Source organism: Corynebacterium sp. J010B-136 (genome assembly GCF_002967075.1).
Classification (GTDB): domain Bacteria; phylum Actinomycetota; class Actinomycetes; order Mycobacteriales; family Mycobacteriaceae; genus Corynebacterium.
This window is the reverse complement of record NZ_PUGE01000001.1, coordinates 689,402-732,307: the sequence shown is the minus strand read 5'-3', so window position 1 is coordinate 732,307 and position 42,906 is coordinate 689,402. Positions and strand designations below refer to the sequence as shown.

The 42,906-nt window shown below is 55.2% G+C and carries 44 protein-coding genes and 1 tRNA gene; 20 read left to right on the top strand and 25 right to left on the bottom strand.

All coding sequences use genetic code 11. The features are described from left to right. Nucleotides 1-200: 200 nt before the first annotated feature. From C5Y44_RS03345 to C5Y44_RS03325, 4 genes are all read right to left on the bottom strand, one after another. On the bottom strand, nt 201-698 hold the full coding sequence (locus C5Y44_RS03345; protein ID WP_146108468.1) for a tyrosine-type recombinase/integrase: 498 nt from the start codon (nt 696-698) through the stop codon (nt 201-203). 303 nt (nt 699-1,001) lie between these two features. Next, nucleotides 1,002-1,190, bottom strand: coding sequence for a hypothetical protein (locus C5Y44_RS03340; protein WP_105323626.1), 189 nt, complete (start codon nt 1,188-1,190; stop codon nt 1,002-1,004). 50 nt (nt 1,191-1,240) lie between these two features. Continuing rightward, entirely contained in the window at nt 1,241-1,654 is a 414-nt protein-coding gene (locus tag C5Y44_RS13570) for an IS3 family transposase (RefSeq protein ID WP_105323625.1), read from the bottom strand. A gap of 897 nt (nt 1,655-2,551) precedes the next feature. Beyond that, nucleotides 2,552-3,331 (bottom strand): tryptophan-rich sensory protein, encoded by a 780-nt coding sequence (locus C5Y44_RS03325; protein WP_199185964.1) that lies wholly within the window; start codon nt 3,329-3,331, stop codon nt 2,552-2,554. Between the two features lie 180 nt (nt 3,332-3,511). Here C5Y44_RS03325 and C5Y44_RS03320 point away from each other — a divergent pair, with 180 nt between their 5' ends. After that, nucleotides 3,512-3,718, top strand: a complete 207-nt coding sequence (locus C5Y44_RS03320; RefSeq protein WP_146108466.1) for a hypothetical protein — start codon at nt 3,512-3,514, stop codon at nt 3,716-3,718. Between the two features lie 61 nt (nt 3,719-3,779). Here C5Y44_RS03320 and C5Y44_RS03315 read toward each other — a convergent pair whose 3' ends face one another. After that, on the bottom strand, nt 3,780-4,382 hold the full coding sequence (locus C5Y44_RS03315; RefSeq protein WP_105323622.1) for a fasciclin domain-containing protein: 603 nt from the start codon (nt 4,380-4,382) through the stop codon (nt 3,780-3,782). Between the two features lie 610 nt (nt 4,383-4,992). Here C5Y44_RS03315 and C5Y44_RS03310 point away from each other — a divergent pair. Next, nucleotides 4,993-5,640: a lipocalin family protein gene (locus C5Y44_RS03310; protein WP_105323621.1), complete on the top strand. Its 648-nt coding sequence runs from the start codon at nt 4,993-4,995 to the stop codon at nt 5,638-5,640. Nucleotides 5,641-5,833: 193 nt separating this feature from the next. Here C5Y44_RS03310 and C5Y44_RS13295 read toward each other — a convergent pair whose 3' ends face one another. Beyond that, entirely contained in the window at nt 5,834-5,983 is a 150-nt protein-coding gene (locus C5Y44_RS13295) for a hypothetical protein (RefSeq protein ID WP_158255468.1), read from the bottom strand. A 60-nt stretch (nt 5,984-6,043) separates the two neighbouring features. On the opposite strand from C5Y44_RS13295, the gene C5Y44_RS03305 reads away from it, so the two are divergent. The 10 genes from C5Y44_RS03305 to C5Y44_RS03255 all read left to right on the top strand — a co-directional run bounded on the left by C5Y44_RS03305 (nt 6,044) and on the right by C5Y44_RS03255 (nt 13,650). Continuing rightward, on the top strand, nt 6,044-7,009 hold the full coding sequence (locus C5Y44_RS03305) for a polyprenyl synthetase family protein (RefSeq protein WP_105323620.1): 966 nt from the start codon (nt 6,044-6,046) through the stop codon (nt 7,007-7,009). Further along, nucleotides 7,002-7,922 (top strand): phytoene/squalene synthase family protein, encoded by a 921-nt coding sequence (locus C5Y44_RS03300; protein ID WP_105323619.1) that lies wholly within the window; start codon nt 7,002-7,004, stop codon nt 7,920-7,922. The genes C5Y44_RS03305 and C5Y44_RS03300 overlap by 8 nt, the downstream gene beginning before the upstream one ends. Next, nucleotides 7,919-9,520, top strand: coding sequence for a phytoene desaturase family protein (gene crtI / locus C5Y44_RS03295; protein WP_105323618.1), 1,602 nt, complete (start codon nt 7,919-7,921; stop codon nt 9,518-9,520). Before C5Y44_RS03300 ends, crtI begins: the two co-directional genes overlap by 4 nt. Beyond that, a complete protein-coding gene (locus C5Y44_RS03290; RefSeq protein ID WP_105323617.1) occupies nt 9,520-9,861 on the top strand; it encodes a lycopene cyclase domain-containing protein in 342 nt (113 codons plus the stop codon). Before crtI ends, C5Y44_RS03290 begins: the two co-directional genes overlap by 1 nt. Continuing rightward, nucleotides 9,858-10,154, top strand: coding sequence for a lycopene cyclase domain-containing protein (locus C5Y44_RS03285; RefSeq protein WP_105323616.1), 297 nt, complete (start codon nt 9,858-9,860; stop codon nt 10,152-10,154). The genes C5Y44_RS03290 and C5Y44_RS03285 overlap by 4 nt, the downstream gene beginning before the upstream one ends. Beyond that, on the top strand, nt 10,151-11,008 hold the full coding sequence (locus C5Y44_RS03280) for a prenyltransferase (protein ID WP_105323615.1): 858 nt from the start codon (nt 10,151-10,153) through the stop codon (nt 11,006-11,008). Before C5Y44_RS03285 ends, C5Y44_RS03280 begins: the two co-directional genes overlap by 4 nt. A 327-nt stretch (nt 11,009-11,335) precedes the next feature. Next, entirely contained in the window at nt 11,336-11,926 is a 591-nt protein-coding gene (locus C5Y44_RS03270; protein WP_105323614.1) for a MarR family winged helix-turn-helix transcriptional regulator, read from the top strand. 352 nt (nt 11,927-12,278) lie between these two features. Then, nucleotides 12,279-12,467, top strand: coding sequence for a hypothetical protein (locus C5Y44_RS03265; RefSeq protein ID WP_105323613.1), 189 nt, complete (start codon nt 12,279-12,281; stop codon nt 12,465-12,467). Between the two features lie 36 nt (nt 12,468-12,503). Beyond that, nucleotides 12,504-12,869, top strand: a complete 366-nt coding sequence (locus tag C5Y44_RS03260; RefSeq protein WP_105323612.1) for a helix-turn-helix transcriptional regulator — start codon at nt 12,504-12,506, stop codon at nt 12,867-12,869. A gap of 151 nt (nt 12,870-13,020) precedes the next feature. Beyond that, entirely contained in the window at nt 13,021-13,650 is a 630-nt protein-coding gene (locus tag C5Y44_RS03255) for an ImmA/IrrE family metallo-endopeptidase (protein WP_105323611.1), read from the top strand. 12 nt (nt 13,651-13,662) lie between these two features. Here the strand turns inward: C5Y44_RS03255 and C5Y44_RS03250 are convergent, their stop codons facing one another. The 5 genes from C5Y44_RS03250 to C5Y44_RS03230 form a co-directional block, all read right to left on the bottom strand. Beyond that, nucleotides 13,663-14,931, bottom strand: coding sequence for a DUF418 domain-containing protein (locus tag C5Y44_RS03250; RefSeq protein WP_105323610.1), 1,269 nt, complete (start codon nt 14,929-14,931; stop codon nt 13,663-13,665). A 240-nt stretch (nt 14,932-15,171) separates the two neighbouring features. Beyond that, nucleotides 15,172-16,326, bottom strand: a complete 1,155-nt coding sequence (locus C5Y44_RS03245; RefSeq protein WP_105323609.1) for an HNH endonuclease signature motif containing protein — start codon at nt 16,324-16,326, stop codon at nt 15,172-15,174. 204 nt (nt 16,327-16,530) lie between these two features. After that, complete coding sequence (locus C5Y44_RS03240) at nt 16,531-17,142, bottom strand: hypothetical protein (RefSeq protein ID WP_105323608.1); 612 nt, start codon at nt 17,140-17,142, stop codon at nt 16,531-16,533. A gap of 35 nt (nt 17,143-17,177) precedes the next feature. Then, nucleotides 17,178-18,092: a hypothetical protein gene (locus C5Y44_RS03235; RefSeq protein ID WP_146108465.1), complete on the bottom strand. Its 915-nt coding sequence runs from the start codon at nt 18,090-18,092 to the stop codon at nt 17,178-17,180. Nucleotides 18,093-18,227: 135 nt separating this feature from the next. Then, nucleotides 18,228-19,649 carry a PLP-dependent aminotransferase family protein gene (locus tag C5Y44_RS03230; RefSeq protein ID WP_105323606.1) on the bottom strand — a complete coding sequence of 474 codons (1,422 nt, stop codon included), beginning with the start codon at nt 19,647-19,649 and terminating at the stop codon, nt 18,228-18,230. Nucleotides 19,650-19,737: 88 nt separating this feature from the next. Between C5Y44_RS03230 and pdxS the strand changes: the two genes are divergently transcribed. Both pdxS and C5Y44_RS03220 read left to right on the top strand, forming a co-directional pair. Continuing rightward, a complete protein-coding gene (gene pdxS / locus C5Y44_RS03225) occupies nt 19,738-20,658 on the top strand; it encodes a pyridoxal 5'-phosphate synthase lyase subunit PdxS (protein ID WP_105323605.1) in 921 nt (306 codons plus the stop codon). Nucleotides 20,659-20,916: 258 nt separating this feature from the next. Continuing rightward, nucleotides 20,917-21,804, top strand: a complete 888-nt coding sequence (locus C5Y44_RS03220; RefSeq protein WP_233189796.1) for an Abi family protein — start codon at nt 20,917-20,919, stop codon at nt 21,802-21,804. A gap of 42 nt (nt 21,805-21,846) precedes the next feature. Here C5Y44_RS03220 and C5Y44_RS03215 read toward each other — a convergent pair whose 3' ends face one another. Then, entirely contained in the window at nt 21,847-22,863 is a 1,017-nt protein-coding gene (locus C5Y44_RS03215) for a prephenate dehydrogenase (RefSeq protein WP_105323604.1), read from the bottom strand. Nucleotides 22,864-22,901: 38 nt separating this feature from the next. Here C5Y44_RS03215 and C5Y44_RS03210 point away from each other — a divergent pair, with 38 nt between their 5' ends. The 6 genes from C5Y44_RS03210 (at nt 22,902) to C5Y44_RS03185 (ending at nt 26,448) form a co-directional block, all read left to right on the top strand. After that, complete coding sequence (locus C5Y44_RS03210; RefSeq protein ID WP_105323603.1) at nt 22,902-23,396, top strand: tRNA adenosine deaminase-associated protein; 495 nt, start codon at nt 22,902-22,904, stop codon at nt 23,394-23,396. Nucleotides 23,397-23,454: 58 nt separating this feature from the next. After that, nucleotides 23,455-23,901: a nucleoside deaminase gene (locus tag C5Y44_RS03205; RefSeq protein WP_105323602.1), complete on the top strand. Its 447-nt coding sequence runs from the start codon at nt 23,455-23,457 to the stop codon at nt 23,899-23,901. A 51-nt stretch (nt 23,902-23,952) separates the two neighbouring features. Beyond that, the gene (locus tag C5Y44_RS03200) at nt 23,953-24,159 is read left to right on the top strand and encodes a CsbD family protein (RefSeq protein ID WP_105323601.1); all 207 of its coding nucleotides are present in this window, start codon (nt 23,953-23,955) and stop codon (nt 24,157-24,159) included. 113 nt (nt 24,160-24,272) lie between these two features. Further along, nucleotides 24,273-24,363 (top strand) — tRNA-Ser (locus C5Y44_RS03195). Between the two features lie 589 nt (nt 24,364-24,952). Beyond that, nucleotides 24,953-25,423, top strand: a complete 471-nt coding sequence (locus C5Y44_RS03190; RefSeq protein ID WP_105323600.1) for a transporter substrate-binding domain-containing protein — start codon at nt 24,953-24,955, stop codon at nt 25,421-25,423. After that, nucleotides 25,420-26,448, top strand: a complete 1,029-nt coding sequence (locus C5Y44_RS03185; protein ID WP_105323599.1) for a cation transporter — start codon at nt 25,420-25,422, stop codon at nt 26,446-26,448. Before C5Y44_RS03190 ends, C5Y44_RS03185 begins: the two co-directional genes overlap by 4 nt. Before the next feature lie 14 nt (nt 26,449-26,462). On the opposite strand, the gene C5Y44_RS03180 is transcribed toward C5Y44_RS03185, so the two are convergent. The 13 genes from C5Y44_RS03180 to C5Y44_RS03120 all read right to left on the bottom strand — a co-directional run bounded on the left by C5Y44_RS03180 (nt 26,463) and on the right by C5Y44_RS03120 (nt 42,869). Next, nucleotides 26,463-27,341 (bottom strand): SDR family oxidoreductase, encoded by an 879-nt coding sequence (locus tag C5Y44_RS03180; protein WP_066840158.1) that lies wholly within the window; start codon nt 27,339-27,341, stop codon nt 26,463-26,465. A gap of 54 nt (nt 27,342-27,395) precedes the next feature. Next, nucleotides 27,396-30,050: an FAD/NAD(P)-binding protein gene (locus C5Y44_RS03175; protein ID WP_105323598.1), complete on the bottom strand. Its 2,655-nt coding sequence runs from the start codon at nt 30,048-30,050 to the stop codon at nt 27,396-27,398. Then, entirely contained in the window at nt 30,050-30,994 is a 945-nt protein-coding gene (locus tag C5Y44_RS03170; RefSeq protein WP_105323597.1) for a pyridoxal-phosphate dependent enzyme, read from the bottom strand. The genes C5Y44_RS03175 and C5Y44_RS03170 overlap by 1 nt, the downstream gene beginning before the upstream one ends. Before the next feature lie 601 nt (nt 30,995-31,595). Further along, nucleotides 31,596-32,813, bottom strand: a complete 1,218-nt coding sequence (locus C5Y44_RS03165; RefSeq protein ID WP_105323596.1) for a 4-hydroxybenzoate 3-monooxygenase — start codon at nt 32,811-32,813, stop codon at nt 31,596-31,598. Nucleotides 32,814-32,878: 65 nt separating this feature from the next. Next, the gene (locus tag C5Y44_RS03160) at nt 32,879-34,387 is read right to left on the bottom strand and encodes an aldehyde dehydrogenase family protein (RefSeq protein WP_105323595.1); all 1,509 of its coding nucleotides are present in this window, start codon (nt 34,385-34,387) and stop codon (nt 32,879-32,881) included. After that, nucleotides 34,384-35,121 carry an HD domain-containing protein gene (locus tag C5Y44_RS03155; protein ID WP_105323594.1) on the bottom strand — a complete coding sequence of 246 codons (738 nt, stop codon included), beginning with the start codon at nt 35,119-35,121 and terminating at the stop codon, nt 34,384-34,386. Before C5Y44_RS03155 ends, C5Y44_RS03160 begins: the two co-directional genes overlap by 4 nt. Continuing rightward, entirely contained in the window at nt 35,118-36,395 is a 1,278-nt protein-coding gene (locus C5Y44_RS03150) for an NAD(P)/FAD-dependent oxidoreductase (protein ID WP_105323593.1), read from the bottom strand. The genes C5Y44_RS03155 and C5Y44_RS03150 overlap by 4 nt, the downstream gene beginning before the upstream one ends. Before the next feature lie 10 nt (nt 36,396-36,405). Continuing rightward, complete coding sequence (locus C5Y44_RS03145; protein WP_105323592.1) at nt 36,406-36,726, bottom strand: 2Fe-2S iron-sulfur cluster-binding protein; 321 nt, start codon at nt 36,724-36,726, stop codon at nt 36,406-36,408. A 24-nt stretch (nt 36,727-36,750) separates the two neighbouring features. Next, nucleotides 36,751-37,518, bottom strand: a complete 768-nt coding sequence (locus C5Y44_RS03140; protein WP_105323591.1) for an SDR family NAD(P)-dependent oxidoreductase — start codon at nt 37,516-37,518, stop codon at nt 36,751-36,753. After that, complete coding sequence (locus C5Y44_RS03135) at nt 37,511-39,403, bottom strand: PEP-utilizing enzyme (protein ID WP_105323590.1); 1,893 nt, start codon at nt 39,401-39,403, stop codon at nt 37,511-37,513. The genes C5Y44_RS03140 and C5Y44_RS03135 overlap by 8 nt, the downstream gene beginning before the upstream one ends. A gap of 41 nt (nt 39,404-39,444) precedes the next feature. Beyond that, the gene (locus C5Y44_RS03130; RefSeq protein WP_105323589.1) at nt 39,445-40,539 is read right to left on the bottom strand and encodes a PEP/pyruvate-binding domain-containing protein; all 1,095 of its coding nucleotides are present in this window, start codon (nt 40,537-40,539) and stop codon (nt 39,445-39,447) included. Between the two features lie 15 nt (nt 40,540-40,554). Further along, on the bottom strand, nt 40,555-41,799 hold the full coding sequence (locus C5Y44_RS03125; RefSeq protein ID WP_233189811.1) for a cytochrome P450: 1,245 nt from the start codon (nt 41,797-41,799) through the stop codon (nt 40,555-40,557). A gap of 269 nt (nt 41,800-42,068) precedes the next feature. After that, nucleotides 42,069-42,869, bottom strand: coding sequence for an IclR family transcriptional regulator (locus C5Y44_RS03120; RefSeq protein WP_105323587.1), 801 nt, complete (start codon nt 42,867-42,869; stop codon nt 42,069-42,071). Nucleotides 42,870-42,906 lie beyond the last annotated feature (37 nt).

Sequence of the window (42,906 nt, the reverse complement as noted above, 5' to 3'; positions counted from 1 at the left end):
GATCTCGCGGCTGATCTCGGCCCTAGATTAGCCCCGCTGCAGAACAGGCGTGTCAATTATGTCTTGAAGTACGACACTTTCGGGCGCACAACAAAATAGTCCCTTACCAGCATTAACGCGGTAAGGGGCTATTTATTTTTGTGGTTGGGGGTTCAATAAATCACACGGTAATCACACGGTTTGGTTCTTTAGGGCATTTCCTAAAGTTCTAATACCGCCGTGTAGTCTCCAGCGTCACCCGCTTCAATGTAGAACTCTTCCGTTATCTTTGTAGAGCCGTGACCTAGTTGCAGAGCCGCTGCCTTAGCCCCGTGGGTTCGTTCAATCTTTGTGGCAACGGTAGGCCGGAAATCTTTCAACCTCACGTGCTTTAATTCCACGCCCCGGGCTTCACGCCACGAACGATTAACGTTAGACAAACTAGTTAACCCACCACCACGGTTAGGGAACACCAAATCACTTTCACGGTTCACCCAACGTTCCATGAGCACTGCAGTGGTATCAGCAGGCAACTTATTTACTCTTAGCCCGTGCTTGGTCTTTGTGACTAGTTGACGAATTAGCCCCTTGCCTTGCCCTTTGCCGCCCTTTAGCTCAATCACGATGCCAGTAACTTTCACCGTCGCCGGGGTGCTGGAGAGGTCTACATCTTCCCACCTCACGGCTAGAGCTTCAGCGGGGCGCATAACCCGTGCCACTTAGCAGCTTCACGATGCCCACTAAGTCCATGAATTTACGGGGTGTCTGCCACTGTTCCGCTCACTCAATAGTTCGTGTTTCGTCACGCTTAGATAGCGCCTGTGGCTCACGTTTAACGTCCTTATGCAGCATTGAACCCGCTGTTGGGTTCTTATTGAAGTGCCCTGGGTTTTGTTGCTAGGCGTTTGCTTTGGTTTTGTTATTTCTCTATCGGGGTTGCTCTGGCAAAATTCTGATTCAATCTCAGCCGGTGTGCGGTAGCCCAACCCTTGATAAAACCTGGCCTCATTCCACCAGGTAACTCATTTAAATGTCGCAATTTCCACGTCGACAACATTATCCCACGTCCTGGTATGGATAAGCTCATTTTTGTAACAGCCGTTGACGATTTTTACCAGCGCATTGTCATAAGAACCACCCACCGTCCCGGTGGAAGCAGCGATTTTATGCTCAGCAAGACGCTGGTTATAGACAATGCTGACATATTGCAATCCGTGGTCTCAATGGTGAACCAGGCCAGTTGTTTCCTTAGCGCACGCAATCACTTGGTTGAGTGCCTGCACAGGCAATGCCGCGGTCCGCAATGAATCGAACAAGGCCCAGCCGGCAATGCGGCGAGAAAACACATCCGTGCCGAAAGCTGTGCACACAAATCCTTTTCGGGTTCGCACGTAGGCAATATCAGCCACCCCACCCACAACCGATTCGGCTTGTCCGCTGTAAAATCGCGGTTTACAAGGTCCGGACGATCATCCGGACCTTGGGACTTACGGGTTGTTATCGGCGATCCACCTTTGGGCTTACCGGCTACGCCAGCCATTCGCATCAACCGAGCGGTTTGCTCACGACCGATATCAATCCCTTGACGACGAAGAGAATGCCACATCTTTCGCACTCCATACACACCGTAGTTTTCAGCGTGGACTTTGCGGATGAGTTCTACCAAAGCAACCATCACGCAGACCACGCAAGCTTTGCCCACGAGCCTTGGACTGCCGATATCCACGTGAGGTTATAAAACCACCCTTACGGTGGGTGGTTAACGTCTTACACATGAACTCGATGGAGAAACAATCGCGGTATTCATCGATGAACCGGATCATTTCCGATGTTTCGGGTCGAGTTCCGATGCGAAAAAGCCGATGCTGCCTTCAGCAATTCGTTAGTATCTCGCAACTCCTGATTTTCACGGCGCAGCTTGGCAACTTCAGCAACTAAGTCTTCAGGCGAGTGTTCGCGAGCGTGACCATCACGGCGAGCCTGCTGCGTCCATTGCCTGGCCATGTGCCACGAAACACCTAGTGTCGGCGCGACTGCCTAACACACTTCCTGCATCGACAGGTTTTCAGCCACGATACGATCCTCTACCAAGCGAACCACACGGCCTTTCGCATCCCGGTCAAACTTCTTCGGCATACTCCAGTATTTTCCCGACTACTCAGACGGAACAAAACCCGGGACACTCCACATATAGGGGCAAGTTGAAAAATAGGCATTTACTTGGCGTTATGCAGGTTTCCTTGCTAGGTTCCAGCACTTTTGTATTCTTAACTTAAAATGGTGGTTCTTCAGAGGAATTTATCTGGGGTTTCTTTGATATTTGCTCAGTGACCTTTTTGGGGACATTGGGTTGTGAGCCTGGGCATAGTAAAATTCGGTTTCCTGATAACTTTGCCGATGGGGGTGTTCCAGTAACTTTGTCCCACGCCTGAAATACGCTGCTGAATGCGGACTTCGCGTTTGCAAGGAAGTTTCTCCGTTCACGTGCAGTATTCGGGTATCCCGTGGGCAGAAATGTATTAAACCCACTCCCGGTCGGGGCCGGGGCGGGCTTGGTGATTTCTTCTCTCCGTCAGTTTGTCAACGACTTCGTCACCGACGCAGGGCGACCAGAAACATCATTGACCTGTTTGCCCGTACGTATCCGCATCAGTACGGCGATGATGAGTATGACGCCCGCGGTGACAGCGGCGGTCCAGACCAGGGCCGGTGACTCGAAGGTTCCGCTGTTGCGGGCGACTGCTATCCAGGCAAGGCCCCAGGAGGTGGCCAGGGCCGGGGCGATCCGACCCCCGTCGCCCACAGCGGCGACCACGGCCACCAGCCCTGCCACGATTACGCCGGCGATGGCGACGGGGATGTCACGGAATGCGTCGATCCCAGCGTCGGAAAGCCATGCGAAGGTGTTGGCGAAGCTCGCCACCAGAACCCAGCCGAAGTAGATTCCGAAGGCCCCATCGGTCAGGAGCATTTCCGCCCACCCTCCGGAACGTGGGCGGCCCAGGAGGAACATGATTCGGACCAGCACGGCGAGCAGTATGACGATGACCATCACCGAGGCGGTCAACATGCCCCACTGGACGGTCCAGATCCAGGCAGCGTTGAGAAGCAGGGAGGCCAGAGCCCACGGGCGCAGCACGCGCTGGCGGTGTGAGCGGCGTGCGGTGGGGGTTAACTGCCACAGAGCATAGGCCGCCAGACCGACATAAATCACGCTCCAGATACTGAACGCGGTGCTGGCCGGGGCGATCGGCGTGGCATCGGTGGACAGTGCTCCGCCCGCGGCTTCGGCGATGGGCGTGCCACCTAGGGCGCCGCTGCCGATGAAAGCTGTGACGATGGCAATGGCCACGCCGATAAGAGTGATTAGGGGCATGGCCCAAGCCCCGGGTCCTCCGGTGTCGGCCGGGCTGGTGGTCTGGTTTGGTTTTGTGCTCATTAAAATGCACCTCCGCCGTCCATAGTAGATGTCTTCAGGGGTATTGTGGCCGAGAGTATGAAGCGAGAATGCTCAGAATTGAAGTAGCATGTCATGCGACAAGCTCGAACGCCTGGCATGGACAACCATCTGGGCATTCGCGCAACCACACTTTACGACACCGCGGACGAGTCCACGACCATTTCTTCCTGCCCGGTTTCCCGTGGCACGCTCGTGGGATTCCAGCCATGCATCAGCGGTAGCGAAGTGATGCCCCTGGCGATCAGGGAAACCCTGTTCGGTGTTTCTCCAGCACACTAACTGCAGGTACCTAGAACAACCGCTAGTTTTGCATCACCGTTTGCCGGGCAAAGAGGAGAAATTAGGTGGTGGGCATGAGGACACCGTCGATGACATGGATGACACCATTAGTGCTCTCGATGTCAGTGTCTGTCACGTTGACACTGTTACCGGCAGCATCGACCAGGGAAACGTTCTCGCCGTCTACCTCGACGGTCAGTTCGGTGCCCTGCACAGTCTCGACCATCTGACCATCCATCTCCATGACGTCGGCGGCCCACACTTCATCGGCAATGACGTGATACTGCAGGATCTCAGCCAGGTCGCCAGTGGGATCAGCCATCAACTCATCGACGGTGCCGTCGGGGAGAGCAGCAAAGGCGTCATCGGTAGGGGCGAACACCGTGAACGGACCTTCGCCCTGCAGGGTCTCTACGAGGCCAGCGGACTCCAACGCGCTAGTCAGCGTGGTGAACTGACCGGCAGCGACAGCGGTATCGACGATATCGCCTTCAGGTGCGGCTGCCTCAGTTTCTTCCGTGGTGGTTTCCTCTGTGGTGGTTTCGTTCGTCGCCGTGGCCTCATCTGTCATTGTCTCGGTGGCCATGTCGCTGTCATCCGTGGCGCATGCCCCGAGGGTCAAAGCCAGGGTAATCGCTCCGCCCGCTGCAATTAATCGTTTCATTATAAAACCTTTCCTATTTGGTTACTATTTACCATTGTGCACTATTTTTCAGTGGGATGGAAGGTTTTGACCGAAATAACTTGAGGGACAGGGGAACGGCCAGCTGAAACCGCAGGAAAGCGGGCTATCGCCGACAGCGAGGGCTGATTACCTCTTCATTCTTTGCCACGTCAGCAGGGCGCCATCGTTCAATCCGTCTCATTTGCAGGCGGGAGAGGTGGAATTGCGTGAGCGTGGAGGGGGTGGGGCCAGATCGGCCGGTCGCCGACATCGGTAACCGCGCCGCACCCTACTTTTGGTATCTTCCGCCCGGAATTCCACGGCTAATGATGCAGTCCAGGACATACCTGGCTATCCCGGTGAGTCCCGCACGAAAACAGTCGGGAGCAGGTGGTGGAGCATCGAGAAGTTTCTGAATACCGATGTCCCGACCTGCGCACCGGACGGCTACTTCCTGAAACGCCCCAAGCTGCGCCCTGAGCCGGCCCACAGGTTTCGACACCTAGTTGCGGTGAAATAATGCACACACTATATTGTTACAGTATAAGTTAATTTTAACTCCGATAAATAGTTTAGTAAAATGAATAGTAAGATAATTAAAAGGATCGTTATGCGCCGAATTCTTACCTCCCTGGCGACCTTGCTGGTGTCAACCGCTCTGGTGCTCCCGGTGGCTGGTGCCCAGGATATTTTTGATGGTGGTCGTATTGGGGGAGGTTCGTCGCAGCTTATCCCGGAGGGCTCTTCTCTCCCCGGCGGTGAACTCCCCGAACACCCAACGCCGGTTGACCTGGAGCGTTACGCGGGCACCTGGTACCAAGTTGCGGCCCTACCGCAGCCATATTCTCTTCAGTGTGCCTATAACACCACCGCGGAGTACGAGGTGATTGACGAGTCGACGATTTCTGTGCGTAACTCCTGCGGCACCCTCATCGGACCGAATTCGGTGATCGAGGGCACGGCCTCTGTGCGTTCCGATGCCTCGCTGCGGGTGAACTTTCCTGATGTTCCATTTCAGGATCCGAATGGGGCTGTCAATTATCGCGTGACGTATCTCGCGGATGACTATTCCTTGGCCATCGTCGGCGATCCGTTGAGGACCTCCGGTTTCGTGCTCTCGCGTACCCCGGATCTCAATCCCGAGCAGTGGAGCCAGGTGCGTGAGACCGTGGAATCTCGGGGATGGTGGTCCTGTGCCTTTTTGACTGTTCCGATGGCCGGGGGCCGCGGCGATGTCGCGCCGTTATGCACACAATAGAGGTCGTGCCTGCGGTACGTGTCATGGGTGGTCAGGCAATCATTCACGACAACAATACATCCGCTCCTGGCCTGCAGTCAGGAATCCGATCGTCACGGCACGTACCTTGTCCCCGCCACCGTTTTAGAGCACTTTCCCAATGCGGCCACTTAGCCAAAGAGTCGATGATGAGCGACCCACTAAGTCCCACGGTTCACCGCATGGTGGAGGCAATCATCGGCGAAACTCCACGGGTGGTCGGAGGACCGCGCTGCGGTATGACCAGCGCAGGCGTTGGTGTTGCCTCCGGGGTGACCCGGCGGCGAGTCGATGGTGCCTCTGAAACCGACCCGACATTTTTCACCCGGTTACCTCAGGCATGTCTAGGTAGCAAGGTATCTCCAGCGCGAAAGGTCCTACAACCGTGAATAGCAATCTGGATGCCAGGGTGACGGCCTCGATGGCAGTTCTTGAGGAGTTTCTGACCGGCAGTAGGCGCACTGTTACTGCCCAGGAACGCTTACTGACTAGGGCCTACGATGGGGTAGCTGCTTTTTCCTTGGGTGGGAAACATCTGCGGTCCCGGCTCGTTCACATTTCCGCCGGTGAGGTGGACGGCGATCGGCTAAAAGCAGCGACGCTGTTCGGTGCCTGCGTGGACCTACTGCACGGGGCGTTTCTCATCCACGATGACATTATCGACCGTGATGACCTGCGACGCGGTCAGCCGACCATCCACGCCGCTATCCGTGATGAGTTTGGTGATGACCACCTGGGGACCTCGCTGGCGATTGTGGCCGGAGACCTCGGGATTAACGGCGCTTTGCAGTTGTTGTTGGACTCTGACCTTGATGACGGTCTTGTCCGTGGCGGTATGCGGATGCTATCGGCAGCGGCGCAGGAGACTATAAACGGCGAGATCCTCGATATCGCTCACTCAGTTCATCCCAGACCGGATCTGGAACAGGTGCGCTTGAGCAATCACCTGAAAACCAGCGAATACAGCTTCGGCACTCCGCTCAAGCTCGGCGCGCTGGCCGCTGGGCGGGATCCGGAAGTGATGAAACCCATCGCACATGCACTCGGTTGCGCCTACCAGACCGCGGATGACATCGCCGGGGCAGTAGGTGAGACCACAGTGACGGGAAAAACAGCGGCGGGAGACGTGACCACCGGCCGTGCTACGTTGGTGACCGCCCAAATGCCCGAGGGGTTTCTCGCAGATCCAGACCACATGGACGGTATCATCAGCACTGTTATTGCGGAGGGGGATGGCCATCTGGTGCAGGCTCGTCGTCTGATCGAAGATGCTGACCTGGCGCCGAGCACCCGGGACGGGTTGTATGATGTCACGAATATGATCGAAGGGATACTGCGTCGCCATGCCTGAACCCACCCCGGAAACCAGAGATGGCCTCGATAGTTTCCTCAGCCGCTACGACCACATGGCCATCAGAGCGTCACATCAGATAATTGTGAACTACTCCACCAGTTTCTCGCTGGCTACACGGTTATTGGAGAAGCAGGTACGCACCGATATCCGTAACCTGTACGCGATGGTGCGGATAGCCGACGAAATCGTCGACGGCACGGCACAGGCTGCAGGTTTTAGCTCTGCGGACACCGCAGCCGCGCTGGATGACTATGAGCGTGCGGTCTTGGCCGCCCCGGAATGCCGCTTTCACAGCGACCCGGTGCTGCACGCCTATGCACTCAGCGCGCGACGGTGTCAGTTCAACCCGGAACACGTGGTGGCCTTTTTCTCCTCCATGCGGCGTGATCTGAATCAGTCAACCCATGACGCAGTCAGTTTTCAGGACTATGTCTACGGTTCCGCCGAGGTCATTGGCTTGCTGTGTCTGTCGGTTTTTCTCACCGACCACCCGGTCACCGAACAGGAACACACCCGCCTGGAGTCCGGAGCACGCTCACTCGGCGCTGCGTTCCAAAAGATCAACTTTCTGCGTGATCTGGCCGAAGACTCCAAGACTCTGGGACGTACCTATTTTCCGGGTGTGGAGCACCAGGAGTTGACCGAAGAATACAAGACCGAATTAGTCGCTGACATACGCACCGACCTCGCAGCTGCGCGCGCCGTCATGTTGCTGCTTCCCGCCACCGCGCGAACGGGCGTACTGGTGGCCACTGAACTGTTCAGCGAATTAACCGACCGGATCGAGCAGCGACCAGCAGCGGACCTGCTTCGCTACCGTGTCAGCGTGCCCCGCCGGACCAAGGCAGCCGTACTGGCTCGGGCGGTTTCTAGGTCCGCCCGCCGTGACAGAAATGGAGTTAAGAAATGACCGGAAAGACACCGAGTTCCGCAGTGGTGATCGGAGCAGGTGTGGCCGGACTGGCCACCGCAGCGTTATTAGCCAAAGAGGGCCTGTCGGTCACCATCATCGAACGCACCGACACCATCGGAGGCCGCTCCGGGGATTTGGTTTTGGCTGACCACGCAGGATTCCGGTGGGATACAGGCCCCTCCTGGTATCTCATGCCCGATGCCTTCGACCACTTCTTTCGCCTCCTGGGGACCACCACTGAAACCGAGCTGGACCTTAAAGACCTGACACCGGCGTACCGGTTATTTCCCGAAGGAGAAACACCGCTTGACGTCTCTACCGGGGTCGAGGAAGCTATCGAACTTTTCGAATCCCTGGAGCCGGGAGCAGGTAACCGACTGTACGACTACCTGGCTAGTGCAGGCGATACCTACCGGATGGCCATCTCCCAATTCCTCTACGCCACTTTTTCCTCGCCAATTCCGCTGCTGCACCGGGACATCGCCCAACGGCTGGGAAAACTAGCTACCCTGCTGACCCAGTCGCTGGAAAGCTACGTTAACCAGCGATTCAGCGACCACCGCCTGCGTCAGATCCTGACCTACCCGGCGGTGTTCCTGTCCTCCCACCCTGAGCACACTCCAGCGATGTATCACCTGATGAGCCACACCGACCTGGTGCAGGGGGTGCGTTACCCGATGGGAGGGTTTAGCGCTGTGGTCGAAGCGATCCATCGCCTGGCCGTGGCTCAAGGGGTACGGGTGCAGCTGAACACCGAGGTCACCGCAATTATCACCGAGAAAGAAGGTCGAAAGAACAAAGCGGTGGGGGTGCGCCTCCGGGGCGCAGCGGGCGAGCCGACGGAGATCAGGGCGGACATCGTTATTTCCGCCGCGGATCTGCACCACACGGAAAACCATCTCTTGCCCGCTGCGCTACGCAGCTACCCCGAGAAATACTTCGCCTCACGGGATCCTGGTTTGGGTACCGTACTGATTATGGCGGGGGTGAAGGGAAAGTTGCCTCAGTTGACTCACCATAATCTTCTCTTCAGCCGGGATTGGTCCACGGACTTCGCCGCCGTATTCGATGGACCACACCCGGAACGTCCGCTGGATGCCTCCCGGTCGATCTATATCTCGATGCCCTCGGCCTCTGACCCGGACGTCGCACCTGATGGACATGAAAATCTGTTTATCCTCGTTCCGGTCCCAGCCGCCGAGGAAATCGGCCATGGTGACGCCTATCGAGGCACCGCCTCGCCGAGGGTGAGTGTGATCGCTGATGCCGCCATCGCACAGATCGGGCAGTGGGCGGGTATTCCGGACCTGGCGGAACGCATCGTGGTGCGCACCACGATGGGCCCGGCTGACTTCGCCGAGCGCTATCATGCCTGGCAGGGTGGTGCGATCGGCCCGGGTCATTCGCTGCGCCAATCCGCTTTTCTCCGTGGCAAGAACATCTCAGACAAGGTCAACGGTCTCTACTACGCCGGAGCAACCACGGTGCCTGGGGTAGGTGTCCCGATGTGTCTGATTTCCGCCGAGAACGTGATCAAACGGCTACGCGGGGACACCAGTGCCGGCCCGCTGCCAGAACCGGGAGGTCAGCGCTGATGGTATCCTTCGCATACCTGAGCATTTTGATTGCCGTGCTGATCTGCATGGTCCTGTGCGACTGGCGCTGGAAGCTGGCGTTCTTCCTTCATACCCGCCGAGCGGCCGTTTTGAGTCTGAGCCTGGTGGCGGCCTTCCTGGTCTGGGATGCCCTGGGAATTGCCACCGGGTCGTTTTTCCGGGGTGGTTCCGAATACATGACCGGGGTGGTACTCGCGCCCGAAATGCCACTTGAGGAGCCGATATTCCTGTTCTTCCTGGTCTATCTGACGCTCAACCTCACCTCTGGTGCCAGACTGCTCCTTGCCAGCCGCGCCAACGATGAGAGAGGGGTCGTATGACGTACTTGCTGATCAGTCTGCCTTTTCTGGTTCTTGCGCTGGTGCTGTGGGTTGCCCGGCGCAAGAGCGGCCCCCGTCAGTTAGCGGTGACCGCGATCGTCGGGGTGGTACTGCTCGTGCTCACCGCGATCTTCGACAACCTCATGATCTGGGGTGAGCTGGTCGGGTATGGCGATGCCCAGCGCCTGGGCCTGCAGATCGGCCTGGTGCCGGTCGAGGACTTCTTCTATCCCATCTTCGTCGCTCTAATCGTCCCGGCTTTCTGGCCGGGACGGAGGAAGAACCGCGCATGAACATCATCACCGATGTACTCTCCGCCTCCCGCCCCGTTAGTTGGGTTAACACCGCCTTTCCCTTCGGACTGGCCTACCTGCTGGCCGGTGGAGGGCTGGACTGGCTGTTCTGGCTCGGGGTGTTCTTCTTCCTGATCCCCTACAACATCGCCCTGTATGGCATCAACGATGTCTTCGACTACGAGTCCGACATTCTCAATCCCCGAAAGGGCGGTATCGAGGGCGCGCTGCTGCCCCGGAAGATGCACGCCCCGCTGCTGTGGGCCTCGGTGCTCACCACTGTGCCTTTCCTCATCGTGCTCTACGCAGCCGGAACCTGGGTCTCTGCAGTGTGGCTGAGCGTCTCGATATTCACAGTGATCGCCTACTCGGCGCCGCGCCTGCGCTTTAAGGAACGCCCGGTACTGGACTCATTGACGTCCTCGGCGCACTTTGTCACCCCGGCAATTATCGGCGCGACGATCCTGGGCAGCGGGGTGTCCACCTATTTCTGGTTCGCCGTCGGTGCCTTCTTCATCTGGGGGACGGCCAGTCACGCACTGGGGGCGGTGCAGGATGTCAAGGCCGATCGGGAGGCCGGACTGAACTCCATCGCCACGGCATTCGGCGCGCGGTTGACCACCTGGCTGGCCGCAATGGCGTATCTGGGTGCCGCACTGCTCGTCTTCGCGCTGCCATCCCCGGCATGGATCGTGGGCCTGGTCGGCCTGGGATACGTGGCCAACACGCTGCGCTTCTGGAACATCACCGACCTCACCTGCGAGGATGTTAACCGCGCTTGGCGGGTCTTCCTGTGGCTGAACTACCTGGTGGGTGCGGTTGTCAGCATCACCCTGGTGTCGAGCTATCTTTAGGTAGACACAGGTCAGAGGAAAAGCTGGCGTCCCCCACACCCCCGGCCCAGGTCTTTGGTCAGTGCCCGGCGGGTCACCAACACTTCTCCCGCAGAGTTGAGGAGGTAACATGAAAAGGCAAGATGGAATGTCCGTCCCGTGTACTTCAATTTTCTGCGGCTGACCGGTAGGATTTCCGTTGTCATCGAGGAGAACTACTAACTCGGGGAGTTTCATATCAACCCCTGGTAGAGAAGAAATCATTATTTACCAATATGGTAAATAATCGTTTAATATAAACGACACGTTAATTTATCCATCTTTATGTCCAGAACGTAGGGTTCACAGATGTCGAATACCAGCGACCAGGGTGCCCAAGAGTCTATTTCCCAGTATCTTTACGACGTGGAGTCCGGTGACCCCCACAGCGAACTGGTGGATCGCTCGGAGGTGTCTGCGGATGATATCAGTCAGATCGGGACACTGATGAAGGCGCTGTCGAGGCTTCGGAAGGCGGAACAGTCTTTGTCTGAAGCCTCCGAGAAGTACATGAAGCTAAATAAACAGGACATGGAGGCGCTGCACTATCTGATCGTGGCAGCTCACCGGGAAGAAGTTGTCACCCCTGGCATGCTGGCTAGCCACCTGACGATCTCGCCGGCATCGACCACAAAGCTTCTCAACCGATTAGAGAAGGGGGGCCATGTGACACGGCGTGTGCACCCGATAGATCGACGGGCCTTTGCAATTGAGGTGACTGCAAATACGCGGGCCTCAGCGATGCAGACCGTGGGCAGGCAACAGGCGAAACGATTTCACGCCGCTGCCCGCCTCACCTCCCAGGAACGAGAGGTAGTCATTAATTTCTTGGAAGATATGACTCAATGCATCTCCCCCGACAATGCCGACTGGGCGCGCACTGAGTCCAGCGACCACTGATATCTCGACTTATCATCAGCCATACCACCTGCTGCGGCGTAGGGAATCTGGTACATGATGAACACAGTGTTGGCATTGTTGATCGGGTATTGACTGCCTGCTCCCTGCTTTTATCCGCTGGTCCAGTAGACCCCGCTGGGCTAGCCGGCGGTGGGGTGGCTGATATTGCCTACGTGCGAACCCGAAAAGGATTGTGTGCACAGCTTTTGTTACGGATGTGTTTTCTCGCCGCATTGCCGGCTGGGCCTTGTTCGATTCAACGCGAGCCGCGGCATTGCCTGTGCAGGCACTCAACCAAGTGATTGCGTGCGCTAAGGAAACAACTGGCCTGGTTCACCATTGAGACCACGGATTGCAATATGTCAGCATTGTCTATAACCAGCGTCTTGCTGAGCATGAAATCGCTGCTTCCACCGGGACGGTGGGTGGTTCTTATGACAATGCGCTGGTAAAAATCGTCAACGGCTGTTACAAAAATGAGCTCATCCATACCAGGACGTGGGATAATGTTGTCGACGTGGAAATTGCGACATTTAAATGAGTTACCTGGTGGAATGAGGCCAGGTTTTATCAAGGGTTGGGCTACCGCACACCGGCTGAGATTGAATCAGAATTTTGCCAGAGCAACCCCGATAGAGAAATAACAAAAACCAAGGCAAACGCCCAGCAACAAAACCCAGGGCACTTCATTTCAATTGCTCGAGCTGCCCTCGGTATTACGCAAAAAGACCTTTCGGGACAACTCCGTATTACTCAAGCAGCGTTGTCACGGTATGAGAACAACGAACGGCATATTGAAGACCAAACGCTTAAGGAAATTGGCAGTCTCCTCGGTGTGAATTTCGATGCGTTTAAGGATGTCCAGCGTCCTGAACGTGGCCCTCTCGCGGCTGAGGCGCATATGCCGCCGACGGAAAACTGCTCTAGTTGGAGAATGGCTTAAATGCGAGGCGCGACTTAACTTGACGAGGCTAGAAGTGGGATTGCTGACGCACCGCTTGGATATTACTCCGTCTCTGGTCCTCCCACATCTAGATCCCGATGATGGCTATACCCCTTAGCGTGCAGCGCAGATTGTTCGTGCTCAGTGGGCGATGCCCATTGGTCCCGTCCGCCAGATATACAAGTGGATTGAAGCGGCGGGTGTATTTGCTTTTGAAAGGGACTTCTCCACTGCACGAGTTGACGGGCTGTCACAAGTTGTTGACGGAGTTGCAGTAATGCTTATCAACAGCACTTTCCCCGTCGACCGTAAGCGCCTTACGATTGCACACGAGCTGGGCCATATTGTGATGCATTCCGGGAGGTACATCCCAGAGGATCCGGAAGACGAGGCAAATCGTTTTGCGGCAGAGTTTCTGATGCCGGAAACCGCGATAGCGCCATATCTGAATAAGATCGACCTGACAAGTCTCCAAGCTCTGAAACTTGAGTGGGGAGTTTCAATGCAGGCGCTATTTGAGCGGGCATATCAGTTGGGAAAAGTTGGAGCCGAGCAACGTACCGCGTTCTACAAGGCAATGAACCGGAGAGGCTGGAAGGTTCGCGAGCCGGTATCCGATCGCCTGCCACAAGAATCTCCGCAACTAATGACAACCATTGAAGACATGTTGGTTGCAGCAGGCTTTGACCAGAAGGACTATCCGCGTCTAACTGGTGTTGATTTATCTCATCCAGACAGTCTCCTTGCACCGCCATCAGTGGGTCTTCATGCTGTGAAATAGCTTGACTTAAGGCTATTTCACTTGAGTCTCGAGCTTGGCTTGTCGTGGAGTGGAAGCCCTACGTGCTGCAGCGTGCAGCACTGCTTCTAGCGGGCCGCGGCGGAAGAAGTGGAACCATGCTGCAGCAAAGACCATTGGGATGACGATGAAAAATACCAGGCACATCCCAAGCGAAGGTGCGGTGGTTGCGGTAAGCATCAGCACCAAGAAGCCGATGACGTGTGCAATGTAGTAAGTCAGAGGCATCTTGCCCAGGGTTTTAAATGGGGCGAGCAGCGGGCCAGTGTAGCGGTCCAATAGGGCGAGACCCGTCAGAACCAGTAGGGTGAAGCCGATGCCACCGATGATTTCAGTGATGGAACCTGAGTGATGCGCGGCGAGTAGGAGGCTGAGGGCGTCGTTAGTATCGGTGACACCAAAGTTGGCATAGGCAATAGTTCCGAACTGGTCCATGAGGTCTTCATCAGAAGCATTAGCCAACGATGAATCAAATTGGCGGTAGACAGCGATGCGCTGGGACATGAAATCGGTGAAGTGAACCAGAGCCCAGCTGGTGCCGTAACCGATTAGCGCTAGAAGCGCGCCGGCGGTCGCGGATACTCGCGCAGTAAACCTGGAATTGAGAATTAAGCGGCCAATGATGATGCCAGCCAAAAGGAAGGGAATCCAGGTGAGGACGGGGTACATTCCATCGAAAAGCAACTGGCGAAATGCCTGAACCGTGCTCTCCACGCTGGTGAAACTTAAGACAGTGGGCACGCCACCAATGATGATTTCCTCACCGGTATCGGGCCAGGTGGTGCGTAGCCAGAACGATAGAAGTGGGGTCGCGAAAGCTGTGATTGCGGCGAGAATAGTGATGGCGCGGGTGGAAAGGCGCAGCACCGGGATAGCCAGCAGATAAAGCACGGCGTAGGTGGACAAGATAATAATTGGGCCCGCGCTGATAAGTGGAAGCGTGAGACCAATGAGCAGAAGAATGCCCACGCGGACCAGTAGATTCCGTGAGCTGCCGGCATTGGTATAGCCCAAACGCTCACGGTCAGTCACGGCGCCGCTGCGCGCGATAAGGGTGGTGGATACACCTGCCAAGATGGCAAACATGATGGCAGAACGGCCGGAAACGAGATTTTCAATAGGAGCTGGAAGCTCAACAAACGCAGCAATATGCGCTAAAACCATGCCGATGATGGCCACAGCGCGAGCAGCATCAAGATAGCCAATGCGGGCGCGGGGTGTGCGGGCCGAATACGCCGCGGGGGTCGCAATAGAAGTAGTCATAGCAACTATTTCAATCGATCCTGAGCGCAAAAGATATCGGGCTGTCGATAAAGTTCACGGTAGACTTGGCACTACCAACGCTTATGTTCTGTCGGCAGCCCTCATCCTGCAAATTGATCTTAGGATCGCCAAAACGAGCGGTCGCTGCGTTCACAGACCGCATGGTGATTAAGCAGGTGTGCCATGCTTTTGGGCACAACTGTTTCAATGGCGCGGAAGGCCTAGTCGGAGACTGGGCTGTTAGATGAGGTTCATTGCTCCCATGCTGTTTAAGTCATGAGCGTTGTCGACGAGCTTTCCGCCTGGGGTGCGTAGGCGTACTTTGCCGCGGTGGCGTTGCATTCTCCCGCGTTGCGGTTTACCCCGTTTCGGCTTTCCGCGCTTACTATTTCTCTTCCGTGACCCGGGTTTGCCAGGGTCATCATCGTCGTTGACGCCGTTGTGGTACTTACACAGCATCGTCAGGTTCGACGGCTTAGTGTGTCCGCCATGTTTGTGGGCGTCGATGTGGTGGACCTGGCATTTATCGGCCGGGACATTGCAGTCCGGCCACGGGCAGACCAGGTTCTCTGCCATGGCTAAAGTTCGTAGCTTGTCTGACGCGAAACGCGCTTCGTAAAGATTCACGGGCCCGGCGGTGGGGTGGAAAAGCCCGACGTGAAGTTTGTCGCCGAGTGCGCCTTCCATTGCTGCGTTGATGAACTCTGCACCAGTCATGGTTGTACCGTCGGAAAGGCCGATGATGACTTCATCACCGGCGCCGCAAGAGACTTTCGCGAAGTCATCAAGACCTATGGCGATAACGGTACGGTATTCAGGCTTAATAAGCCCGGTGCCGTTGCCCTCGACTAAGTCCCAGAAAGGCTCGAGCAATGCTTCGGAGCGTGGCTGGCCATCATCGTGCTTGATGCCAGCATCAAGCGTTTTCTCGAGGTCAGTAATGCGGCGTTGGGTATCGGTAATACTAATGGTGCGCAGGCCATCGATGACGCGGCCGAGACGCACGCCCGGTTTCTTTTTGGTGTCGCCGCCTTCTTCGGTGACGCGGGTTTTGGCGTATTCGTTGACTTCTTCTAAAGAGCCTTCACGAGCGATAAGTTCGGCACGCAGTTTCCAGGCCGCGCCGCGGGCTTTCAACTTTTTGGCGTGCTTGTTAATCATCAACAGGTGGTTGACACTGAGCTGGCGATCTTCGGCAAGCGCGATAGCATCTTGCTGCACGCGCGGGGAATCACACGGGCTAAAAAGGGTGTCTGCAAGTTTGGCGTAATTTTTGGCTAAGGAAATTTCAATGCCGTCATCGGCTAAGTCGTAAGGTGAGCACTCAGCGCACAGGCGTAAGAATCCGATGCCGTTGCTGGTGAGAAGCTTGAAAGCTTTCATTAATGGGTCCATAGCTTCGACACTAAAAGACCAACGCAACCCCGCACCAGAGCAAGTTTTAAAAACTGCCCAAATTTCACATGACACGTCACCCAAACGGCGAAGTTATCCACAGGCAAAGCAAATGGGCAAGATTTGAGCCTTATATAGACAGCCTCAGCCGCTAATTTCTCTTGATTATTGAAATTTCGAGTTGGATCAACCGCTAATTGTTTATCACCAGCCGTATTCTGCGGCCTTACCGAATACTCGGGTGCACAGTTCAGTGTCGGTGATGTAGCCTTCTTCGCATCCATGCATTGTCTGAAGCTCACCACTAGAGGGATTGGGATTTCCGTTCTCATCATGACCGTAACCACAGATTGCTGCTGCACAAGTGCCGCCATCTGCGAAGGGAACTTCACTGGCTGGGTATCCACCCGGATATAACTGGTCGTAGATTGGGTCGCCGCCGAGATTTGCTGAAGTGCAGTTGGCAGGATCGTCTGTAAAGGCATCCGTTCCTGGGCATTGGTATCCAACACCGGGCGCATTGAATATGGAGCCTTCCTGCAAGGATGGAATTTCCGGAGTTTCTGCAGCGGTCGGTCGTTCAAGGGCTGGTATTGGCTCAGATGCGTTGTCAGCGAGCTCTGCAGGTGTTGGCTCGGCTGCAGCAGACGTGCTCGATACAGACGTAGTGGATGTGGGCTTTGAGCTGCTGGAGGTAGATGAACTTGCAGTCGCAGTCGGGGTACTACTGGTTTCAGGGGTTGCAACCCCGTTGGGGTTGGAACACGAAGCCAAGGTGAGCGCGAGCACAAAGACTGCAGGGATGAGTTTACGCATGGGTGCTACTTTCTGGAAAGGGATAGAAATAAAGATTAACCGAGCATCTGTGCGCTGCAGTTCTCGGTCCAGCCTGTTGAACCATCGGTGAAAAAGGTCGTCCCGGTTTCGTGAATAGACGGGTCTCCGCAATGGGAAATAGTCTTATCTAGTTCTTCAATCTCAGAAACACTTGGTGCACCCGTGAAACCGCGTACCGGTGGAGTAGCAGGGACTTGTTCTATGGGCGTTTCCTGCACAGGCGGTTGAGGGAGTGGAGTTTCTTGCGGTAAAGGTTCGGCCGCCGCAGGTTGTTGCACTTGGGCATTCTCTTGTTCTGCTTCGGCTGGGGTATCTGCTGCGAACGTAGCTTTATTAAGCTCAGATGCGAGGTCAAATTCCCAGCGTGCACCATTTCTGCTGTCAGTGAGACGAAGCGCAATTGCGTCCTTAGGAACATCCATATAGTGGGTGCGAATCTCTGTATCGCCAGTTTTGAGAGGACGGCCCCAAGGTTGGGTATCTTCGTTTACACATGAATCAGAAGCTGCAAGTGATTTGTTAACGCCATCGTTAAGGAGCGCAGACCAGTCTGCCCAAACAGGAAAATCTCCCGGGACGAAATTCTTATCTTGCGATTCCTTGGTGGTGACACGGACAGTCGCCTTAATCAGGTCTGTATCTTCTGGGGAAGCTTCAAGTGGGTAACCATCGCATTCTTTCAATTGCGTTAGCTCTTCGACAGTGAAGAATACTGAGCAATCATCAACTTCAATGCAGTCTATTCCATGCTGGAATCCCACTTGTCCGGGAACTCCTTCAGTAAGGTCGCCCATTTTTGCAGTAGGGGCTTCTGAAGATGAAGTGGATTCATCACTAGCTGTATCTACTTCGGGAGTTTCAGGTTGTGAACAGCTGGACAAGAGAACGGTTAAAGACAGCAAAAGACTAGCGAGATATTTGGTTTTCATGGATTCTTTCGGGACGGGGAGGGATAGGGCAAAGTCATTTGAGTGACTCTTCAGATTAAACCATTGGGAACGGACATATTTCCTGGTTGCCGTTCCAAATCGTTCGAATGAGTAGTCTCTTTCGGGATTTTGAAGCTAGTGGACCACTCGGGAAAGAATCGAGTCACTAATCTCGGCGAGTGCCCAATCCAAGGTGTCATCGTCATGCGAGCCGAAACCGAACACAATGCCATTCTCGGCACTGCTGCTGCCGCCCCAATATTGCGATAGCGCGGTAACTCGAATGCCGCGGTCGTGGAGTTCGGCGACGATGGCATCGGCAGGCTTTTTGCAGATGAGTACTGCGTGCAGTCCACCGCTGATGGGGCGTAGCTCAGCGTCGTCGATATCAGCGAATGCGCGTTGTACTGTCTCGCGTCGGCGACGATAAACCCGACGAAGCCGCTGAGTACGGCGGCGCAGTGCGCCAGTATCTAAGAAATGTGCGACTGCTGATTGCGTAATTGCACTGACTGGTTGGCAGAGTATCCCGCGCAATTCAGTGAGCTGTGCAGTAAGAGAACTCGGCGCAACCAGGTAGCCGCAAGAGATATGCGGGCTGATGACAGAAGAAAACGTTCCCAATAAAATGGTGCGATCTTCAGCCAGTGAAGTCAGCGGGGGAAGCGGCATACCGACGTAGCGCAGCTCCGAATCGAAGTCATCCTCGATGAGCAAAGTGTCAGTGTGCTCAGCCCAGCTCACTAGTTCGGTTCGACGGTCGGCTGGTAGGGAACCGCCATACGGATATTGATGGCTGGGAGTGACCAGGACTGCATCAAGATCGTGCGGAAGGCCGTTTATAACAAGCCCTGTTGAGTCAGCAGGAAGATCCACGGTGTGGTGGCCAAGTGCTTGCGGAACCCGGCGCAAGCTGGGATAGCCAGGAGATTCCACACCGATGCGTGCAGGCTCATTGAAAGTCTGAAGCAGCAAGGCAAGTCCCTCGCGCGCACCGGCAGTGACAATAATGCGTGATGGGTCTACGACCAGACCGCGCATGCGGCGCAGGTGCTCAGCAATCTCAATTCTTAAATCCATCAAACCTTGGGCAGGGCGCTGCGCCGGCGGGTTTGAGGAGGCCTTGCGCCATGATGCCCGCCAGGCAGAATCAATCAGCGTCGAAGTATCGGGCACACCTGGGTCCAGGTTCAAGATCTGTGAATGTGGGCGAGGTCGAGGCTGCGCTGTCTGTGCAGAGGAGCGGGGCACAGACGGTTTTGGAATTTCTAATTCCTTTGGTTTTAACAAGTGCAACCGTGGGTTGATAGTGGTGCCAGAGCCATGCGCGGTGACAGTATAGCCTTCTGCCGCGAGCTGGTCATAGGCAGTGACCACGCTGCCGCGGGAAACACCAAGCTGCTTTGCCAAAGCGCGAGTACTGGGAATGTGGTCGCCGGGGCTTAAGACTTGCTCGGCAATCAACTGTCGGATCTGTGCGGTGAGCTGCGAGGGGATAGGCACGGTCCGTTGAGCATCAAGGGCCAGCGGCAAAGCAGAGACAAGATCAGAACGCATGGGTTAATCATTGCCGCAAAAGTGGTCTAATGCAATTGTGTGAATATGGCTCTGTTCATAAACCACTTTTGGGTGTTGGATGGTTTCCATGACCCAAACATTTGTCGAAGAAAAGCAGAATTCCACCCCAGATACCGCAGCGACTCCAGTCAAGCGCGGCGTCGCTGATTCCTTCAAGGGCGGGGTGATCATGGATGTGGTGACCCCGGAGCAGGCCCGCATTGCTGAAGCATCCGGCGCAACCGCAGTCATGGCCTTGGAGCGCGTGCCAGCAGATATCCGCGCACAAGGTGGCGTGGCGCGCATGAGCGACCCAGACCTGATCGAAGGCATCGTCAACGCCGTTTCCATCCCAGTGATGGCAAAAGCGCGCATCGGCCACTTCGTTGAAGCTCAGGTATTGGAAGCTCTCGGCGTGGATTTCATCGACGAATCAGAGGTGCTCAGCCCAGCGGACTACACCCACCACATCAACAAGTGGAAGTTCAACGTACCTTTCGTTTGTGGTGCTACCAACCTGGGTGAGGCGCTTCGCCGTGTCACCGAAGGTGCTGCAATGATTCGCTCCAAGGGTGAGGCCGGCACCGGCGATGTCTCCGAAGCAGTGCGTCACCTGCGCACCATCCGTGGCGATATCAACCGCCTGCGCAGCCTGGACGAGGACGAGCTCTTCGTCGCTGCCAAGGAATTCCAGGCACCATACGACCTGGTGCGCGAAGTAGCTAAGACCGGCAAACTGCCAGTTACTACCTTCGTCGCCGGCGGTGTTTCCACCCCTGCCGATGCCGCCTTGGTTCGCCAGATGGGTGCCGAAGGCGTCTTCGTGGGCTCCGGCATCTTCAAGTCTGGAAACCCTGAGGCCCGCGCTGTGGCCATCGTCAAGGCAGCAACGCACTTTGATGACCCCTCCGTCATCGCAGAAGTCTCCCGCGGCTTGGGCGACGCTATGGTCGGCATCAACGTCACCGACCTGCCTGCACCTCACCGCCTTGCAGAGCGCGGCTGGTAACTGAGTAATATTGCATCAGACTATGGAAAGTTACTACATGCAGGGGTAATCGTTTGCCGAAAAGGGGCGATTATACTAATCTAATCTTCATACACACCACACCCTCTCGCGATGCAAATCGTGATGGTGTGGTTTTCATATTTGGGGGCAAATTTGAAGAAGCCATATTTAAAGCCGCATCTGACTGTGGAAAAGCAGATAGATTTGCTTAAAAGCAGGGGACTCGTGATACAAGATGAGATTGAATGCTAGGACGTTTTGACCCAAGTCGGGTATTACCGAATTGCTGCGTATCTCTATCCCTTTCGGAGGATTAAGCCGAAGAAGGAAAGAACGACACAGTGGAATTATCGTTATGATGATTTCGAGCCAGGGCATGAATTTGGTCAGGCGGTCGCGCTCTACCAATTTGATGAAGAGTTAAGGAACCTTGTATTTGAAGCGCTAACGGTTCTTGAAATTTCTTTGAGAACTGCCATTGCTTTTTATGGCGGCAAGCGAGATAAGTTTATTCACCTGAATCGGGAATTTTTGGATGAAAACATGTGCAGCACGATTCCTAAAAACAGTCAGGTAGATTCGTATTCCTTATGGTCAAAGGGTTATAAATCGCAACTCGATAGAGCCAAGAGTGAGGATTATATAAGTCATCATCTTGCTCGGTATGGCGACCAAGTTCCGATCTGGATAGCGACAGAGTTTCTGGACTTTGGAAGTGTTGTTTACCTTTTTAGCTATCTTCCGAAAGACATACAGTCAAAGATTTCTCGTAAATTTGGGTCAATACAGGGCAGTGTCGTGCTCGGTTGGTTTAGAAACTTTAACTACATCAGAAATGTCATCGCACATCATTCAAGGCTTTGGAATAGGCGCATGGTTTTACGAGTACAGCAGCCGCACCCCAACGTCGTCGATAAAGAGATCCATCACCTTGCGGAAATGCTCACTTCGCAGCAATTTAAGAAAATTTATCCAACGCTAGCGCTTATTGCCTACACTATCTCATTTGTCGACCCTGAAAATGATTGGGCGACTAGACTTGCGTGGTTGATTTCTACGTTTCCAGAAATTGAGGGTGTAAATCCAGTCAACGATATGGGATTTCCCGATGGCTGGGAAAATCAAGCGCTTTGGAGTAGAGCTTGATGAACCCAGAGAGCCACCAGCGGTTCAGTTCTGAGAATCAAATCAAAAAACCTCGATGCGCCCGCCGAGGGATTCGGCTTGCTTGAGGGTCGAGACCCAGCCGTAAGAGCCAGGTTGGAGGCGAAGTACGGGGCGGGAAGAAATCTTGACGGGGGAGACCGAGTTCTTGTGCGCGCCGGAGCGGGCGTTTAAGCGAGTGCGGGCGCGGTAGCCGGCATCGGCAAGGTAGGAGATGTCGGCGGGGTCGGCGGCGAGGTTATCGCGGGCATCGGCAAGCAAGATGAGTGCTTCATCGAGGACATCGACAAGCGCTGCGGAGTTGGTTTCACACATCTGGCGCACCAGTGCAGGGGAGGTGCCGGCCACGCGGGTGCCGTCTTTGAAGGAGCTTGCGGCAAGGGATTGCGCGAGGATTCCGCCGTTATCGCCTACTACCGCCAAGGCTTCAGCCAAGACATGCGGCAAATGCGATACGCGGGCGACAGCGGCGTCATGGTTGGCTACTTCGACAGGGATTGCTTCGGCGCCGGCAAGCTGGATGAGCTTGGTGACATCGGTAAATACTTCAATCCAGAACTTGCCGGGGTCTTCGTTTTCTACCGCGTAGTCAAAAGCAATAGCCCACGCAGCCTGCTTAAACAGCCCGGTGTGGGAGTGGTTCCATCCGGAATCAGCAGTACCAGCCATCGGGTGGGAACCAACATAGTGAGCTTCTAATCCGCGGTCTTTAACCAGGCGGAGTACTTCCGCTTTGACGGAAACGACGTCGGTAAAGCCACAGTTCGGGGCGTGCTCTTTGATGGCATCTAAAATATCGGCCACCGCGTGCATAGGCACAGCGATGACAATCAGGGCTTCATCGGCAGCCGCGCGCTGCAATGTTGCGACTAGATCATCTGAGGCATCGAAGCCTTCTTTAATAGCGGCGCGCACGCCAGAGGTAGAACGATTGAAACCATAAACAGTCGCACCGCGGGCAGCGACATCACGCAGGAGGGAACCACCGATTAAACCTAAACCGATGATGCAGGTAGGGCGAAACACATCTTTTGAACTCACAGTGACAATTCTGGCATAAAACGACTAATCTCACGCATATGAGCGATGACGACTTCGACGGCTACTCATTTGCCGTCACCGTAGCAGTGGGCGCTGGCGCATGGGACGTGCGCAGCTTTAACGATCCTTTCAAAAGCCCGCAGGATGCTTTAAACGCGGTCCGCAGACTGCGTTCCGAAGGCGCAGCCTTTGCCCTTTTATGCGTAGACGATGACTACTTTGTGGTAGTTCGCCCAGTTCCGGGCGGGGCGCGCTGGTTTATCTCTGATGCCACGATGGCTGTCGATGATGACTTTGCCGCTGGAGTATTAGAAGAAGCCGGCTGCGAAATCCCCGATATTGACCCGGCTGATTTAGATGACGTGGATGGCTACGGTGATGGCGATTTCGACATCTTTGAAGATTTAGGCGTGAATGAATATCAGCTAGCCGCCTACGTAGACAATGACGAGGACTACCCCTCAGACATGTTGCTGCGGATTGCCGGCGAGCTAGGTTTTGGAGATGAGCTCGAAGAGGAAATCAATTCCTAACGTGGACAAGGTTGGTGGGTTGCCGGAGTCGAGGGGGCATCGACAAGCAAAAGTGCGAATGCAGCGTGCTTTGGAAGTTGCGAGCCTTACCCCGGCAGGTGATATCCCTGTCGGGGCGGTTATTTATGCCCCTGATGGCACCGAGCTTGCCACGGGAGTTAACCGCCGTGAGCAATTAGCTGACCCGACCGCGCACGCTGAGGTTGAAGCCATCCGCGCTGCTGTGCGTGCTTTGGGTGATTCCTGGCGGTTGGAAAATTGCGAACTGGTGGTGACATTGGAGCCGTGCGCGATGTGTGCTGGGGCAGCCCAAGCCGCGCGGGTTGGTTCGGTAGTTTTTGGCGCGTGGGAGCCCAAGACCGGGGCGTGCGGCTCGCTTGTAGATGTCCTCCGTGCCCCCGGTGCACTCTTTGTCCCCGAGGTGCGCGCAGGCGTGTCAGAAGCGCAATGCCAAGAATTATTGCGAGATTTCTTTCAAAACTTACGCACCACCACGCGGAAATGATGCGTACCATGGAAAGAGTAAACACCGCTCAACACTACAAGGAGGCTCACCATGGGCGATTTTGAAAACAAGAAGGACGACCTCGTCGGCAAGGCAAAGGAAACCTACGGCGAAGCAACGGGTGACCACAAGGCTGCCAACGAAGGCAAGGCTGATCAGGTCATTGCTGATGCGAAGGAAAAGGCTTCCGACGCAGGTGAAGCTATTAAGGATAAGGCCAATAAAGTTATTGGTTCTTTCAAGAACGATGAGAACTAAAAGTAATTAACTTTTCTTTTCTCTAGGCTTGAGCCCTTCGCCGCCGCTTTCCTTATTGGCTTAAAGCGGCGGCGATTTGGTGTCTGCGTTTATGCTGCAGTAACCTTGTTCGCGGTGGCGTGTCCGAGCGGCCGAAGGTTCTCGCCTCGAAAGCGAGTGTTGGGTAACCCCCAACCGAGGGTTCAAATCCCTCCGCCACCGCCAAATTTTCAAAGCCTACCCCGGGGCATTGCTTGAACTAGATTTCAGGCGATGACCCCGGGGTTCGTGCTTTCTGGCTACTACCGCTAAGGTCACGGTCCGCGGTTGGGTTGACCCAGGTGATTTAAAAATGGTTCGAACCGGGCTATCGGTGGCCACATGCGAAGCGGTAGTGATAACAGAGTCACGTAGAACCTGTCCGCTGGTTCTGGCCACGAGCTGAACAGCCCGATGCACAGCTCTAATTCATCACCAGCGCCCACACCGCGCTGCTACCTATCTCTCCTGGGCGCCGTGTTTTCCAGTGTGGAAGTTCAAGGAGGACTCCGCCTGCGGCATAATGGTCGGCCTGTGGGGAATAGGGTTTCTTGCTTTACCGCTCATAAGCGGTGCTGCGCTGATTCATTGCGAATTACCCGAACGGTATTTCTTTGAGGGAGAAGTAGCAGTCATCGAGCTGTAGGACGTGGTGTTCGCGATATACTGGGTCACAGCAGGCTTCTTAAAAATGCTAGATAATGTGCCGAAGATCGGGCAATCTGGCCTGTCTACTTTACGTAGTTTTGTGTGGTGACGATTGAAGGAGCAAGTTATGAGTCGACTCATTTGGTGGCGGGCGACTTCAATTGCAGCCTGCGTTTCGTTTCTGTCTGCCTGCGGGACAATTCCAGCAGACTCTATCGGGACCCTTGATCGGGCGCGCACAGGGGACTTAGTTGTCGGCGTTTCGGAACATCAGCCGTGGACGGAAGTCTCCGACAAAGGGGAATACTCAGGTTCGGAAGTGGAACTAATCAAAGGATTCGCGGAAAGCATTGACGCCGATGTCGAATGGTACAGCGCCCCGGAGTCCGTGCTGGCCGGCAAAATCAAAGAAGACCAACTAGATATTGTCATCGGTGGGTTAACCTCTAGCTCTCCGTGGTCGACTCATATGGCGCTCACCCGTCCTTATACGAAAGTAGATGGGGAAAGCATGGTTATGGGAACTAGGCTCGGCGAGAACGAACTCTTGGTTGCGTTGGAGCGCTATTTAGCAAAGGAATTCGGGGAAATTTCATGAAATTAGGAATGGCTAAACTCAAGCAACCACGGCACGATCGACTTCCTCAGCAGCAGCAAGAGACTATGCGTAAAGCTGTGCGTATGGAACGGGTAACCATTGGTTTTGTGATAGTTACGATCGTATTGGTCGGTGCTGTGGCTGGGCAGTCCCAAGCGATGCGCAGTGCGTGGGTGGAAGACATGCTATCTCTGGTTCCACCACTAGCATTTCTTATTGCATCCAGGGTTGTTCGAATAGCATCGAATCGACGCCAACCCTATGGCTATCATCGGGCAATAGCGATTGGCCATCAAGCAGCAGCGCTGGCACTGCTGGTTATGGGCGGGTTGCTGGTCTTTGAATCGATTTCGGCTTTGATAAAGCAAGAAAAGCCCCCAATTGGAGTGGTTGTCCTCTTCGGGCAGGACATTTGGATGGGATGGTTGATGATAGTCGTTATGGCCCTCTCCGCTATCCCCATGGTCATCCTCGGCCGTATCAAGCTCCGATTGGCTAAAGAATTACACGATAAGCTGCTTTATGCTGATGCGGATATGGCGAAAGCCGATTGGGGAACCGCAGCTGCCACCATTATCGGCGTACTCGGCATTGGACTCGGCTTCTGGTGGGCTGACTCTATCGCCGCATTAGTAATTTCAGTGTCCATCGTGAAAGACGGAATTACCAACATCAGGGCAGCTGTAACTGGCCTGAGCGATGCACAAGCCACCCGTTACGATGACTCAGCTGCACACCCGCTCACCACAGATGTTGAAAAACGTGCACGGGAGACTGCATGGGTCTTACAAGCCCGGGCACGCGTACGCGAACAGGGACATATTTTCCATACAGAATTGTTTGTTGTCCCGGTAGAGGGCTATGTGCCGACCCCGGCAGAAACTGCGGATTTGCACAAGCGAATTGAAAAATTGGACTGGAAACTGCAAGACACGGTCATAGCAGTCGTTGAAGAGCTAGACCCAGAACAAGTACCGCCCTCGTCTGAAGCCCAAGTCGGGGCATCATCGAAGAGCGGTACTTGATAAGTTGTCAGACTTTAAGGTGTTGGCGATCCACCGGTGACGCCGAGGGTTTCACCGACTACGTAGCTTGCTTCGTCCGAAGCCAGGAATACGTAGGCACCGGCGAGCTCTACCGGGTGCCCAGCGCGCCCGATTGGTGCGTGCTGGCCAAAGCCCTCAATCTTTTCTTGTGGTTGGCCGTGGCTTGGTTGCAACGGGGTCCAGAATGGACCAGGTGCCACGGCGTTTACTCGAATACCTTGACCGATGAGACTGGTAGCCAATCCCTTCGATAGGTTGTTCATCGCGGCTTTAGTCATGGCGTAGTCCAACAGTGTTTCTGAAGGTTGGTAAGCCTGGACTGAAGAAGTAAAGATGATGGCCGATCCTGGCTGCAGGTGAGGAATTGCCGCCTTGGTGACGCGGAAAGTTCCGTACAGATTTACCTGCATGGTTTTATCAAATTCATCGTCGTCGATATTCGTCAGCCCTTCTGCCCACACCTGGCGTGAAGCATTATTGACCAAAATATCTAAGCCGCCAAGTGCTTCGACGGTTTTTTCTACCAGCGTGCGGCAGTATTCAGCGTCTTTCAGGTCCCCAGGGAAAGCAAACGCTTTCTGGCCTGCATCTTCAATAGCTTGGATGACGCGGTCGGCATCAGGTTGTTCTTCAGGAAGGTACGCGATGGCAACATCTGCGCCTTCGCGGGCGTATGCGATCGCCACGGCTGCGCCAATACCGGAGTCTCCTCCGGTAATTAAAGCCTTGCGGCCTTGAAGCCTGCCGCTACCTTTATAGCTGTCGAGGCCGACGTCAGCTTGTGGAGATAGTTCAACGTCAAGGCCTGGTTCCGGTTGGGTTTGTTTTTCTGGGTCAACGGTTGGATATAGCGTGCGTGGATCTTGTGGCATTGTGTTTACCTCTTTCCTCGAACGAATCTTTGGCCACCTCCCAGCATAGGGACATTAGGGGAGATTTTCGATGTCGTCTTTCTCGCCTTGCGGCCATACGACGTTGGTGGCTAGGGGGATTTGATGGGATGCGCTTTCTAGAATATGCATGAAATATCCCGCCGTATTAGGAATAGCGATGATGTCACCTGGCGCAACGCCGCGCGGGAAGCGAATGCGTCGGCGTAAAATTAGCTCATCTTCAATGCAATAAGCACCCACCAGATAGGCTTCGAGCTCTTCCCCGTCGACGTCGACATTGTTGGTATCACTGTCAGTGATGTGTAGTGGATCAATAAGGTAATCGTCGGATGTCGTCCGGCACTGCGTACGGTTCATAGCCACACCTACTAGAGGTAAACCGTCACTGCGGGTTTTCACAAAGGCAACTTCGGTCAGGATGAGTCCACACCCATCGAGCAGGCTTCGACCAGGTTCCAAGTGCAGACGTAGCTCACGGTCGATGAGCATCTGCGCAACACCGTCGGAGAGTACGTCTTTCAACCACGCTCCACGAATCGGGGATTGGTGGAAAGGATAGGTGTTGGAGAGGGGATCAGCTTTCCATGTGAAAGGGTCGGCATAACCATCCAGCACAGCAGCGCGTGCGTCTTGGTAGCGCGCCCACTGCTCAGCGGAATCGATGTAGCTCATCGGCACGCCGCCGCCGAGATCAATGAAGTGGGGAGTATGCCCGCACGCGCGCAGAGTATCAATGAGTTCGCAACACTCCCGAAGAGCCGTAGCACGATCTGCTGCGGCGTAGCCATGGAGGTGGACATGCAAGCCGACGACATTGACACCAGGAGTTGGAACAGAGAGATGCTCCGCCCACTGCGCAGATCTTTCACCAAAGCGCGTCGGCGGCAGCAAAGAAGGATCAGGAGCCACACGTGGAGCAACCAAGGCGGCTTGGTCGCCAGCTAAAGCGGCAATTCGATCAAATTCGGCCCGTGAATCTGCAGAGATAACCACACCATTGGAAATAGCCAGCTGCAAGAGACGATCTGGCTTAATCGCTGCGGACAAGATGATACGCTCACCTGCTACCCCACGATCCAGAACCTGTGTGAGTTCACGCTCGCTGGCTACGTCTACGCCATGGCCTGCATCGCGCACCGCGTCGACGAAAGTCAGTGCTTTATTAGCCTTGCGAGCAAAGAAAATGTGGGTGTCCACACCCATCTGTTTTCCCGCGTTCACCAGTTCGTCAATATTGCGAGGAAGAGCACCTGCATTCAAGACGTTGACGGGACTTCCGAACTGCCTCACTAGGTCGCGGCATGCAGCGGGATCAGCCGCTAGTTCTTGAGCCCAAGGCTCGATACGAGCGGTGAGCGGTGGGATGCCATGAGCGTGACGGGGAGTAGTGCTCGCACTGTTGATCACACGTTGAGCCCAGCGTGGAATGACGCGGTGCAGGGTGCGTGATAACGTGTCGTTTCCCAACACTACGTCTTCGGTCATTCGTCCTACCGCAGCTAAATGCTGCTGCCCTACGACAGTGCCGTCAGGATCTACATCTAACCCTCTCGTCCCTGGACGAATGTGCGCGTGGCCTTGTTCAACCAGGTGACTAATTAAAGTTCCAGGAACAACCCCAGGCGGTGGTATCACAGCATCGATAACCACGGTGATATCGAGCTCTCGGACAAGGTCTGCCAGGGGTTCGTCACCGCGGCCCAAATGGGAAATATCGACAGTACCTTTTTCGACGAGATCGTTGAGGTAAGCAGCACTTTCGGGCGGTGGGCCAAATGCTACCCGTTCCATTTCACGCGCTAACTCTGCAAATCCAACTAAACTGTCGCGACCTTCGAAAGAAGCACGTTCTACAATGCTGGGATACATGTCGCGCCAAGCAACACCTAACCCCCACGCATCATCGTCTATGCCAGCGTGCTGCTGAACTTGTTGGGAAACCTCGTCAAGCACCGCTCGAAGAGCGGACAAGTCCTTTACTTCGCGGATTTTCTTAGACCCCGCGTCCAAAATATCGCTCAGGTCAAGACCTGCGGTATCGGGCTTAACGGTCATTAGCTGGCCGGTACGGGTGACAGGAATAAACACAGCCGGATGACATGCGCGGGTAATATCGATGAAAGTCAGCGCTGCGCCACGCACCAAGACCCGATCCTGAAGCCCGATACCTTCCAAGTTACTTGCCGGATAAGGCGAAGAAATGAGTCGAACATTGTTCGGGATATCAGCGGGAGACAGTGCACCAGGCCAACTTAAGGCGTGACCGGTAGCAAGCAGGACTTCATCGAAGCGCTCACCGTGGATAGTCCAGCGGCCGTTGGATTCCGCAGCCGGTGCAAGCTCTTCCACGTGGGTGGTGTGTTCTGTTAGCTTGCAACCCCGGGGAAGATGCTGTTTCAACGCAGCCCAAGAATCCGAGAGGAATTCACCCACCATCCGGCGAGGGGGATATTCCGTTTCCACACCGCGATCACGCAGCCAGTCATCGAATTTTCCTAGCTGAGTACGGATGATAGATGAGCGAACATTAACCAGCCATTCTTCGGGCTGAGTGACATCATAAGCTAATCCACGCCCGTCATCGTATACGTGGAGATCCACGTCGGCTGACCGTTGTCGTGCAAGCTCAAGTAGTTCCTCGGCGGCCCACAAGCCGCGGGGTCCACCACCGATGATTGCCACCTTCATTACAGATTTTCCTCCACCCAATCGTCGTTATAGATTGTATCCATATAACGCGTTCCATCGTCGTGCACGATAACCACAACATCACTGCCAGCCGGGATCTCCGCACTCAGCTTTTCCACTGCGGCGATGACAGCTCCTCCGGACGCACCGGGCAAGATGGCCTCAGTTCTTACCAGTTTTCGGGCAGCTTCGACTGAGGCGCGGTCATCAATACGTAGGACACGGTGCGGGGAAATTTTCTTGGACAGTTCCGGCACCATGCCTGCGCCAAACCCCGGAAGATGGCGGGTGCCGGGGTGTCCATCGAAAAGAACTGAACCTTCTGCATCCACTGCAGTGACTTGAGTGCCCAAGCCGTGCGTGGCGACGTGCTGCAGGCATCCGCCGATGGTGCCCGTGGTACTTACTGCCACCAGTAGATGATCCGGTGCGTGCCCTAATTGGTTAACGATTTCTGTCATCGTGCCTTCGTCGTGTGCTACGAAGGCAGCTGTATTGGAATACTGATCTAGACACGTGGCATCCGGCATCTGAGCAAGGAGCTCTGCTACCCGGGCCCGACGCGCAACCAGCCAATCCCCAGTATCAGGATCTGGTTCGGTGATTTGATGAACTACGGTGCCAAGCGCTTTCATGTGAGCGATGGTGGTGCGGTTCGCGCGTGGATCGACGACACAGTGGAAAGTCCAGTCCCCGAGCACGGCTTCGCGTGACAGCGCGATACCGAGATTGCCGGAACTGGATTCGACGACGGTGTCGCCAGGTTTTAACTGGCTGGCAGTGACCATAGCGTGAGCCGTTCGGTCTTTAGCGCTACCCCCGGGATTATAAGCTTCGAGTTTCGCCCACAAGTTGAAGTTCCAATTGCGAGCAAGCCTATCAAGCCGAACAAGCGGAGTGTTGCCGATAGCATCGGCTATTGTGCGAGCGGAGTTGCGTTCCATGAGCTGAGTCTACCGGTTTTATGAGCGCGGGATCAGCACCGGAAAAGAATATGCACCTGTGCTTCCGTGACTTGCGCGCAAGTGGTCATGTCCACATAAGTCTCGATGAAGTTGAGGAGACTTACACACGTTGAGAGTACTGAAGGTGAGAGTTGAGATCACACAGCGTTGCCGGAGAGATGGCCGAGTTTTATTGAGCCTTTAACTGGCGAATGTAATGAAGAACACCAGCACCGCAGTAATAGCAGTAACAGCTATATTACCCACCTGAGTTGACTCCGGACTCGCACAAGCGGGTATCACTAAAGATCGGCGACTACTGAAAAACTGCCACCGATGAGACATCCAATACGGTTTTCTCCTCCCAGTTCTCTTCACTGAACAGCCCAGATGAAGATGGCCACGCTGTCAAGGAGGGCGACAGTGTTTCGGATAGGGATGGCGCTGATGAGCAAGACGAGGTCGGGCAGTTCAGCTCCCAGGCTATCGATGAGAACTCGGGCTCTTTCGTACTACTATTGCTGGCTATCATAACGATGCTTCCGGGGGCGGTTGAACGAGGTTTAAAACCTTGTCCTGAATATCTCTCATATACGAGAGATTATATTGACGGAAAATCCCAGCCGACGTACTGCTGAGCGAGCAGTTGCCGGCCGGCATCAGAGGAAACAACGGTTGAGAGTTCAGCTAGGCGGCGATTGGTCTGAAAGAGCGTAGACATCTCATTTTCTGCCGGAACTGAATGCAGCATAGACGACATCCAGTAGCTAAAGTGTTGGGTCTTCCAAACGCGTGGCAAAGCCCGTTGGCTGTAGGTTTCTAGAAGAGAGGTGTCAGACTTCTTGACTGCCTGTATAAGGCTTGGCGCCAGTGCACAGATATCTGCCATCGCTAGATTGAGGCCCTTAGCGCCGGTGGGTGGCACGGTGTGCGCTGCGTCGCCAGCGATAAACAGGCGGCCACGCTGCATTGGGTCAGTGACAGCGGAACGAAAGCGCAGCACAGCTTTGTCAGTAATTTCTCCCTCGGACACGGTCACGCTATCTGAATCGGCGCGCAGGTGTAGCTGTTCCCAGATACGGTCATCAGGCCACATTTCCGGCGTATCATCCGGGTTGCATTGGAGATAGTAGCGCTGCACATTTTCTGAGCGGGTAGAAATCAGTGCGAAGCCCTCCGGGTGAGTTGCGTAGATGAGTTCAGGTGCGGTTTGAGGCGCATTGACCATGATCCCGAACCACGCAAATGGGTATTGGTGCTTCATGCGTAGTCCGCCATCTTGAGTGATGAGCTTGCGGGCTAAGGAGCGTGAACCGTCAGCGCCAACAATATAGTCTGCACTGAGCACGCTTTCGGTTCCGTCGTTTGAGCGGTATCGAACCTTGGGGTTATCGGACTCATGTTCCTCGATTGATACAACTTCGGTTTCAAACCAGACTTCGCCGTTATCGCGAAGCCTTTGTGCGATGAGATCGATGAGCACCTCATGCTGGGGATAGACAGCTACCTGCTTGCCGGTATATTTGGCGAAGTCAATACGGTGGCTCTCACCTGCGATCGAGATGGAAATACCTTCGTCGATTTCAGCTTCACGGTCAAGGCGTTCCCCGACACCCGTTTTTCTTAGCAAATCGATGGTGCCTTGCTCTAAAATTCCCGCGCGAACCGTGGACTCAACCTCTGCGCGAGATTGCTTTTCGATGACGACAGACTCCACCCCCTGCAAATGGAGAAGGTGGGAGAGCATAAGCCCAGCCGGCCCGGCGCCGATAATGGCTACTGGGGTATGCGTGGAATCTGAACGGGAGTGGGTGCTCATGGAAATTCTTCTTTCAATCAGGGAGGGGGAACAATAAGTCAATGACGATGTATTTTATGGCGAGTTCATAGCTGGCGGTGGATGCTTTTATACGTCAGATACGCGCTCAGGCCTTCGAGCCCGTACTCTACGCCCATGCCGGAATCGTGCCGTCCGCCGAATGGCGCGGAATGGTTGGAGCCGAAGAAGTTGATGCCGACCGAGCCGGAATCAACCTGTCGGGCAACCTCCAAGGCTTGTTCTTCATCAGCGCCGAAGACGATTCCACCGAGACCAAACTCGGTGTTATTTGCCAGCGCAATAGCTTCGGCAGGACCTTCGGAATCATCGTATTTCAAAATGGAGATGACCGGTCCGAAGATTTCTTCGCGTGCGATGCGCATCTCTGGTGAGACATCAGCAAAGACCGTGGGGGTGATGAATTCGCCGGAATCCAAGCCCTCGGCAAGCTGCGTTGCTGGTGCACCACCGGTCACAGCGCGCGCACCTTCTTCATGGCCGGCCTGGAGATACTCCAGGACCGTGTCATATTGCGCCTTATTAGCAACCGGGCCAAAGACAGTGTTCTCATCCAGTGGGTCACCTTGCACGCCGGCAGCGATAGTGTCGGCGACGGTCTGCACCACTTCGTCATAGCGGGACGCCGGTGCGATGATGCGGGTGCTGATATAGCAGGTCTGACCGGTATTACGCATACAAGAGCGGATGAGGCGTGAGGATAAAAGCTCCAAGTCGGCATCCGGCAGAACGATGGCGGAAGATTTACCGCCTAGCTCTAATGTGACGGGACGAAGCAGCTCACCACATGCCGCGGCAATCTTTTTCCCCACCGGTGTGGAACCAGTAAACGCAACCTTATCCACGCCGGGATGGCGCACCAGCTGGTCGCCGAAGCGGCCCGAACCCGTCAGCAGGTTGACCACACCATCCGGTACACCGGCAGCGGCGATGGCTTCAATAATGAAACGGATGGATAGCGGAGTAGGGGAGGCGGGTTTGATGATCGTGGTGCAGCCCGCCAGAAGTGCTGGGGCAAGCTTGATGACCACGAGGTTGATGGGGAAATTCCACGGAGCAATCAGTCCGCAGACACCGATGGGGTCTTTGTCCACGATGGATTCAGCGCCACCGGCTGGGAAGGGGCGGATATCAGCGTCATCGAGCCACGGCGCCAAGGTGGCGAAGTAGCGGAAGATGCCCGCCGCATTGGCGGCAGCACCGCGAGTTTCAGAAATCGGGGAGCCATTTTCACGAGTATTAGTCAGCGCCAGATTTTCAGCGCGGGCTTCGATTTCATCAGCAATCTTCACCAGGTATTCGGCGCGCTGTGCTCCGGTTAATCCGGACCAGCCGGCCAGCGCGTTGCGGGCAGCATCAACGGCGGTGTCTAGCTCCGCCGGGGTGGCTTCTGGAACTGACCCCCATTGCTCACCAATAGCTGGGTCGACGACCGGATTACGCTTCTCACCAGTGGCTTGGACCCACTGGCCACCAATGAAGAAATCATCAACGTGGCTATAAGGCAGGTTTAACTCTGCGCGTCGGGCATGAGCCGGGGATAATGTGGTGGTCATCGGATAGCCTCCGTTCGCAAAAGAGCATTGGCGCGAGCTAAGTCGGCGCTCGCCATGTCATGAGCTGCTTGGGTAATCAGCTCAGGCAAGATTTCACGCTGCAGGCGCGCGGTGTAATCAGAAATCGCCATGCCGAACCAGGAACTTGATGCCATGATGCCGGCGCGGTCAAAGCGCCACAAACGGTCGCAGTCACGCACGAGCGCATCTTCCAAACTAAAAGCCACCTGGCGGGTGTCATGGCCATCAATGATGGTGCACACTTGCTCAATGAAATCGTCGGGATAACCCAAGTCTGGCAGTACACGGCGCGCTACGATGCAGCCTTCGGTCTCGTGCTCATAGCGAATGGCGGCGCTGCGCCAATTACCGGAGAAACCTTCAGAGATAATTCGAGATTCATCCACGTGTGCCCAGCCAGTATCGTGCAAGATGGCAGCGACCAGGACTAGTTCACGATTAGCTTCCGGATAAGCATCACAAATACGCTCCGCATAAGCTGCAACCATTGGTAAGTGCACGTCATTGGCACGCGTGCGGGTCTCGGGCTCAATAGCTTTCCACAGTTCGTTGAAACCCGTTGAAGGGGTGTCACAAATAGTGGTTGTCACTATCGGTCCCTGCGCTGGGATGGGACGCGTTGGGTACTGCTCGGCAAAAGCCTTGGCACGTGGGTCGTCGGCATGCGCCTGGGGGTCAGCTTTCTCCCACGCGGGTAAATCGGTACGGCTCATGATGTGACCTCCAAGTCAACAGCAAGCTTCTTTAAAGGCACCGTGACATCGGCAGCCTTGTCGGCAGGGATATTTTGGTCTTTAGCCAGCGCACCGCGTACCGCCATGAAATCCAGGGGCGCATTGATGCAGTCAGCGGCGATAATCTGACCATCGCGGTAGTAGAGGACAGAGAACTTATTCTTTTCTTCTTCTGCGCGAATCACGGTCTGGTCGAAGCCGAAGGTCAGGCCTGCAATCTGTAGTTTCAGATCGCCCTGATTAGACCAGAACCAGGGAATGCCCACGTAAGCTTCGGGCTTGCCGACGAGCGAAAAGGCCGCAATCTTAGCGTGCTCGATGGCGTTGTTGACGCTTTCGAGACGGATACGTTCATCGGCAGGCGAGCCCGGAATCGGGTTTGGGATATTGGCGACATCGCCAATCGCAATGGTGGTGCCATCGGAAGCAATAGCGTGCTTATCCACAACGATGCCATTATTGACGTCCAGGCCGAGGTTGTCAGCCAGCTCGGTATTAGGAATAACACCGATACCGACAATCACCAGCTGGGTGTCAATGACGGTGCCATCTTCCAGCTCCACACCGGTGACATGGCCATCTTTACCGATGAATTGCTTCATACGGGATTCGAGCAGGATATTTATTCCGCGTTCACGGTGTTGCTGGAGGAAGAAGTCAGCGGTTTCCTCACCGACCGCGCGGCCAATCAGGCGCGGGCCATATTCTAATACCGTGACATTCTTGCCCAGGTCATGCAGGGAGCAAGCGGTTTCCAGACCAATGAAGCCACCGCCAATGACCACGGCATCTTCAACGCCTTCAATCATGGCTTTGAGCGCCAGAACGTCATCAGCATTGCGCAGATAGGTCACGCCCTCTAGCTCACTGCCGGGGATCTCGAGGCGGCGGGGACGTGCGCCCACAGCCAGCGCTAAACGTTTGAAAGCGAACTCGCGGCCATTGCCGGAAGCGATTCCGGAGCCGTCCTCATTCTTTTCAATGTGGTCAATGCGAACGCCTTTGACCAGGCTGATGTTGTTATCTTCCCAGTACTCATTGGAGCGGAAAATCAAGCGTTCTTTATCAATCTTGCCTTGCAAGAATTCCTTCGACAGCGCCGGGCGCTGATATGGCCGGTGGTCTTCTTCACCCAGCAAAGTGATGTGGTCGGTGTATCCGGCTGCGCGCAAGGAGATGGCCAGCTGCACGCCGGACTGGTTGGCACCAATGATTAAGATGCCAGTTTCTTCTACTGCATTTCCAGTGGTCATCGCGTTTACCTCAGACTTGAGTTTCAGGTGTGGTCACGGACAAATCCATGTCTTCGGTGACCTCGATCTGGCAGGACAGGCGGGAGCAATCTTCGCGGTCTACGGCAGCGCCCCACAGCATTTCATCTTCCATATCTTCCATCGGAGGAAGAGAGTCATATTGGTCTTCTTTAACGAAGACGTGGCAGGTTGCGCAGGATAGAGAGCCGCCGCATTCAGCAACGATTCCAGGTACGCCATTGCGAACAGCGGTTTCCATCACGGAATCACCTACGTTTGCTTCAATGGTGCGGGTTTCGCCAGCATGGTCGGTGAAGTGAACAGTAGACATGATGTTCTCCTTTGATCTGGGGGTTTAGATGAACTGGCGTCCGCCATCAACGATGAGCGTTTGGCCAGTGATGTATTCGGCTTCTGGGGAGGCAAGAAAGAGCGTTGCGCCGACGATGTCTTCAGGTTGGCTAGCGCGTTTGATGGAGCCGCGGTCTACGCCATAAGATTCGGCATTGTCCATGAGCCCCAGGCTGGCTTCGGTGAGCGTAAACCCAGGTGCGACCGCATTGACGGTGATGCCGCGTGACCCTAGCTCCTTGGCCAGCACTCGTGTGAGTGCAATGACACCGCCCTTGGAGGCCACGTAGTGCGCCCACTGCGCGGAGCCGGAAAAGACCGTGGCGCTCGAGAGATTTACTACGCGCGCATTGTCTGAAAGATGAGGGCTGATAGCGCGGGTCACCATCCATGGGCCTTTGAGGTTCACTCCCATGACCAGGTCCCATTCCGCAGGGTCAATATCTTCAAACGGGGAGCGGGTGACGGTGGCATAGATCGCTGCATTATTGATGAGCACATCAATTTTTCCGCCACCGAATTCCGCGACATCTTTAGCCAGCTGCGTGGTGGATTCCGGGGAGGTGACATCCACGGCGAAAGCCTGGGCTTCCACGTCGGCGTTAGCTTTGAGCTTGCCGACGGTCTCCTGCGCGCCTTCTAGGTTGATATCCGCCACGGCGATTCGGTCGCCTTTAGCTGCGAACCCTTCAGCAAACGCACGGCCCAAACCACCAGCGGCGCCGGTAGTAAGTACGGTACGGGGCGAAGGCGTGGCATTTGGGCTAGACATGTGCGCCTACTTCTGGGTCATGGCTGTGGTTGTGCGCGCCGGGTCCAGTGATGACTGGGGCGTCTGGGTCGACAATGACAACCTTGCCCTTGGTGCCATCAACCCGCAGGTAGTCGCCAGTCTTGATGGTGGTGGATGCAGAACCGGTACCGGTGACAGCTGGCAGACCATATTCGCGGCAGACAATAGCTGCGTGGCTCATCATGCCGCCGATATCAGTAACCGTTGCGGTGATCTTGCCAAAGATTGGGCCCCAGGATGGTGCGGTGACTGGTGCGACCAGGATCTCGCCCTGCTGGATTTCAGAGAGGTCATCGGCTTCCATGATCACGCGGGCGTAACCTTCGACTGAGCCAGGGGAAGCAGCCATGCCCTTGAGCGTGCCTTCTTCAGCGTCCTCATCATTGCCCAACCAGGACTGCACCTGCTCGGTGGTGATGCCCCACAGCATGCGGGTGAAAGGTTCGGTGATTGACTCTGGCGGAGTATTCAATGCTGGCTGCGGACGCGCGGACTTTAGCGCATCGACGATACCCTTGCGGCGGGCGATTTCTTCTGGCCATACGTGCTGGCCAATCACGCCACCTGGTGCGCCCACACCCCATGCGGTGGCGAGGTCAAAGAGGACATCGCGGACTTCGGAACGGTTGAGGTAGAGCAGGTCATCCTCATTCTCCCAGAAGCCGTAGCCGTGGAGTGTGCGGGAAAGCTCACGAACCTTGCGCCAGAACACGGACATGGTCCAGTGCTCAATGTAGAAGTTGTGGTTCTCCACGTATGGGTAGGCGGTTGCCGCCAGGCCACACTTGGCATCGAATTGCTCAAGCTGTTCGCCATCAAGCAGGTCGCGGTACTCTTCGACGACGCGCTCTTTTTCAGCGATGAGTTCTTCCTTCGGACGCGCAATGACTTGGACTTCATCCAAGCGGCGGATGTAGTCGGCGATGTAGCCCAAAGGCAGTTCCTGGTGTTCAATCCAGTACTTATCGTGGCCGTAGAAACCATTGCCAACGGTGAAGTTGAACCACGGATCCTTGGCCTCTTCCCAGCGTGCCAACCACTTGTCGCCGCCCTCAGCGGATGCGATTGCGGAGAGCGTGGCGTCGACGTTATCTGGGTTGGCAAAGTGGCTCTGCAGGCCCAAATCAACTGCCAGCTGCGCCAGGGTCTTGAGCTCGTCATCTGGACGGAAGAGTTCCATGTCCACGCCCTGAACCATCATGGAGATGGACTGGTCCGGGATATCTGGGAAGACTTCCTTACAGAAGTTGAAGAAGTCCAGGTAAGCGATGTAGCCCAGGTTGAGGAACTCAAAGTGGTACTGCCAGTTCTGGTAGGCCAGCTGAATCAGGCGGTCGTAGTTCTCCAGGAGAACCTCGGTGCCGTCTTTTGCCTTGCCGGAGACAATGTCCTCCATCGGTACATAATCCGGAAGTGGCTTAAATTCCAGGGACTCGAGTTCTTCGATGGTGCCCAGTACGCGCTTCTTCCAGTCTGCGAGCATGCTGTCCCAGTTCTGGAAGTAGTGGGTGATGCGCTCCTGGAACATTGGTGCACGTTCAGCAATTTGGTCTTCCGGCACCGGAATCGGGGACATGTACAAGTAGCCCAAGTGGATGCGGAATTCAATACCATTGGCATTAGGAATCATCAGGTGACGGGCGTTGTACTGGCCCAGACACTTCACGGCGAATTCGCCGCCGACGGTCTCAAAAGGCTTGAACACGGTAGGCCAGTGCTGGGAGTCGCAGAACCAGAACTTCTCATTTTCTTCTTCCATGAGTTTGTCCTGGAAGGTGAGGTAGTACGGGTAGATGGACTGCCAACCTTCAGCGCCCTTCGGGACAGTGAGGTCAGATGGCTTAGGGAAAGACTTATTACCCATGATGGAATGTTCCTTATATTTGGCTTTGTGTGGTTTGGCCGTTATTTGGTGCCGGTCATTGCAGCGGTGATGGAAGAGAAATCGAAGGAAGAGGCTTTCTTCTCTGCCTTGGGATGCGAGGTTTCTTTCTTCTCGCCATTGGAGTGGATGGTTTCGGGACGTGACTGCAGAAGCAGTAGGTTTTCACCATCTGGCAGGTCAGCGTCGAGCGCCCACTCGATATCCTGCGGGCACTTATAGTGCTTCTCCGCGCGCTTGGCCATGTTGGCCACCGCCTGGACTTCATCATCGGTGAGGCTGCGGATAGCGCTGCGCTCTGCGTCAACTGGCTTTTCCACCAGGGTGCCGCTCTCGGCATCGGGGACCAGCTCGGCGTGCTTATCACCGATGTGCTCGGTGACTACCTGGAGAGTGATTTTGTCCAGCAGGATATTATCCGGGGTGACTTCGCCGGAGACCACCATTTCACCAACACCCCAGGAAGAGTCGATGGTGAGCTTGGAACGGTCACCATTGGAAGGGTTCATGGTGATAGCAACACCAGCGACACGGGCGTTGACCATCTTCTGAACCACCACGGCCATGGACAGGCCTTCATTCGGGATATTGTTCTTCAAGCGGTAGATGATTGCGCGGGACGTAAATAGGGAAGCCCAGCACTTACGGATGTGCTCGGTAACGGAGCTGAGCCCGACCTGCCAGAGGTAGGTGTCCTGCTGGCCGGCGAAGGAGGCATCGGGAAGATCTTCAGCTGTTGCGGAAGAACGAATAGCTACTGGAACTTCGCCGCCGCACTGTTCCATCAACGCCTTGTATGCGTTATGCACCGCAAAGCGGGCGTTTTCTGGAACCGGGCGCCTGCACAATTCTTCGCGGATTTTGGCCGATACGCGGTCTACTTCCTTGACATCATCAGCGTCTAGTCCATTGAGCAATTCTTCAATCATGTCGGCCACGCCTGCTTCGCGCAGGAACTCGTCATAGGACGCGGTGGTGACGACGAACCCGGGAGGCACCGGCATACCGGCATCGGTCATAGTGACAAGTGATGCGCCCTTGCCACCGAGGGTTTCCAGCGTGGGCTCCAAGCCTTCATCGAAACGCTGAACAAATGGGATATTCAAACTATTAGTCATAGCGGGGATGTCCTTCTATGCAGACCAACGCACTGGAACAGTGGTGGGAACGCGGAATGAGAGATTATCTCGGAAGTTGATGGTGGCGTCTTCGGCAAGCTCGAGCGATGGCACCAGGCGGATTGCTTCTTCCAGGCAAATCTTGGCCTGAAGTTTGGCCAGCATATTGCCCAGGCAATAGTGGATACCGAAGCCGAAGGAAAGGTGTTCACGAGCATTCGAGCGGTGAATATCAAACTCTTCACCATTGTCGAAGCGGGATTCATCGCGGTTCGCGGAGCCCATCAGCAGCAGTACGCCGTCGCCTTCCTTGATGGAAACGCCACCGATCTCGGTGTCTTTGAGTGCCTTGCGGCGCCAGCCCACAATCGAACCGGAGTAGCGCAGAACTTCATCAATGGCACCAGGGATGAGCTTCGGGTTGTCCTTGATTTCCTGCCACTGCTCTGGGTGCGCCAAAAGAACGCGGAAGCAGTTGGAAATCAGCGTGGTGGTGGTTTCGTGGCCGGCAAAAAGCAGTGAGTAAAGCAGTGAAGCAATCTCATGGTCGGTGATCTCTTTGCCTTCTTCCTGCGCACGAACCAAATCTGCGGTGAGGTTATCGCCACCATGTTCATGTGCGTAGGCCACCAAGCGCTGGCACTCTTGCCAGTACTCAACCAAGTTATGCGCGTGGGGGATTTGCTCTTCATCGCTCAAATCGCCCCAGGTCATGGCTGCGCGGGAATCAGACCAGCGCTTGTAGGTATCCACCATGGAGATATCTGCACCAATGAGGGTGAGAATCGTGACGGTGGGAACGTCATAGGCCAAGTCAGAGAACATATCGCCCTGCGTGGTTCCGTTGTCCAGCATCTTTTCGATGCGCTCTGCCACCATCGCGCGAATGTCCGGCTCCAGTGCCTTGTAGCGGCGTGGGGTGAAAGCCTTCTGTGCAATTGCACGAATGCGGGTGTGCTCTGGCGGAATGCGGGCGGAGAGACCGGAGTATGCGGTAAAACCGCCTTTCTTCATGATCTCGGTAGCTTGCGGTCCACGCTTGCGTACTGGCGCCTGCGCATTCTCGGAAGAGAAAGTTTCCCAGTTCTCAAAGGTTGATTTGATGTCGTCATAGCGAGTTACTACCCAGTATCCAATGCGTTCATCAAACATCACCGGGGCTTGCTTACGCAGCTCTTTGTACGCGGGAAAAGGGTTATGCATGTCAAAGGGCTCGTAGCCGTGGTACTGCGTTGACGCATCTTGGCTACCGAACCCCATCGGGCATCCGCCGCCAGAGGTAGCATCTATTGATGATTCTTCGGCCGATGAATCTTCGGACACTCGTTGGGAATTCGCCAAAGCGGCGATACGTGGGTCTAGCTGTTCGGAAGTCATGGGGTGCCTCTCCTGTCACGTTGAGTGGTTGACCGTGATGGCCATCACTATGTGCTGTGGCATATAGTCTGCGACACAAGCGGGCGAGGGGCTAGCCTATTTTCCACTCAGTGGAATTGAATTGGGTTGGTGCAGGTAGTTAGCTTCAAAAATTATCCGCGCGGATGTAGATTTCGGTGAGAAGACAACAATGTGTCGAGCGGAATGTGCGCCGTGGCTCGACGAATCCGCTCACTAGTGGCTTGTAAGACATTCAGGTAGCGTTCCAAATTCGCTGAATGGGCGGACGGAACGACGATTCCCAAGCCCGCTCCTAGTGCACCTGTGTGCCACACGGGTACCGCAATCGATGCTGCTCCGATGCGCTGCTCATCCACGGTGATGGCATAACCTTGGGTGTTAATCTGCTCCAATTGCTGGTGCAGTTGCTCCGGATTGGTAATCGTCTTGGACGTTAATTTGTGCAGCGGCAGCTTCAAATATGATTGCTGCACCCAGGGTTCATCGAAAGCAAGCAGCACTTTGCCCACAGCAGTGGAATGAAGCGGCAAACGGCCGCCGACGCGCGCTGAGCGCGGAACTTTCTTGGTGCCGTATGCGCGATCGATAAGCAAGGCTTCATTCTTATCGCGAATAACCAGCTGCGCGGTTTCCGAAGTCAGCGCAAAAATCTCTTGGACAAAAGGTCGCGCAGTATCGCGCAATTGACGGCCGGTATTTTGTGCCAGCTCCCAAATGCGCAAGCCTAATTGATAGCTTCCGTCAGGTTTGCGGCTGAGCAACTCACCTTCAGTCAATTCGGCCACTAATCGGTGGGTGGTGCTGGCAGGTAATCCAGCGCGTTCAGCAATTTCCGTCAAACCTAGCGGACGCGTGGTGTGTTCAAAAGCGCCCAGGACAGCGATGACTTTGGACGTGACCGTTCTACCGGGTTCGCGGTTTCCCCCCGCCATCTCTGAGTACTCCTTCTCATTTACATGATCACATTTG

Coding starts and splice junctions, on each gene's coding strand:
- C5Y44_RS03135 (WP_105323590.1), bottom strand. CDS start 39,403: ATGGGTAATAAGTCTTTCCCTAAGCCATCTGACCTCACTGTCCCGAAG.
- C5Y44_RS03145 (WP_105323592.1), bottom strand. CDS start 36,726: ATGTCTACTGTTCACTTCACCGACCATGCTGGCGAAACCCGCACCATT.
- C5Y44_RS03120 (WP_105323587.1), bottom strand. CDS start 42,869: ATGGCGGGGGGAAACCGCGAACCCGGTAGAACGGTCACGTCCAAAGTC.
- C5Y44_RS03230 (WP_105323606.1), bottom strand. CDS start 19,649: ATGCGTTCTGATCTTGTCTCTGCTTTGCCGCTGGCCCTTGATGCTCAA.
- C5Y44_RS03155 (WP_105323594.1), bottom strand. CDS start 35,121: ATGAGCCGTACCGATTTACCCGCGTGGGAGAAAGCTGACCCCCAGGCG.
- C5Y44_RS03280 (WP_105323615.1), top strand. CDS start 10,151: ATGAACATCATCACCGATGTACTCTCCGCCTCCCGCCCCGTTAGTTGG.
- C5Y44_RS03240 (WP_105323608.1), bottom strand. CDS start 17,142: ATGCGTAAACTCATCCCTGCAGTCTTTGTGCTCGCGCTCACCTTGGCT.
- C5Y44_RS03150 (WP_105323593.1), bottom strand. CDS start 36,395: ATGACCACTGGAAATGCAGTAGAAGAAACTGGCATCTTAATCATTGGT.
- C5Y44_RS03315 (WP_105323622.1), bottom strand. CDS start 4,382: ATGAAACGATTAATTGCAGCGGGCGGAGCGATTACCCTGGCTTTGACC.
- C5Y44_RS03270 (WP_105323614.1), top strand. CDS start 11,336: ATGTCGAATACCAGCGACCAGGGTGCCCAAGAGTCTATTTCCCAGTAT.
- C5Y44_RS03205 (WP_105323602.1), top strand. CDS start 23,455: ATGCAGCGTGCTTTGGAAGTTGCGAGCCTTACCCCGGCAGGTGATATC.
- C5Y44_RS03185 (WP_105323599.1), top strand. CDS start 25,420: ATGAAATTAGGAATGGCTAAACTCAAGCAACCACGGCACGATCGACTT.
- C5Y44_RS03320 (WP_146108466.1), top strand. CDS start 3,512: ATGCGACAAGCTCGAACGCCTGGCATGGACAACCATCTGGGCATTCGC.
- C5Y44_RS03310 (WP_105323621.1), top strand. CDS start 4,993: ATGCGCCGAATTCTTACCTCCCTGGCGACCTTGCTGGTGTCAACCGCT.
- C5Y44_RS03300 (WP_105323619.1), top strand. CDS start 7,002: ATGCCTGAACCCACCCCGGAAACCAGAGATGGCCTCGATAGTTTCCTC.
- C5Y44_RS03170 (WP_105323597.1), bottom strand. CDS start 30,994: ATGGAACGCAACTCCGCTCGCACAATAGCCGATGCTATCGGCAACACT.
- pdxS (WP_105323605.1), top strand. CDS start 19,738: ATGACCCAAACATTTGTCGAAGAAAAGCAGAATTCCACCCCAGATACC.
- C5Y44_RS03290 (WP_105323617.1), top strand. CDS start 9,520: ATGGTATCCTTCGCATACCTGAGCATTTTGATTGCCGTGCTGATCTGC.
- C5Y44_RS13570 (WP_105323625.1), bottom strand. CDS start 1,654: ATGGTTGCTTTGGTAGAACTCATCCGCAAAGTCCACGCTGAAAACTAC.
- crtI (WP_105323618.1), top strand. CDS start 7,919: ATGACCGGAAAGACACCGAGTTCCGCAGTGGTGATCGGAGCAGGTGTG.
- C5Y44_RS03130 (WP_105323589.1), bottom strand. CDS start 40,539: ATGACTAATAGTTTGAATATCCCATTTGTTCAGCGTTTCGATGAAGGC.
- C5Y44_RS03210 (WP_105323603.1), top strand. CDS start 22,902: ATGAGCGATGACGACTTCGACGGCTACTCATTTGCCGTCACCGTAGCA.
- C5Y44_RS03160 (WP_105323595.1), bottom strand. CDS start 34,387: ATGACCACCACATTATCCCCGGCTCATGCCCGACGCGCAGAGTTAAAC.
- C5Y44_RS03140 (WP_105323591.1), bottom strand. CDS start 37,518: ATGTCTAGCCCAAATGCCACGCCTTCGCCCCGTACCGTACTTACTACC.
- C5Y44_RS03235 (WP_146108465.1), bottom strand. CDS start 18,092: ATGAAAACCAAATATCTCGCTAGTCTTTTGCTGTCTTTAACCGTTCTC.
- C5Y44_RS03190 (WP_105323600.1), top strand. CDS start 24,953: ATGAGTCGACTCATTTGGTGGCGGGCGACTTCAATTGCAGCCTGCGTT.
- C5Y44_RS03285 (WP_105323616.1), top strand. CDS start 9,858: ATGACGTACTTGCTGATCAGTCTGCCTTTTCTGGTTCTTGCGCTGGTG.
- C5Y44_RS03165 (WP_105323596.1), bottom strand. CDS start 32,813: ATGAGCACCCACTCCCGTTCAGATTCCACGCATACCCCAGTAGCCATT.
- C5Y44_RS03200 (WP_105323601.1), top strand. CDS start 23,953: ATGGGCGATTTTGAAAACAAGAAGGACGACCTCGTCGGCAAGGCAAAG.
- C5Y44_RS03125 (WP_233189811.1), bottom strand. CDS start 41,799: ATGGGGTTCGGTAGCCAAGATGCGTCAACGCAGTACCACGGCTACGAG.
- C5Y44_RS03245 (WP_105323609.1), bottom strand. CDS start 16,326: ATGGACCCATTAATGAAAGCTTTCAAGCTTCTCACCAGCAACGGCATC.
- C5Y44_RS03250 (WP_105323610.1), bottom strand. CDS start 14,931: ATGACTACTTCTATTGCGACCCCCGCGGCGTATTCGGCCCGCACACCC.
- C5Y44_RS03175 (WP_105323598.1), bottom strand. CDS start 30,050: ATGAAGGTGGCAATCATCGGTGGTGGACCCCGCGGCTTGTGGGCCGCC.
- C5Y44_RS03255 (WP_105323611.1), top strand. CDS start 13,021: ATGCCCATTGGTCCCGTCCGCCAGATATACAAGTGGATTGAAGCGGCG.
- C5Y44_RS03180 (WP_066840158.1), bottom strand. CDS start 27,341: ATGCCACAAGATCCACGCACGCTATATCCAACCGTTGACCCAGAAAAA.